Source organism: Aquabacterium sp. (assembly GCF_050725395.1).
Taxonomy (GTDB): domain Bacteria; phylum Pseudomonadota; class Gammaproteobacteria; order Burkholderiales; family Burkholderiaceae_C; genus Aquabacterium.
In genome coordinates, this window is sequence record NZ_JBOHHL010000033.1 from 1 (window position 1) to 53,124 (window position 53,124).

51 protein-coding genes and 2 tRNA genes are annotated in these 53,124 nt (G+C 63.9%); 18 read left to right on the forward strand and 35 right to left on the reverse strand.

What is annotated here, in order from left to right; all coding sequences use genetic code 11:
• The 4 genes from ACREB4_RS17005 to ACREB4_RS17020 form a co-directional block, all read left to right on the forward strand.
• Positions 1 to 723, forward strand: a 723-nt coding sequence (locus tag ACREB4_RS17005) for a TonB-dependent receptor domain-containing protein (RefSeq protein ID WP_431589427.1), incomplete at its 5' end; no start/stop codon positions are given.
• Between the two features lie 2 nt (positions 724 to 725).
• Positions 726 to 1,343, forward strand: a complete 618-nt coding sequence (locus tag ACREB4_RS17010; protein ID WP_431589428.1) for a YfiR family protein — start codon at positions 726 to 728, stop codon at positions 1,341 to 1,343.
• On the forward strand, positions 1,340 to 3,769 hold the full coding sequence (locus ACREB4_RS17015; RefSeq protein ID WP_431589429.1) for an ATP-binding protein: 2,430 nt from the start codon (positions 1,340 to 1,342) through the stop codon (positions 3,767 to 3,769). Before ACREB4_RS17010 ends, ACREB4_RS17015 begins: the two co-directional genes overlap by 4 nt.
• A gap of 22 nt (positions 3,770 to 3,791) precedes the next feature.
• A complete protein-coding gene (locus ACREB4_RS17020) occupies positions 3,792 to 4,619 on the forward strand; it encodes a DODA-type extradiol aromatic ring-opening family dioxygenase (RefSeq protein WP_431589430.1) in 828 nt (275 codons plus the stop codon).
• Here ACREB4_RS17020 and ybaL read toward each other — a convergent pair.
• From ybaL to ACREB4_RS17040, 4 genes are all read right to left on the reverse strand, one after another.
• Positions 4,588 to 6,309: a YbaL family putative K(+) efflux transporter gene (gene ybaL, locus ACREB4_RS17025; protein ID WP_431589431.1), complete on the reverse strand. Its 1,722-nt coding sequence runs from the start codon at positions 6,307 to 6,309 to the stop codon at positions 4,588 to 4,590. The genes ACREB4_RS17020 and ybaL overlap by 32 nt on opposite strands.
• 115 nt (positions 6,310 to 6,424) lie before the next feature.
• Positions 6,425 to 7,498: a catalase family protein gene (locus ACREB4_RS17030; protein ID WP_431589432.1), complete on the reverse strand. Its 1,074-nt coding sequence runs from the start codon at positions 7,496 to 7,498 to the stop codon at positions 6,425 to 6,427.
• Positions 7,499 to 7,574: 76 nt separating this feature from the next.
• On the reverse strand, positions 7,575 to 8,468 hold the full coding sequence (locus ACREB4_RS17035) for an MBL fold metallo-hydrolase (protein WP_431589433.1): 894 nt from the start codon (positions 8,466 to 8,468) through the stop codon (positions 7,575 to 7,577).
• 4 nt (positions 8,469 to 8,472) lie between these two features.
• Entirely contained in the window at positions 8,473 to 9,045 is a 573-nt protein-coding gene (locus ACREB4_RS17040; protein WP_431589434.1) for a TetR/AcrR family transcriptional regulator, read from the reverse strand.
• 97 nt (positions 9,046 to 9,142) lie between these two features.
• On the opposite strand from ACREB4_RS17040, the gene ACREB4_RS17045 reads away from it, so the two are divergent.
• Positions 9,143 to 10,195: an NADP(H)-dependent aldo-keto reductase gene (locus ACREB4_RS17045; protein ID WP_431589435.1), complete on the forward strand. Its 1,053-nt coding sequence runs from the start codon at positions 9,143 to 9,145 to the stop codon at positions 10,193 to 10,195.
• A gap of 8 nt (positions 10,196 to 10,203) precedes the next feature.
• On the opposite strand, the gene ACREB4_RS17050 is transcribed toward ACREB4_RS17045, so the two are convergent.
• From ACREB4_RS17050 to ACREB4_RS17090, 9 genes are all read right to left on the reverse strand, one after another.
• Positions 10,204 to 10,758 (reverse strand): hypothetical protein, encoded by a 555-nt coding sequence (locus tag ACREB4_RS17050; protein WP_431589436.1) that lies wholly within the window; start codon positions 10,756 to 10,758, stop codon positions 10,204 to 10,206.
• A gap of 13 nt (positions 10,759 to 10,771) precedes the next feature.
• On the reverse strand, positions 10,772 to 11,722 hold the full coding sequence (locus ACREB4_RS17055) for a HEAT repeat domain-containing protein (RefSeq protein WP_431589437.1): 951 nt from the start codon (positions 11,720 to 11,722) through the stop codon (positions 10,772 to 10,774).
• Between the two features lie 4 nt (positions 11,723 to 11,726).
• On the reverse strand, positions 11,727 to 12,563 hold the full coding sequence (locus ACREB4_RS17060) for an ABC transporter ATP-binding protein (RefSeq protein ID WP_431589438.1): 837 nt from the start codon (positions 12,561 to 12,563) through the stop codon (positions 11,727 to 11,729).
• Positions 12,560 to 13,429 (reverse strand): ABC transporter permease, encoded by an 870-nt coding sequence (locus ACREB4_RS17065; protein ID WP_431589439.1) that lies wholly within the window; start codon positions 13,427 to 13,429, stop codon positions 12,560 to 12,562. The genes ACREB4_RS17060 and ACREB4_RS17065 overlap by 4 nt, the downstream gene beginning before the upstream one ends.
• 20 nt (positions 13,430 to 13,449) lie before the next feature.
• A complete protein-coding gene (locus ACREB4_RS17070) occupies positions 13,450 to 14,856 on the reverse strand; it encodes an ABC transporter substrate-binding protein (RefSeq protein WP_431589440.1) in 1,407 nt (468 codons plus the stop codon).
• A gap of 33 nt (positions 14,857 to 14,889) precedes the next feature.
• A complete protein-coding gene (locus tag ACREB4_RS17075) occupies positions 14,890 to 15,135 on the reverse strand; it encodes a 4Fe-4S dicluster domain-containing protein (RefSeq protein ID WP_431589441.1) in 246 nt (81 codons plus the stop codon).
• A gap of 24 nt (positions 15,136 to 15,159) precedes the next feature.
• Entirely contained in the window at positions 15,160 to 16,887 is a 1,728-nt protein-coding gene (locus tag ACREB4_RS17080; RefSeq protein WP_431589442.1) for a fumarate reductase/succinate dehydrogenase flavoprotein subunit, read from the reverse strand.
• Between the two features lie 13 nt (positions 16,888 to 16,900).
• Positions 16,901 to 17,656 carry a GntR family transcriptional regulator gene (locus ACREB4_RS17085; protein ID WP_431589443.1) on the reverse strand — a complete coding sequence of 252 codons (756 nt, stop codon included), beginning with the start codon at positions 17,654 to 17,656 and terminating at the stop codon, positions 16,901 to 16,903.
• Between the two features lie 108 nt (positions 17,657 to 17,764).
• Positions 17,765 to 18,556 carry a class I SAM-dependent methyltransferase gene (locus ACREB4_RS17090; protein WP_431589444.1) on the reverse strand — a complete coding sequence of 264 codons (792 nt, stop codon included), beginning with the start codon at positions 18,554 to 18,556 and terminating at the stop codon, positions 17,765 to 17,767.
• Positions 18,557 to 18,830: 274 nt separating this feature from the next.
• Between ACREB4_RS17090 and ACREB4_RS17095 the strand changes: the two genes are divergently transcribed.
• Positions 18,831 to 19,202, forward strand: coding sequence for an HU family DNA-binding protein (locus ACREB4_RS17095; protein WP_431589445.1), 372 nt, complete (start codon positions 18,831 to 18,833; stop codon positions 19,200 to 19,202).
• A gap of 156 nt (positions 19,203 to 19,358) precedes the next feature.
• Here ACREB4_RS17095 and ACREB4_RS17100 read toward each other — a convergent pair whose 3' ends face one another.
• Entirely contained in the window at positions 19,359 to 19,658 is a 300-nt protein-coding gene (locus ACREB4_RS17100; RefSeq protein ID WP_431589446.1) for a cysteine-rich CWC family protein, read from the reverse strand.
• A gap of 69 nt (positions 19,659 to 19,727) precedes the next feature.
• On the opposite strand from ACREB4_RS17100, the gene ACREB4_RS17105 reads away from it, so the two are divergent.
• Entirely contained in the window at positions 19,728 to 19,985 is a 258-nt protein-coding gene (locus ACREB4_RS17105) for a DUF1488 family protein (RefSeq protein ID WP_431589447.1), read from the forward strand.
• A 228-nt stretch (positions 19,986 to 20,213) separates the two neighbouring features.
• On the opposite strand, the gene ACREB4_RS17110 is transcribed toward ACREB4_RS17105, so the two are convergent.
• The gene (locus tag ACREB4_RS17110; RefSeq protein WP_431589448.1) at positions 20,214 to 21,506 is read right to left on the reverse strand and encodes a glycerophosphodiester phosphodiesterase family protein; all 1,293 of its coding nucleotides are present in this window, start codon (positions 21,504 to 21,506) and stop codon (positions 20,214 to 20,216) included.
• 255 nt (positions 21,507 to 21,761) lie between these two features.
• Here ACREB4_RS17110 and ACREB4_RS17115 point away from each other — a divergent pair, with 255 nt between their 5' ends.
• Genes ACREB4_RS17115 through ACREB4_RS17125 form a run of 3 tightly spaced genes read left to right on the forward strand, consistent with a single transcriptional unit; the run spans position 21,762 to position 24,012 of the window.
• Positions 21,762 to 22,124, forward strand: coding sequence for a hypothetical protein (locus tag ACREB4_RS17115; protein WP_431589449.1), 363 nt, complete (start codon positions 21,762 to 21,764; stop codon positions 22,122 to 22,124).
• A gap of 38 nt (positions 22,125 to 22,162) precedes the next feature.
• A complete protein-coding gene (locus ACREB4_RS17120) occupies positions 22,163 to 23,248 on the forward strand; it encodes a M14 family zinc carboxypeptidase (RefSeq protein WP_431589450.1) in 1,086 nt (361 codons plus the stop codon).
• Positions 23,248 to 24,012: an alpha/beta fold hydrolase gene (locus ACREB4_RS17125; RefSeq protein WP_431589451.1), complete on the forward strand. Its 765-nt coding sequence runs from the start codon at positions 23,248 to 23,250 to the stop codon at positions 24,010 to 24,012. Before ACREB4_RS17120 ends, ACREB4_RS17125 begins: the two co-directional genes overlap by 1 nt.
• Here the strand turns inward: ACREB4_RS17125 and ACREB4_RS17130 are convergent.
• On the reverse strand, positions 23,996 to 24,316 hold the full coding sequence (locus ACREB4_RS17130) for a 2Fe-2S iron-sulfur cluster-binding protein (protein WP_431589452.1): 321 nt from the start codon (positions 24,314 to 24,316) through the stop codon (positions 23,996 to 23,998). The two genes, ACREB4_RS17125 and ACREB4_RS17130, sit on opposite strands and share 17 nt — an antisense overlap.
• 76 nt (positions 24,317 to 24,392) lie before the next feature.
• On the opposite strand from ACREB4_RS17130, the gene ACREB4_RS17135 reads away from it, so the two are divergent.
• Together ACREB4_RS17135 and ACREB4_RS17140 are read left to right on the forward strand one after the other, a co-directional pair.
• On the forward strand, positions 24,393 to 25,604 hold the full coding sequence (locus ACREB4_RS17135) for a zinc-binding metallopeptidase family protein (protein WP_431589453.1): 1,212 nt from the start codon (positions 24,393 to 24,395) through the stop codon (positions 25,602 to 25,604).
• A 23-nt stretch (positions 25,605 to 25,627) separates the two neighbouring features.
• The gene (locus tag ACREB4_RS17140; RefSeq protein ID WP_431589454.1) at positions 25,628 to 26,293 is read left to right on the forward strand and encodes a VTT domain-containing protein; all 666 of its coding nucleotides are present in this window, start codon (positions 25,628 to 25,630) and stop codon (positions 26,291 to 26,293) included.
• Here ACREB4_RS17140 and ACREB4_RS17145 read toward each other — a convergent pair.
• A complete protein-coding gene (locus ACREB4_RS17145; protein WP_431589455.1) occupies positions 26,290 to 26,484 on the reverse strand; it encodes a hypothetical protein in 195 nt (64 codons plus the stop codon). The two genes, ACREB4_RS17140 and ACREB4_RS17145, sit on opposite strands and share 4 nt — an antisense overlap.
• Before the next feature lie 475 nt (positions 26,485 to 26,959).
• Between ACREB4_RS17145 and flhC the strand changes: the two genes are divergently transcribed.
• Entirely contained in the window at positions 26,960 to 27,508 is a 549-nt protein-coding gene (gene flhC / locus ACREB4_RS17150; RefSeq protein ID WP_431589456.1) for a flagellar transcriptional regulator FlhC, read from the forward strand.
• 47 nt (positions 27,509 to 27,555) lie between these two features.
• On the opposite strand, the gene ACREB4_RS17155 is transcribed toward flhC, so the two are convergent.
• The 9 genes from ACREB4_RS17155 to ACREB4_RS17195 all read right to left on the reverse strand — a co-directional run bounded on the left by ACREB4_RS17155 (position 27,556) and on the right by ACREB4_RS17195 (position 35,298).
• A complete protein-coding gene (locus ACREB4_RS17155; RefSeq protein ID WP_431589457.1) occupies positions 27,556 to 28,071 on the reverse strand; it encodes a hypothetical protein in 516 nt (171 codons plus the stop codon).
• Between the two features lie 748 nt (positions 28,072 to 28,819).
• Positions 28,820 to 28,895: transfer RNA gene (locus tag ACREB4_RS17160), tRNA-His, on the reverse strand.
• A 38-nt stretch (positions 28,896 to 28,933) separates the two neighbouring features.
• The gene (locus tag ACREB4_RS17165; protein WP_431589458.1) at positions 28,934 to 30,880 is read right to left on the reverse strand and encodes a peptidylprolyl isomerase; all 1,947 of its coding nucleotides are present in this window, start codon (positions 30,878 to 30,880) and stop codon (positions 28,934 to 28,936) included.
• A gap of 98 nt (positions 30,881 to 30,978) precedes the next feature.
• Positions 30,979 to 31,054: transfer RNA gene (locus tag ACREB4_RS17170), tRNA-Val, on the reverse strand.
• A gap of 21 nt (positions 31,055 to 31,075) precedes the next feature.
• A complete protein-coding gene (locus ACREB4_RS17175; protein WP_431589459.1) occupies positions 31,076 to 31,348 on the reverse strand; it encodes an HU family DNA-binding protein in 273 nt (90 codons plus the stop codon).
• A 197-nt stretch (positions 31,349 to 31,545) separates the two neighbouring features.
• Positions 31,546 to 32,112 (reverse strand): CDP-diacylglycerol--glycerol-3-phosphate 3-phosphatidyltransferase, encoded by a 567-nt coding sequence (gene pgsA / locus ACREB4_RS17180; RefSeq protein WP_431589460.1) that lies wholly within the window; start codon positions 32,110 to 32,112, stop codon positions 31,546 to 31,548.
• Positions 32,113 to 32,138: 26 nt separating this feature from the next.
• The gene (locus tag ACREB4_RS17185; RefSeq protein WP_431589461.1) at positions 32,139 to 32,663 is read right to left on the reverse strand and encodes a hypothetical protein; all 525 of its coding nucleotides are present in this window, start codon (positions 32,661 to 32,663) and stop codon (positions 32,139 to 32,141) included.
• 16 nt (positions 32,664 to 32,679) lie between these two features.
• Positions 32,680 to 34,656: an excinuclease ABC subunit UvrC gene (gene uvrC, locus ACREB4_RS17190; RefSeq protein WP_431589462.1), complete on the reverse strand. Its 1,977-nt coding sequence runs from the start codon at positions 34,654 to 34,656 to the stop codon at positions 32,680 to 32,682.
• A 36-nt stretch (positions 34,657 to 34,692) separates the two neighbouring features.
• Positions 34,693 to 35,298, reverse strand: a complete 606-nt coding sequence (locus ACREB4_RS17195; protein ID WP_431589463.1) for a TetR/AcrR family transcriptional regulator — start codon at positions 35,296 to 35,298, stop codon at positions 34,693 to 34,695.
• A gap of 66 nt (positions 35,299 to 35,364) precedes the next feature.
• Between ACREB4_RS17195 and ACREB4_RS17200 the strand changes: the two genes are divergently transcribed.
• The 4 genes from ACREB4_RS17200 to efp are packed head-to-tail and all read left to right on the forward strand — an operon-like array spanning position 35,365 to position 39,214.
• The gene (locus ACREB4_RS17200; RefSeq protein WP_431589464.1) at positions 35,365 to 36,780 is read left to right on the forward strand and encodes a carotenoid oxygenase family protein; all 1,416 of its coding nucleotides are present in this window, start codon (positions 35,365 to 35,367) and stop codon (positions 36,778 to 36,780) included.
• 53 nt (positions 36,781 to 36,833) lie between these two features.
• Complete coding sequence (locus ACREB4_RS17205; RefSeq protein WP_431589465.1) at positions 36,834 to 37,502, forward strand: alpha/beta hydrolase; 669 nt, start codon at positions 36,834 to 36,836, stop codon at positions 37,500 to 37,502.
• Between the two features lie 10 nt (positions 37,503 to 37,512).
• Positions 37,513 to 38,616: an elongation factor P maturation arginine rhamnosyltransferase EarP gene (gene earP / locus ACREB4_RS17210; RefSeq protein ID WP_431589466.1), complete on the forward strand. Its 1,104-nt coding sequence runs from the start codon at positions 37,513 to 37,515 to the stop codon at positions 38,614 to 38,616.
• 43 nt (positions 38,617 to 38,659) lie between these two features.
• Positions 38,660 to 39,214: an elongation factor P gene (efp, locus tag ACREB4_RS17215; protein ID WP_431589467.1), complete on the forward strand. Its 555-nt coding sequence runs from the start codon at positions 38,660 to 38,662 to the stop codon at positions 39,212 to 39,214.
• 45 nt (positions 39,215 to 39,259) lie between these two features.
• On the opposite strand, the gene ACREB4_RS17220 is transcribed toward efp, so the two are convergent.
• Positions 39,260 to 41,731 carry an ATP-binding protein gene (locus ACREB4_RS17220; protein WP_431589468.1) on the reverse strand — a complete coding sequence of 824 codons (2,472 nt, stop codon included), beginning with the start codon at positions 41,729 to 41,731 and terminating at the stop codon, positions 39,260 to 39,262.
• Between the two features lie 186 nt (positions 41,732 to 41,917).
• On the opposite strand from ACREB4_RS17220, the gene ACREB4_RS17225 reads away from it, so the two are divergent.
• A complete protein-coding gene (locus tag ACREB4_RS17225) occupies positions 41,918 to 42,190 on the forward strand; it encodes a hypothetical protein (RefSeq protein ID WP_431589469.1) in 273 nt (90 codons plus the stop codon).
• A gap of 6 nt (positions 42,191 to 42,196) precedes the next feature.
• Here the strand turns inward: ACREB4_RS17225 and dusA are convergent, their stop codons facing one another.
• The 8 genes from dusA to rimP form a co-directional block, all read right to left on the reverse strand.
• Complete coding sequence (gene dusA / locus ACREB4_RS17230) at positions 42,197 to 43,261, reverse strand: tRNA dihydrouridine(20/20a) synthase DusA (protein WP_431589470.1); 1,065 nt, start codon at positions 43,259 to 43,261, stop codon at positions 42,197 to 42,199.
• A gap of 127 nt (positions 43,262 to 43,388) precedes the next feature.
• Positions 43,389 to 44,537 carry an enoyl-CoA hydratase/isomerase family protein gene (locus ACREB4_RS17235; RefSeq protein WP_431589471.1) on the reverse strand — a complete coding sequence of 383 codons (1,149 nt, stop codon included), beginning with the start codon at positions 44,535 to 44,537 and terminating at the stop codon, positions 43,389 to 43,391.
• Between the two features lie 94 nt (positions 44,538 to 44,631).
• The gene (typA, locus tag ACREB4_RS17240) at positions 44,632 to 46,458 is read right to left on the reverse strand and encodes a translational GTPase TypA (protein WP_431589472.1); all 1,827 of its coding nucleotides are present in this window, start codon (positions 46,456 to 46,458) and stop codon (positions 44,632 to 44,634) included.
• A 20-nt stretch (positions 46,459 to 46,478) separates the two neighbouring features.
• A complete protein-coding gene (truB, locus tag ACREB4_RS17245) occupies positions 46,479 to 47,441 on the reverse strand; it encodes a tRNA pseudouridine(55) synthase TruB (protein ID WP_431589473.1) in 963 nt (320 codons plus the stop codon).
• A complete protein-coding gene (rbfA, locus tag ACREB4_RS17250) occupies positions 47,438 to 47,848 on the reverse strand; it encodes a 30S ribosome-binding factor RbfA (RefSeq protein WP_431589474.1) in 411 nt (136 codons plus the stop codon). Before rbfA ends, truB begins: the two co-directional genes overlap by 4 nt.
• 88 nt (positions 47,849 to 47,936) lie before the next feature.
• Positions 47,937 to 50,984 carry a translation initiation factor IF-2 gene (infB, locus tag ACREB4_RS17255; protein ID WP_431589475.1) on the reverse strand — a complete coding sequence of 1,016 codons (3,048 nt, stop codon included), beginning with the start codon at positions 50,982 to 50,984 and terminating at the stop codon, positions 47,937 to 47,939.
• Between the two features lie 61 nt (positions 50,985 to 51,045).
• The gene (nusA, locus tag ACREB4_RS17260) at positions 51,046 to 52,521 is read right to left on the reverse strand and encodes a transcription termination factor NusA (protein ID WP_431589476.1); all 1,476 of its coding nucleotides are present in this window, start codon (positions 52,519 to 52,521) and stop codon (positions 51,046 to 51,048) included.
• The gene (rimP, locus tag ACREB4_RS17265; protein ID WP_431589477.1) at positions 52,518 to 53,111 is read right to left on the reverse strand and encodes a ribosome maturation factor RimP; all 594 of its coding nucleotides are present in this window, start codon (positions 53,109 to 53,111) and stop codon (positions 52,518 to 52,520) included. Before rimP ends, nusA begins: the two co-directional genes overlap by 4 nt.
• Positions 53,112 to 53,124 lie beyond the last annotated feature (13 nt).

Sequence of the window (53,124 nt, forward strand, 5' to 3'; positions counted from 1 at the left end):
GTGCGGGCGCCCGCACGCGGTGAGGCCGATGGCGGCGTCAACCTCAGTTCCAACGGCGGCGGTACCCCGGTGACGGCCCGTGGCGTGTTCAACCCCAGTGCCCGGATCGTCGAGAAGGTGACCGCCCTCGAAACCGGTTGGCGCAGCCAGGTGCGCCAGAACCTCTCGGTTGATGTGGCCGCCTTCGTTCAGCGTTACGACCCCTTGCTCGGCGTGCCCATCGATTTCCTGGACAACCCCACCGTCATCAGCGACACCACGGTCAACGGCCGCCGCCAGATCACGATCGCGCTGACCTCGGCCGCGCGCGCCACCACCAGCGGCATCGAACTGGCCACCGACTGGCGCATCGCCCGGTTCTGGCGCCAGCAACTGAGCTACAGCTACACGGAAACGCGCTTCGCGACCCCGTCGATCGTCACGACGCTCGGCGGGAACCCGCGCACCCTCGTGTCGCTGCGCGAGTCTTTCGACCTGGGCAGCCAATGGATGCTCGACGTCTGGTTGCGCTACACCTCCGCGCGCAAGGACCCGCTGGTGCCCGCGCTGGATGTGCCTTCGCGCACCGCGCTCGACGTCAATTTGCGTTGGGCCGTGACGCCAGCGATGACCCTGTCGGTAGGTGGTCACAACCTGGGCCGCCAGTACACGCAAGAGATCAACCCGCAGATCTCCTTCCAGGTGAAGCGCGCCGCCTTTGCCAAAGTCGAGGCCTCGTTCTGACCATGCGGCAAGACACCCCCAGCACCACCCGAGACCTGCTCAAGGCAGCGCTGGGCCGTTGGCGCGAGTCATTGCTGGTGCTGGCCTGTCTGGGCGGCGGCGCCCTGCCCCAGGCCAGCCAGGCCGCCGAGCCCGAAGGCAGCGAAGCCGCGGTGCAGGCGGCCTACCTGTTCAATTTCGCGCGCTTCACCGAATGGCCCGCCAGCAGTTTCGCGAACAAGACTTCGCCGCTCAACTACTGCCTGCTGGGCCGGCGAGAGGCCCTGGCCAACGCCATGGTCAGCCTCAATGACCGCCCCGTGCAGGGCCACCCCTTGCGCTTCATGCAACCCGAGCGTGCCGAGGACGCCAAGGTCTGTCACCTGGTCTTCCTGGCCGAACCCGATGCCCGGCGGCGCACCCAGGCCCTGCAAGCCCTGGCGAGCCAAGCCACCCTGACCGTCAGTGACACCGAGGGCTTTGCGCAGGACGGCGGCATGATCCGACTGCTGCGGATCGGCAAACGGTTGCGTTTCGAGATCAACCGCACCCAGACGCAGAAAGCGAACCTGCGGCTGTCGGCCGACCTGCTCAACCTGGCCACAGCTCTGGTCGAAACCGACAGCGGGGCCGGTCGATGAAGCTGCGGCTCATTCCCCGCCACTGGAGCTTCAGGCGCAAGCTGGCCCTGGTGCTGGCGGCATCGACCATGCTGGCCGCCATCGTGCTCTTCGCCGCCACCACGGCGCTGGACCTGCGCTCCGAGCGCGAACGGCTGTACACCAACACGGCCAGCGTCACCCAGATCCTGGCGCTCAATGCCCGGGCTGCCCTGGCCTTCGGCGACCCGGACGCCGCGCGCGCCGTGCTCAACAGCCTCAACACCCTGCCCGAGATCAGCCATGCCTTGCTGCTGGACCCGGCCGGCCGCAAGTTCGCCGTCTTCACCCGCGTCGAGATGTACGTGGACCCCAGCCTCGGACCAGACAAGGAACTGATCAAGCAAGCCGTGATGGCGCAGCGGGAACAAGCCCTGCGCTACGACTGGACCGCCCTGTACCTGGTCCAACCCGTGCTGCTCGATGGCGCGCGCGTCGGCACGCTGCTGGTCGAGGTCGATCCTCGCCACATGCTGCACGGCATCTACTGGCGCGCGGCCCTCTTGCTGGGCCTCAGCCTGCTGGCGTCCCTGGCCGCGCTGATCGCCTTGCTGCCCTTGCAGAAAAGCGTGATCCAGCCCGTGGTCAAGCTGGCCGACACCATGCAAAAGGTGTCGAAGGACCACCACTACGACCTGCGCGTGACGACCTACCACGAGGACGAAATCGGTTCGCTCTACCAGGGCTTCAATGGCATGCTGGAAGAGATCCAGGCCCGCGATTCGGCCCTGGCCGCCTACAACGCCTCGCTCGAAGACACCGTGACCATGCGCACCGTGGAACTTCGCCAGGCCAAGGACGCCGCCGAGGAAGCCAACCGCTCCAAGTCGCAGTTCCTGGCCAACATGAGCCACGAGATCCGCACGCCCATGAACGGCGTGCTGGGCGTGCTCGACTTGCTCAACGACAGCCCCCTGAACGAACGCCAGCGGCATTTCGTCGGCCTGGCCCGCTCGTCGGCCGAATCGCTCCTGGCCATTCTGAACGACATCCTCGACCTGTCCAAAATCGAAGCCCAGAGCATGCGGCTCGAGTCCATCGCCTTCGACCTGGGGGAACTCGCCGAAGAAGTCTGCGGCCTGTTCGCCCAGGAAGCCCAATCCAAGGGCTTGGAGCTGATCTGCGACGTCGCGCACGAGGTGCCACGGCAAGTGATGGGCGACCCGGTTCGGGTGCGGCAGATCCTGGCGAACCTCTTGTCCAATGCCATCAAGTTCACCAAGGTCGGTGAGGTCATTGTCCTGGTCAAATTGAACAAGACCGGCGACATCGAGCTGACCATCCGCGACACGGGCATCGGCATCCCCATTCCCGTGCAGCAGAAGATCTTCGAGGCTTTCGCCCAGGCCGACGAGTCCACCACCCGCCGCTTTGGCGGCACCGGCCTGGGACTGAGCATCACCCGCTACCTGTGTGAACTCATGGGCGGCCGCATCAGCCTCAGCAGCATCCCCACGCTGGGCTCCACCTTCGTGGTGACGCTGCCGTTGGAGGCGGCCGAACCTCAGCCCACGCTGCCAGGCCCGGCGCCCGCGCTCGCGCCCGCTTCAGTGCTGGCGGGCCAGCGCATCCTGCTGGTCGAACCGTATCCTGCGACCGGCGCCCTGCTCGAACGCTATGTGAAAGCCTTGGGCCTGGACAGCACCCTCTGCCCCAGTGACCATGAGGCCGCCAGAATCCTGGCGGACCTGACCGAGCCCTTCGACCTGGCCGTGCGTTGCAACAGTGCCGGCTCCGCCGCGCCTGACGCTTTGCGGCAATTGCCCACGGTGCTCCTGACCTCGCTCGAGGGCGACTCGTCGTCGGACCCCGATGCCCACCGCCCCGCGCCGCTGATCTGGCTGCGCAAACCGGTGCACCGCCGCAGCCTGCAGGAAGCGCTGATCAATGTGCTGCAGCGGCAACGCGCGCAAGACCCCTCGTGGTCCCGCTCACCCACGCCCGTCAAACCGCCCGCCAGCGTCCGCGTGCTGCTGGCCGAGGACCACCCGGTCAACATCATCGTGGCCGAGGAACAGTTGCGCCAGCTGGGCTGCGATGTCGTCATCGCCAACGACGGCGCCGAGGCCACGCACCTGTGGTCCACCGCCCAACAAGCCAGGACGCCTTTCGACCTCGTGCTGATGGACTGGCACATGCCCGTGCTGGACGGCCTTGGGGCGACCGAAGCCATCCGCCAATACGAAGTGCAGCGCGAGCTCAAGCCCATCCCCATCATCGCCCTCACCGCCAACGCCATGAGCGAGGACCGCGAGCGCTGCCTGCAGGTCGGCATGAACGATCACCTGGCCAAGCCCTTCGGCCGGGCCCAATTGGCGGCCTTGCTGGCGCGTTGGGCACCCGGCTGGCGCGAGCCGCGCCGCTCACGCCGCGGCGAGCCCAATGCCCCTGCGGCGGCACTGCCCTGATCGGATCTCCTAGACTGTGGCCATGAACCGCCACGACCGCCTTCCCACCTACTTCATCTCGCACGGTGGGGGGCCCTGGCCCTGGATGAAAGCGCAAATGGGTGGCGCCTACGACCAGCTTGAGGCGTCGCTGCAAGCCGTGCCCGCCCAAGTGGGCCAGACGCCCAAAGCCGTTCTGGTCATCTCAGGCCACTGGGAAGCCCCCGAGTTCACCGTCATGGCCTCGCCCCGGCCGCCCATGGTCTACGACTACTCGGGCTTTCCGGCACACACCTACGACATCAGCTACCCAGCATCCGGCTCGCCCGCTTTGGCGGCACGTGTTCAGGCCTTGATCGAATCCGCGGGGTTTCCGGCCCGGCTGGACGCGCAACGCGGTTTCGACCATGGCACCTTCGTGCCCCTGTACGCCATCTACCCCGACGCCCAGGTGCCCGTGCTGCAACTGTCCATGAAGAAAAATTACGACCCGGCGGAGCACCTGGCCCTGGGCCGGGCACTGGCCCCCTTGAGGGATGAGGGCGTGCTCATCATCGGCAGCGGCTTGAGTTACCACAACCTGCGCGCTTTCGGCGCCGGGGGCCAGGCCTCGTCCAAGGCATTCGACCAATGGCTGCAGGCCACGCTGATCGATTCAAGCCCGGAGGAACGGTCCCAGCGTTTGCTGGCGTGGTCGTCCGCACCCGGTGCCCGCCAAGCCCACCCTCGCGAGGATCACCTGATCCCCTTGATGGTGGCCGTGGGCGCTGCCGAAGGAGAAAGCGCCCGCTGCGTGTACCACGAAGAGGATTTCTTCGGTGGCATCACCGTGTCCAGTTTCATGTTCGGCGAAGGTCGTGCCCCAGCCTGAACAGCACGTGGCCCAGCATCGCCTGGGCCAGCTCCTGCTCGCCGATGAACACCTTGCCGACCTCGTCCTGCTCCAGCAAGCGCCCTTCGGCCTCGTTGTGCGTGCGCACCACCACCTCGATGGCAGGGTTCAGGGTGCGCGCGATCTCGACCATCTTGCGCACATTGAATGAATCGGGCGTCGCGATGACCAGCATGCCCGCCCGTGCCACGTGCGCCTGGATCAGCACGGAAGGGTCCGAGGCATTGCCCCAGACCGCCGGGATGTTGGCGGCGCGCAGCTGCTCGACCACCTCGCGGTTTTCCTCGGCCACCACGAACGGCAGGTGGCGGTCCACCAGCGCCTGGGCGATGCGGCTGCCCACCCGGCCATGCCCGACCAACACCACCTGTCCCGCCAGCACCGATTGCGGCACCGACATCGGCAGTTCGGCCAGCGGGTCATCGCGCAATTCCAGACTCCGCGCGAAGGCCGACCGCGCACGGATCCAATCCTGCGCCGGCTCGATGGCCGCGAACAGCAGCGAGTTCAGCGCGATCGAAATCAGCGCCCCCGCCAAGACCAGGCTGTAGCCCTCGGGGGACAGCAGCTTGAGCGACATGCCCAGGCCCGCCAGGATGAAAGAGAACTCGCCGATCTGCGCCAGGCTGGCGCCCACCGTCAGAGCGCTGTTGAGCGGGTAGCGGAAGGCCAGCACCAGGCCCATGGCCGCGATGGTCTTGCCGATCATGATGATGGCCACGACGATCAGCACCTTGAGCGGCTCCTCGATCAGCACGCTCGGGTTGAAGAGCATGCCCACCGAGACAAAGAACAGCACCGAGAAGGCGTCGCGCAATGGCAGGGATTCTTCGGCCGCGCGGTGACTGAACTCGGACTCTCGCATCATCATGCCAGCGAAGAATGCACCCAACGCGAAGGACACGTCGAAGAGCTTGGCGGAACCATAGGCCACGCCCACCGCCGTCGCGATGACGCACAAGGTGAACAGTTCGCGCGACCCGGTCTTGGCGACCAGCCACAGCACCTTGGGAAACACCCGCCGCCCGACCACCAGCATCAGCGCGATGAAGGTGGCCACCTTGCCCAGGGTCAAGCCCAGCGTCATCCAGACGCTTTGTCCAGCCCCGGCCGCGGCCTGGTGCGCGGCATCCTGCACGCCGCCCAGCATCGGGGCCACGGCAGGCAACAGCACCAGCACCAGCACCATGACCAGGTCTTCGACCACCAGCCAGCCGACCGCGATGCGGCCATTGACCGACTCCAGCACATTGCGCGCTTCCAGCGCCTTGAGCAGCACCACCGTGCTGGCCACCGAGAGGGCCAGGCCGAAGACGAGCGCCCCCCCAAGGCTCCAACCCCACAAGGTGGCCGTCCCCATGCCCAAGGCCGTGGCCACCGCGATCTGCAAGATGGCACCCGGGATGGCGATCCGCTTCACGGCCAACAAGTCGGCCAGCGAAAAGTGCAAGCCCACGCCCAGCATCAGCAACATCACCCCGATCTCGGACAACTGCCCCGCCAAGTCCAGGTCGGCCACGAAACCAGGCGTGGCCGGCCCGATCACGATGCCCGCGAACAGGTAGCCCACCAAAGGCGGCACCTTCATGCGCGACGCGATGAATCCGAAGATGAGCGCCAAGCCGAAGCCCGTGGCGATGGTGGAGATCAGGCTGACGTTATGGGGCATCCGGGAAAGGTCCTCGAAAAAACCGTGTTGAAAGGCACAGTCTATCGGCAGTGGGTGGCGGGCCATGGAAAAAGCCCGCGAATGCGGGCTTTGGCAAGATGAGCGAACAGCGCGCTCAAGGCTCGATGCGGGGCTGTCCGTTCAACTGGTGGCGCAGTTTTGAGATCTCGAGGTAAACGTCTTTGCGGACGCGAGAGATGCCGCCCAGCGGACGGTGTTCCGCGATGGCATGCCAAGGCGTGAAGGAGCGAACCTCGCAGGCTTCACCTTGTTCGGGCACCTGCGCACCGATCGTGATCCGGGCGACGGGCACGAAAGGCGACTCTTTTTCCTTCCACTCGATGGTGGGGTCTTCGATCGGCATGGTCGCTGGCTTGGCCCGCGTCTGCACCATGAAGTCGAAGCAGGCGCCACCCGACGCCAACTGGCCCGTCAGGTTGTCGCCCAGGCGGTCCTTGGTGTCCGAGGCCGTGTAGAACGCGCTGCCCGCGCAGGGCTTGGCCGAGAACTTCATCTGCTGGCTGCCCAGCTTGGACGGCGTCGTGCTCCAGTACTGAGAGGCCAGCGGGTTGACGACCTTGCGTCCCTGGATGGCCAGCAGCACGGCGGTCTCGTGGAACAGGTGGCCAGCCAACCAGCCCGCGGCCGACAAGCCGCCACCCGTCATGGCTTTCTGGAAGACCACGTAGTCGCCGGCATTGCGGATGAAGAACACCGGGCTGTTCATCATCAGGAAATCCTGCGTGCCGGCGGACTGCTCGTCGTCCAGCAGCTTCTGGCCTGCCACGCCCATCACCTTGACCGCCATGCCCCGCGCATCGCCCTTGTGGTCGTCCTGGCTCTGGCCCGAGCCATTGGAAAACCGGATGACCGCGTGGTAAGCACGTGGCGTGGCGAACAGGCCTTGCGCCAGCGCCGGCGGCAGCTTGTCGAGCACCGTGAAGGTGGACTGCACGCAGCCATGGGCTTTGCGGTGGGCGTCGCGGACAGCATGGCCGTCGGCGTCGAAGCCGGACTGCACCATGTCACGGATGGCGCTCACCATCGCGGCGGTCGAGGTGGCCTCGTCAGCGGGGATGAGTTCGCCGTCGGGTGAAGGCGCCGTGGCGGCCCAGGCGGCACCGGCCATCAGGCCTGTGAGCAGAAAACCGGCGCGGAGCAAGGGCGGCAAGGTTGCTTGGATGGACATGAAAGAGGGCCTCTGGTTTATTGATTCTCATTTAACGAAATGCAGCAATCACAGAGGCGAGCGTAGCCCTTCCCGCCTATTTAATCCATGAGGGAAAGTATCCCAAGGCGGATTGCACCGTGTCGTCGTGGGCGGGCACCACCACCAGGCCCGGATCCAGTTTGACCAGCTCGCGCATCTGCTCGATGGTGTGCTGGGTCTGCTCACGGTCCTTGTCCACGATCAGGCTGGCGGGCCAGAACTTGGGACTGCCGTCCTTCAAGGCATCGGCGCGCCAGACCGCATCGCCGCAGAAGAAAAAGCGCTTGCCCGAGGCCACCGTGACGAACATCCCAATGGACCCCGGCGTGTGGCCGAACATGGGCACGAGCACCACCGAGCCATCGGCGAACACGTCGATGCTGCGGTCGAACACCTTGTGGGGCTGGGGCTTGAACTCCAGCGATTGCCAGCGGATGCTCTTCAGGGACACCTGCGAAGGCCAGCTGCCCCCAAGGCCGGGCGCGGCGTGCTCGATCACCTTCAGCTCTTCAGGCGCGGCCCAGACCACGGCCTCGGGAAAATCGCCCAGGCCGCTGGCGTGGTCCCAATGCGCGTGGCTCAGGAAGATGCGTTCGATGGGCGGGATGCCCGCCTTGTCCAGTTGCACTCGGGCCGGCACCACGGGATTCTCGTACTTGAAAAAGGCGCGCGCCCACCAAGGCATGTCCTGCTGGTATTGCTCGGCCACCTTGCTGCCCAAGCCCGAATCAAACAAGAAAGTCGCCTGGCCATGCTTGACCAGGATGGCCGAGAAGTTGCCATCGACCTTGGTGGTGAACCCACCGCCCGACACCATCATGCCCTTGAGCGCGGTGGTCTTGCCGGTCTTGATGATGGCGAACTCGACGTCGGCGTGGGCGGCATCCGCCAAGGCAGACCAACTGGCACCAGCCAGCACGAGAGACAACAAGCAGCGTTTGAACATCATCACATCACTTTCCTTGGGCGGATCGGATCAGGGTGGGCACGCGGGCTTGGAGCCTGCGCAGGGGATCGCAGCTGTGCTGGGCGCGGGACAGCAGCAATGCGCCCTCGATCAGCATCAACAGGGTTTCGGCGAGGAAGGCGGATTCGCGGACGCCATGGCCGGCCAGGAAGGCGTCCAGGCCATCCTGCCAAAGGCGGTAGGCGCGGGCGCAGGCTTCGCGGATCTCGGGCGTCACGGCGGCTTCTTCGAGGGTGGTGGTGGCCACCGGGCAGCCTTTGGTGAAACCTGAGGATTCCAGTTCGGCCATGAAATGGTCGAGCACGGCACCAATGGCCGTTTCGGGATCGGCATGGGCCAGGCACATCTGCGCCAGCGACTGGGCCAACTGGCTGGCCGATTGGTCCAGCGCGGCCACGGCCAACGCCACCTTGCCCCCTGGAAAATAGTGGTACAGCGAGCCCTTGGGCGCACCGCTTTCGGCCACGATCTGGTTCAAACCGGTGTGGTGATACCCGGCGGTTTGCAGCAGGCGGGCGGTGGTGTCGATCAGGCGCTGTCTTGCATTGTTCGCATTCATGCCGCAATTATAACGACTGGTCTATATATTTCGCAAGACCGGCCAGGGGCAAGGTGTTTGGGACCGTGACACCATGCGCTTCGCCTTTGGAGAATCCATGAAATACCGCGAACTGGGCCGCACCGGCCTGAAAGTCAGCCTCATCGCCCTGGGCACCATGACCTGGGGCGAGCAGAACACCGAGGCCCAAGCCCACGAGCAACTGGACGTGGCGCTGGACGCCGGCATCAACCTGGTCGACACGGCCGAGATGTACCCGGTGCCCCCCAAGCCCGAAACGCAGGGCTTGACCGAGCAGTACATCGGCACGTGGTTGAAGAAGACCGGCCGCCGCCAGGACATCGTGCTGGCCAGCAAGGCCGCCGGCCCCTCGCACCAGGCCGCGCGCCCTTCGCATGTGCGCGGCGGGCGCCTGAATTTCAACCGCGTGAACCTGTTCGAAGCGGTGAACGACAGCCTCCGGCGCTTGCAGACCGACCACATCGACCTGTACCAACTGCATTGGCCCGACCGCCGCACCAACATCTTTGGCCAGCGCAACTACCAACACGTCAAGGACGAGATGACGGTCCCCATCGCCGAGACCCTGGCCGCGCTGCAGGACCTGGTCAAGGCCGGCAAGATCCGGCACTTCGGCGTGTCCAACGAATCGCCCTGGGGCCTGGGCCAGTTCATCCACCATGCGCAGACGAACGCCGAATTGCCCCGCGTGGCCAGCATCCAGAACGCGTACAGCCTGGTCAACCGCAGTTTCGAGACCGGCCTGTCGGAAATGTCGCTGCGCGAAGACGTGGGCCTGCTGGCCTATTCACCCCTGGCCTTTGGCGTGTTGAGCGGCAAGTACCTGAACGGCCAACGCCCCGCTGGCGCGCGCCTCACGCTGTTCGACCGCTTCACGCGCTACCACGGCGAGAACACCGGCCTGGCCACGCAAGCCTACGTGGCCCTGTTCAGAAAGCATGGCATCGACCCGGCGCAAGGCGCCCTCGCCTTCGTGAATGGCCGGGACTTCGTCACCAGCAACATCATCGGCGCGACCACGCTTGAACAACTGCGCAGCAACATCGCCAGCGTGAAGGTGATCCTGCCGCAGGCCGTGCTGGAGGGCATCGACGCCATCCACGAGCGCTACCCCAATCCAGCGCCCTGAGCCAGGGTTCATGCGATGGGCCGATAACTCCACCTGGGCGTGACCAGCAGGGCCACGAACGACAACACCCCGGTGATGATGGTGATCCAGACCATCACCGGGTTCTCTGCCATGCGCTCGGGGTAGATGCGCAAGATGGCGCCAATGCCCACGGCATTGCCGCTGGCCACCAGCACCGCCGCCGCGTAGTCGTGGAAACGGCGCGCCCGGTTGGCCCCTTGTGCCCACTTCGGATCGGTGTTGTAGCTGGGCAGCTCTTCGGCCTCGTTGCCCAGGCGCTCCAGCGTCGACATGAAATGCCGCAGATTGGTGATGGCGCGCTCGGCCTTGTAGTTCAAAAAGGCCAGGCAGGTGGAGGCCACCGGAAAGCCCAGCACCAGCCATTCCACTGGCAGCTCATGCGTGCGCGATCCCGGCTTGAGCGCCACCAGCGCGGCCAGCAGGCTCACCACCAGCGAGACGTACAAGGCCAGCGATTGCTGGCGCTGGTTGATGCGCGCGTTGACCTCCTGGGAGGCCGCGATGAAGCGGTAGTTGGCGTGGACCAGGTGCAGTTTGCTCATGCCCCCATCTTAATCAGGCTTGGCCTTCGATCTGGGAGACCGCCAGCCTGGCCACCTTGCGCACCTCGGGGTCGGGGTCGGTCAAGGCCGCCTCGAGCGCCCCCAAGGCCGAGCGATCGCGGATCTCGCCCAGCGCGATGACGGCCTCCTTGCGCAGGTTGACGATGCTGTGCGCCAGCAAAGCCGCGACGGCCCGCACCGCCTTGGGCTGGCGCAATTGGCCCAGGGCGCGCGCCGCCCTTTGGCGCACCTGCCAGTAGGCATCGTCCAACGCCAGGATCAAGGCCTCCAGGGCGCCAGCCAGCTTCAGCTTGCCCAGGGTCGTCGCGGCTTCTTCGCGCACCTGCCAGGCCGGGTCGGCCAGGGCGGACAGCAAGGCCGGCAGCACCTGGTCATCGGACGCGTAGCCGAGCGATCCCACGGCCGCGCGGCGCACGTCCGCCTGGCCGTCGTGCTGGGCCACCCAGGCCAGGCCCGACAAGGCATCTTCGCGCTTGAGCCAGCCCAGCACGCCCACGGCCTCCAGGCGCACGCGGTGGTCGGCATCGTCCAGGCGCCTCAAGGCGGGGCCGTGACTCTCGGGCACACGCAGTTCGCGAAGGGCCCGCAAGGCGCTGGCCCGCACAAAGGCGTCTTCATGGTCCACCGCGGGCAAGAGCCAGGTCCCGGCGCTCAACAGCTTCAGTTCGGCCAGGCTGTGGGCCGCGGCTTCGCGCACCTCGTTCACCGGGTCTTCCAGAGCCTTGACCAAGGATTGCACGGTGGCGTCCTGCTCCCAATAGGCCAGTCGTTCGGCGGCTTCGGTGCGCACATCGGGGTCCGCGTCCTGCAGGGCCTGCAGAAGCCAGGGCACGAAATCCTCGTCTTCCAGCTCGGCCAGGTCGATCAGGGCCAGGCGGCGCACGGTGGCGTCATCGCTGGTGAGGCGGGTGTGCAGGTCGGGCGGGGGCAAAGGCAGGTTCATGGCGTCAGATGGCGAAACGGAGTCGCTCGGCGGAAAGGTCGGGGGCCATGCCCAGGGGACTGAGGCGGTCCAGGGGCAAGGTCGTGTCAGGATGGCGCAGCAGGTCCAGGCAATGGCGCTTGAGGCGCGAGAACGTTGGCGTGGTCAGCATTTCGTGGCGGCGCGGGCGTTGTTCGCTCAGGTCCAGCTCATCGACGATGCGGCCGGGGCGCGGGCTCATCACCAGGATGCGGTCGGCCAGGAACAGTGCTTCGTCGATGTCGTGGGTCACGAAGACCACGGTGGTCCGCAGGCGGGCCCACAGGTCCACCAGCAGCTCTTGCATCTTCAGGCGGGTCAAGGCATCCAGGGCACCGAAAGGCTCGTCCATCAGCAGCACCCGCGGCTGGTTGATGAGCACGCGCGCGATCTCGACGCGCTGCTGCATGCCACCCGACAGTTGCGAGGGAAAGCGGTTTTCAAAACCCGCCAGGCCCACTTGCTCCAGCAAGGCCCTCGCCTGCTGGCGCCGCTCGGCCTTGGCCACGCCCTGCATCTTCAGACCATAGGCCACGTTGTCGAGCACGCTCAGCCAGGGGAACAAGGTGTGCTGCTGGAAGACCAAGCCGCGCTCCGGGCTGGGGCCTTTGATCGCCTGCCCCGCCAGGCGCAAGCTGCCCTGCGTTGGGTTGATGTGCCCGGCCAGTGCGCCCAGCAAGGTGGACTTGCCGCAGCCCGAAGGGCCCAGCAGGCACACGAACTCGCCTGGGCTGACTTGGAGGTTGATGTCCTGCAAGGCCAGGAAGCGGCTGGCGCCAGCCCCCAGGTGCAAGGAGACTTGGTCGATGTCGAGCTGGCTCATGGCTTGCCCCCTTCCTGGCGGTGCCAGGGCATCAGCCAATGCCCGCCGAGCCGGATCAGGGCGCTGCTGCCCATGCCCAGCACGCCGATCAACAGCATGCCGACGATGATGTTGGCGTAGTTCTGCACGGTGTAGGACTCCCAGGTGTAGTAGCCGATGCCGTATTGGCCGGAGATCATCTCGGCCGTGACCAGGCAAAACCAGCAGGTGCCCATGCCGATGGACAGGCCCGTGACGATGTTGGGCGCGGCCGAGGGCAGGATGACCTGCGAGAACAAGCCCCAAGGGCCTGTGCCCAGGCTTCGGGCAGAAGCCACCAGGCGCGCGTCCACGTGCTCGACGCCATGGACCGTGTTGAGCAGGATGGGGAACAGCGCGCCAATGAAGGTGATGAAGATCATGCTCACCTCGGACGAGGGGAACATCAGGATCGACAAGGGAATCCAGGCCACGGCGGGGATGGGCCGCAGCACCTCGAGCGGCGGCAGCCACAGTTGCCGCGCCCAGCCAAAACGCCCGATCGCCAGGCCCAGGCCTACGCCCAGCACGCTGGCCGCCACGAAGCCCACGGACACCCGCCACAGGCTGAAGCCCAGGTGGGACCAGATCTTGGGCGAGCGCGCGAAGTCCCACGCCGCCTGCACCACCTCCAGCGGCGGCGGTACGTTCTCGAAGGTCAGGAAACCCAGGTGCCAACGCTGTGTGGCGGCCACGTGCCAGACCAGCACGCTCAGTACCAGGGAAACGACCGGCCCGAGCAAATTGCTCAGTCGCCGCCAAGGCTGGCCGGCCGCTGGCGCGCTGGCCCGCAGTTCGGTGTCGATGACACCGCCCGGCCCGTTCAATTCCACCACGGATGACTGCATGGTCGGCTCCTTGGGCAACGTCAGCGCGAAGCCTTGGCCACCGCTTGCGCGCCGGCGAAGTCCAGCAGCTTGCCACCATTGGCCTTGGCATACGCCGTGGCCGCGTCCTTCTGCAGGAAGGCGCTCAACTGGCCCTTGCCATCGATGGCGTACCACGAGAGGTTGCCAAACAGCTTGATGCGGTGGATCAGGTCATGCACGTACACCGCCCGGGCGGCCTTGCCGCCCTGCTCCAGCTTGCGCAGGTCGGCCAGCGCGCCTTCGATCGAGGCGTAGTAGCGCACCTTCGGCTCGCCCTTGACCCAGATGCCGGCCACGCGCTGCGTGTCGGTGATGGGCTTGCCGGTGACGGCATCATTGGCCTTCAAAGGCAGCTTGGCGTAGTTCTTCAAGCTGGCCTCGTAGTTCAGGCCCGACTGCTTGAAGGCTTCGCGGATGAAGCGGTCGTCGATGAAGCTGTTCACGTCCAGGTCCACATCAGTACGCTTCAGGAAGTGCAAGGTGTCGATCGACGTTTTCAAGGCCTGGCGGTACTCGGGCTTCCAGGTGAAGTCGCGCGTCTGCAGGCCCAGCGGGCCATGGAACAGGTAGTTCACGGCGGCGTCGATGCCCGTGCTCTTCTCGATCAGTTCGCTGTACTTCTCGGGGTCGGCGGCGAACAGTTTGTCGGCCTCCAGCGCTGCGCGCAGGTAGGCGGTCACGATCTCGGGGTACTTCTTGGCGTACTCGGCGCTGACCAAGGAGCCGTGGTAAGTGGGCGCGTTGGCCTGGGCACCATCAAAGATCTTGCGGGCGATCCCTCGGTACGGGAACAGCTCGGCAAAGGGCACGAAGTCGGCATGGGCCTCGATCTTGTTGGCCTGCAGCGCGGGGCCGGCCACTTCGGGGGCCTGCGTGATGATGTTGACGTCTTTTTCGGGGTCGATGCCTTGGGCCTTCAAGGCGCGCAGCAGCATGCCGTGCGCGGTCGATGCGAACGGCACCGAGATGGTCTTGCCGCGCAACTCCGAGATCGACGTGATGTTGGAACCATTGGGCACGACGATGCCGTTGCCGCTGCCCAGCGTGCTGCCCGACAGCACGGTGATGAACAAGCTCTTCTTGCCGGCCTTTTGGAAGGCTGCGCCATTGGCCGAGCCTGGGAAGTCGGCCATCGCGCCAATGTCCAGCTTGTCGGCCACCATCTCGTTGGTCAGCGGCGCACCCGAGGTGAAGTTCTTCCACTGGATGTCGTAGGTGGCGCCCTTGTACTTGCCATCCTTGGGCAGGTACTTGTCGAGCAACTTCAACTCGCGGATCAGCAGGCCGCCGGTGGCGCAGTTGATGGTGGTGTCCTGCGTGCCAATGGCGATGCGGATGGTTTCGGCATGGGCCGAGGCAAAGGCTGCAAAAGCAGCCAGGGCCAGAAGGGGGCGGCGGAAATTCATGACGTCAAGGTCCTTCGATAAAGCTGTGTTGGTTCAACGCAAGAGGTAGGGGATGGCGACCTTGATGGCGCCAGTGGGGCAGTCTTTTTCGCAAGGCATGCAGTACCAGCACTCGTCGTGCTTCATGTAGGCCTTGTTGGTCGCCGGGTCGATGGCCAGGATGTCCATCGGGCAGACGTCGACGCAGACGGTGCAGCCCTTGTGGGCAATGCACAGTTCTTCGTCCACCGTCACGGCGGCATCGCTCATCTCGGCGATTTGTCGGGGAGTGAAAGCCATGTTCGATATCCTTTCAATGCAGCATCAAGCCGCCAGGGGCTGGGCGATGCGCAGCTTTTCGTAAGCCGTTTTCTCTTCGTCGTCCAAGGGCAGGATGTAGGGTTCGATGGCACGCTTGGCGCTGCTCATCCGGCCATCCGCGTCCTTCAGCAGGTGGGCATGGCAGAACCAGTCGGCATCGTTGCGCTGCGGGTAATCGACGCGCATGTGGTACAGGCCCCAACGGCTTTCGGTGCGGAACAGCGAAGCGCGCGCGGCCATCTCAGCGCAATCGCGGATCACCGACACCTCGGCGGCGCGCATCAGTTCGTGGGCATCGCGGGCATGCAGTTGCGACAAGTCGTCTTCGATTTCGGCAAAACGCTGCAGGCCGATCTCCATCTTGCGCGTCACCTTGGGCGGTTGCAGGTAGTCGTTGACCATGCGGCGCAGCTTGTATTCGACCTGCAAGGGTGGCAGGCCGTGGTCGCGCTTCAAGGGGGCATAGACACGCTCGCGTTCGCGTTCGATCTGGCCGGCATCCAAAGGTTTGAAATTGGTGGACGCGATGTAGTCGGCCGCGTTGTGCCCGGCGAACCAGCCATAGGTGAAAGCGCCCAGCATGTAGTTGTGCGGCACGGCGGCCATGTCGCCAGCGGCATAGAGGCCTTTCACCGTGGTCTCGGCACGCTCGTTCACGTACACGCCCGAGGCGCTGTGCCCGCTGCAGAAACCGATCTCCGAAATGTGCATCTCTATCATCTGCGTGCGGTAGTCGTTGCCACGGCCTTCGTGGAAGCGACCACGGCTGGGCCGCTCATTGCTGTGCAGGATCGTCTCGATGGTCTGGATGGTTTCCTCGGCCAGGTGGTCCAGCTTCAAAAAGACCGGGCCATTGCCGCCTTGCAGTTCCTGGTAGAACTCCATCATCATCTGGCCCGACCAATAGTCGCACTCGATGAAGCGCTCGCCCTTGCCATTGGCCGTGTAGCCACCCAGCGGGCCGGTCACGTAGGCGCAAGCCGGGCCGTTGTAGTCCTTGATCAACGGGTTGATCTGGAAGCACTCCAGGTTCGACAGCTCGGCGCCCGCGTGGTAGGCCATGGCGTAGCCGTCGCCAGCATTGGTAGGGTTCTCATAGGTGCCCATCAGGTAGCCCGACGATGGCAAACCCAGCCGCCCCGCCGCGCCACAGGCCAGGATCACGGCCTTGGCCTTGACCACGTAGAAATCGGCTGTGCGGCAATCGAAGCCCATCACGCCATTGACGCTGCCATCGTCGGCCGTCAGCAGGCGCGTGCACACGATGCGGTTGGTGATCTCGACCCGCGCGCGCTTCAGCTGACGGTACAGCACCTTCTTCACGTCATGCCCTTCGGGCATCGGCAACACGTAGGTGCCCATGTGGTGCACCTTTTTCATGGCGTAGTCGCCGTTGGCATCCTTCTCGAACTTCACGCCCCATTGGTCGAGCTGTTCGATGGTGGTGTAGCTGTGCTTGGCGTAGGCGTACACGGCCGACTGGTTCACGATGCCGTCGTTGGCCACCGTGATCTCCTTGGTGTACTGCTCGGGCGTGGCGAAGCCGGGCACGATGGCGTTGTTCAAGCCATCCATGCCCATCGAGATCGCGCCACTGCGCTTCACATGGGCCTTGTCGATCAAGAGCACCCGCAGGTCCTTGTTCTTTTCCTTGGCCTTGATGGCGGCCATGGGGCCGGCGGTGCCGCCGCCAACAACGACCAGGTCGTATTCGAGTTCGTGGGTTTGCATGGTGTTTCTCTTCTCAAAGCTTGGCGGCAGCCTGGCGCTCGGCACGCAGGCGGTACTGGAAGGCATCGCCCCTGAAATACAAAAATTCGTAGTCGACGGGCCGGCCTTGTTCATCGTGGGTCAGGCGCTCGATGCGCAGCACGGGCAAGCCCTCTTCCACCGCCAGAGACTCGGCAATGTCCTCGTCGGCCATGGTCGCGTCGATCGCGATGTCGGCATGGCCCAGGGGCACGCCACAGTCGTTCTCCAGGATCAGGAAGATGTCGCGGGTGACCAGATCAGCCTGGGCCAGCTTGCGGCCCAGCGCCTCGCTCACCCAGGTCAATTCCAGCGACACGGGCTCGCGGTTCAGCAGGCGCACGCGGCGGATCTCGGTCACGGTCGAGCCCTCGGCCAGTTGCAGGCGCGCGGCCACCAAGGCGCTGGCCGGCAGAAAGCGCAAGCTCTTCAACTGGTTGATCACCTCGTGGCCCAAGGCCGTCATCGACTCGGCGAAGCCTTGCAAGGTCGTCACGTTCTGAAAAGCCTTGGGCTTGGACACGAAGCTGCCCTTGCCGTGGATCTTGAAGATCAGCCCTTCCTTTTGCAGGTCACCCAGCGCCTGGCGCACCGTGATGCGGCTGGCCGAAAACATGGCGCACAGCTCGCTCTCGGAAGGCATCTGGCTGCCAGCGGCATGCACGCCTTCCAGGATGCGGGTTCTCAGTTGGTTCTTGATCTGGCCGTACAGCGGGGTGGCCGGCAGGTCGATCAGCTTGGCGGATTTCATCGCGTCGTATCTTGTTATGACAAGTTGGACGCGAGTCTAGGCAGCCCCTTGCCTTCGGCCAAGAAAGCAATTCGACGATCGATATGCGATTTTCTCAGCCAGCCGGCATCACCGGTGTCGATTGGCCACCGCGAAGATCAGGTAACGCTCCAGGCGGATGCCTTTGCTGGTGGTGAACGGTGCAATGCTCTCGGCCAGCAAGCGCCGCAGTTGTTCGTACTGTTCGTCGTCCAGGTCGAGCAGAAAACCGCCCAGCGCGCTGTTGAGGTGGAAAGCCAGCACGTGGTCCAGGCTTGGGTGATAGTCGGTCAACACCTCGTCCGACAAAGTGTGGCTGGAAAATCCCGCCTGGTTGATCAGGGCCGACAACTGTCGCCAGCCCACCGCCCCCGGTACCTCGCTCGGCACCCGGCCCATGTCCACGCCATCGACGTGCGAGAGCGCTTCGAGGACCAGCCGCGTGCGCTGGTCGACTCGGCCCCGGTTGGCCACGCTCAGGCCCAACCGGCCATTCCGGCGCAGCACACGCCGGACCTCGCTCAAGACCTTGGGCGGGTCCTGGCTCCAGTGCAGCACGCTGTTCAAACTCACCAGATCGAAGTGGTCGGACTCGAAGCGGGAAAGGTCTTCGGCCACGCCCACACTGGCCTTGAACACGGCAGGTTCGCGCCGAGCGGCCACGGCAACGCGCAGGGGCAATGGGTCGATGCCAATGACTTCGCCGTCCACGCCCACGATCCGCGCCACATGCGCCCCCAGGCGCCCCGTGCCACAGCCGATGTCCAGCACCTTGTGGCCCCGCGACACGCCCAAGGCACGGACCAGGCGCTTGCCGTCGGCGTGCCGGGCATCCTCGTGTTGCCGGGCCAGATCGGAACGGTCCAAGGTCAAGCTGTGCATGTCTGGCTCCTTTGGTGAGGTGCCTTGGTTCAGCACGAAACGTACCCAGCAAGGTGCCGACAGACGCTCACCCAAATGGGTTTGAACTGCTGAGATCCCAGCAGCCATTGACGATGCGCTGTTGTGTTTGCCGCAACACCGACACCAAATCCAGCAGAATTGATCGATGTTTGCACGCCCCGACCGACTCTTCGCCACCTATATGTGGAAATGCCCGCGGGCTACGGCACAATTGCGCTGCCCGCATTTCGGGTGCAACGGATAGAAGCGTCACATGAACAAAACCGAACTGATCCAGCATTTGGCCACCAAGCATGAACTGACCAAGGCCGAAGCTGGCCGCGTCCTGGAAACCCTGCTGGACGTCGTCGTCGCCACCGTCAAGAAGGGTGACTCGCTGACCATCCCCGGTTTCGGCACCTTCAAGCAACACGCCCGCGCAGCACGCAGCGGCGTGAACCCCAGCACCGGCGCCAAGATCAAGATCGCCGCCGCCAAGCTGCCCAAGTTCACGGCTGGCGCCACCTTCAAGGCCGCCGTCGATCCCAAGGCCGCCGCCCGCAAGGCCGCCAAGGCACCTGCGACCAAGGCTGCCAAGGCACCTGCCAAGAAGGCCGCTGCCGCCAAGAAAGCCAAAAAGGCTTGATGCGTTGAGGTGCGGGGCCCATCGCGCGCCTCGCACCCATGTCAGCTGCGCCAGGGTTATCCACCGAAGGTGTGGACAACCCTGTGGGGAAACACTGAGCATCCGCGCATCCCCCTGGGTAAGCGCTTGGAGTGCCTCGAAATGAGGCACCCGCTGTCAGCCCGCTTCCGGCTGATCCCCCGAAACCAACGACGAGGCCGTCGCACACCGCGCGCAAATGCAGGCCAACCCGCGCTGCGCAGACGGCACACGGGCCAGCAACTCCTCGCTGAAGACCGCCGAACGGCACCAGCACGGCGCGTCCGTTGAACCGCCAGCGGATACCGCGCAGGCATTGGGCCCGCCACAGAGGGGGCAAGCGTCGGGCGAAGTCATGGTGGTGGTCGCGTATCTTTGAGCAACAGGTGTTTCGCCCACTTTAACGCTTGCCCCGGGGCAAGTCTTCCACCGACGCATCGACTTACAGCCTGCCTGGTGGCACGGCTATGGTCGCTTCCTGTCCGTGATGTACAAGAAGGAGTTGACATGCAATTGATGATGCAAGCCTATGCAGGCCGTGACGCGGTGATCGTTCGGGTGCCCGTGGGTGGCCGGGGTGTGCGGGTCCTGGTGTCCCGCGAAGCCCTGGAAGAACGCTTTGCCGCCGGCCCGGCGCCGCAAGATTGGGTCTATGCCTACCAATCACACGCCGAGGTGATCGACGCCGTCGTGCGCGCCAAGGTGGCCAAGGCCACACCCGAGCCGGTCGTCATCTCCAAACACGACTTCCCGCTGGTGCAGTGACCTCCCAAGCGCACCTCATCTGAAGCCCGTGATCGCCAGCATGACGATCACGAACACAGCCACGCCCAGGTCAACCCACCAGTCATTCAACAAGCGGTCCAGAACGGATTTTTCCGATTTGTTTCGCATGACATTCATCCCCCCATCGCGGTCGGCTGGCGCCGCGGAAGGCGATTGTTCACCGGAATTCGGCGGCTGGCAATTCAGGAAAGTCGAGACCAGGGGCTTTCAAAGCCCCATGCAGTTGGCATAGTAAGTCACTGTGCCGGGCCAATCGGAAAACACGCCTTCCACCCCCACCTGGCGCGCCAGCACGTCCAGCGCTTTCAGCATGTCGCTGTCCTTCTTGATGGCCTTGCCTTGAGGGTCGAACTGGTAGTAGCTGCCCTGCCCGGCCGCGCCCTTGGTCAGGTTCACGCGTTCGAACGACCAGGTGATGATCTTGAAGCCAGCCGCCTTGATGTCGATGGCATAAGCCGAGGGCACGACCTCGTTCGACTCGTTCACCGCCAGCAGCGCCCACATCGGTGGCGCGATGATCTGCACGCCGGCCTTCTTCAGTTCGCGCAGGCGTTCCTTGCTCATGCGCTCGATCTTCAAGGCCGGCTCGACCGGGTCCAGGTAGACGGCCTGTTGGCCAAAGGCCGGCTCCTGCTTGATCCAGTAAAGCACGTCATCGATGTTGAAAGACTGCGGGTACACCTTGCGCGGATCGACGCCCGCCTCTTTGTAGGTGTCGATCAGCTTCTGCGCGTAGGCCTTCTGCCCACCAAAGATGGACTGGATGCGCGCGGCATCGCCGTCCTTCAACTCAGGCGTTTGCGACACACCCCAATCCTTCATCAGGGCGATGTGCTCCTTCAGCGTGACGACATTGCCTGCCGGGCGGCCTGTGTACAGGTCGGTTCGCCACGCGGCGGTTCCGCCCAGGTAGCCTGCCGCCGTGGTCGCCGCGGGGTTGCTCGCGTCCATCTTGGCCTTCAAGGATTTGAACTCGCTCAAGGTGATGTCGCTGGTGCAGCACTTGGGCGTTGAGCCCCCGGCCACCCAAGGCACCGTGCAAGCGGCATTCAAGGGCGTGTTCACGATGTTGGTGGTGGTGTGCAAGTCGCACTCGGAGTGTCGGCACACCAGCTCGCCATCCTTGGTGAAGCTCACGTCGCATTCGATGATGCCGGCGCCCATGCGGTTCGCGGCTTGGTAGGACTCCAGCGAATGCTCCGGAAACTCCAGTGGCGCACCGCGGTGGCTGATCGAGAACTTGCTGCGGTAGAACGGCCCGGCCTCGCACTGCTGCAAACGGCTCTTGAGCTTGCCATCGTCCAGGCCCTCCACCAGGTAGAAGGGGCGCACGCCCACCTGCACATTCAGCTTGTCCTCCCGGTGGTGTCCCTGGCGGCCACCGTCCCACACCTTGCCACGCCCTTCATCGGAACGGTCCGTGGCACAGGCAGCATGGGCGGCCAGTGCCATCGCAGCGAAGGTGGCACTGATGAACAAGCGGTGAAGGTGGGTGCTCATGTCGGCAAGTCCTGGCGTGAAGTGGTGCAGATGCCCGCGATTCTGGACACGCATGTTCGACAGCCATGTGACAGCACCAGGCGAACTGCCTGGTCATTTCGACCTCACATTCACGGTTGACAACACTGACTTTTATTGTATAAATCGTTTACACCGATTCATTCAAAATTGATCATGAGCAATACCGACACCATCGTTGCCAAAACAAAAACCACCCCCGTTGAAAAGCCAGAGTCAGCTCCCGCTAAAAAGGCCGTGGCAAAGAAAACCCCGATCAAGAAAGTGGCCGCTTCGGCCAGCCCCGCACCGGCCGCCAAGAAGGTCGCGGCCAAACCCACCAAGACCGTGGTGGCCGTCACGCCCAGCCCCGCCAAAGCCAGCAGCCCTGCCAAGGTCAAGCAGAAGCTCGTGCGCGACAGCTTCACCATGCCACGCGGCGATTTCAGCCTGATCAACACGCTCAAGGAACGCGCCCTGACGTTCCGCCGCCCCACCAAGAAAAGCGAACTGCTGCGCGCCGGCCTGCATGCGCTGTCCGCCCTGCCCGATGCCAAGCTCAAGCTGGTGCTGGATGGCCTGGTGCCCTTGAAAACCGGCCGCCCCAAAAAGGACGAATGAGCCGAACGGCTCATGCCTGACCACCCCTTGCGCACACCATGGCCAAGCTCTTCCACCTCGAGCGCCGCAGCTTTGTTCCCAGCCAGCCACCCCATCGGCTGAACGAGGAGCAGGCATGCTCGGCACCGCTCGTCGAGCTCGCCGATCTGCAACGCATCCTCGACGAAGCAGGCCCGCTGCTCAAGGTCGAGCAGGTTTGCGAAGTGCGCGCAGGGCCACACCAGTTCCCCGTCCACGCCATCACCTTGGGCAACCCCAGCCCCGAGGTGCCCGCCGTGGGTTTCTTCGGCGGCGTGCACGGCCTTGAACGCATCGGTTCGCGCGTGGTCATGGCCTACCTGCGCAATCTGGTCATGCGCTTGAAATGGGACGCCCAATTGCACCGCCAGTTGGAATCCCTCCGGCTGGTCTTCATGCCCATCGTCAACCCTGGCGGCTTGTGGGCCGGCACCCGGGCCAATCCCAAGGGCGTGGACCTGATGCGCAACGCGCCAGTGGAAGCCAGCGAGCCGGTGTCCTTCCTGGTCGGAGGACAGCGCCTGAGCAGCGCCCTGCCCTGGTACCGAGGCGGCCAGCATGCCCCCATGGAGCTTGAAAGCCAGGCCCTGTGCAGCGTTGTTCAAAATGAACTCCTGAACCACCCCTTCAGCATCGCCATCGACTGCCATTCGGGCTTCGGCATGGTCGACCGCATCTGGTTCCCGCATGCCCACACCATCCGTCCCATCGAGCACCTGCCCGAGATGCAGGCCCTGAGCCAAATCTTCGACCAGGCCTACCCCCATCACCGCTATGTCGTCGAGCCCCAAAGCCGCCAATACCTGACCCACGGCGATTTGTGGGATCACCTTTACCTGAAAGCCAGCGCCCAGGCCGACACCACCTTCCTGCCGCTGACCCTGGAGATGGGCTCCTGGCTGTGGATCAAGAAAAACCCACGCCAACTCTTCTCAAGGCAGGGCATCTTCAACCCGCTGGCCGAGCACCGGCAACAACGCGTGCTCAGGCGGCACATGGCCTGGCTGGATTTCATCACGCACGCGGCCAGCAGCCACGCCAGGTGGGTGCCGACCGGCCCCGCCAGGGATGAGCATCGGCAGGCCGCCTTCGCCCGCTGGTATTGATGCCCGAACCGCACACCTGGATCCTGTTGCGCGGACTCACGCGCGAACAGCGGCACTGGGGCCGCTTCCCGGCCACCCTGTCCCGGCATGCGCCTGAGGCGCGCATCGTCACGCTCGACATCCCTGGCAACGGCCGCCTCTGCGCCCAAACCAGCCCCGCCACCGTGCCCGACATGGCCGAGCATTGCCGGGCCGAACTGGCCCGCCAGGGCATCGCGCCGCCCTACCACGTGTTGGCGATGTCCCTGGGCGCGATGGTGACCGTGGCCTGGGCACAAGCCCACCCTCATGAACTGAAGGCGTGCGTGCTGATCAACACCAGCATGCGGCCCTTCAACCCCTTCTACCAACGACTGCGGCCACGCAACTATCCGCGAATGCTGAAGCTGGCGTTGCGAGGCGGCTCACCCCGCCAATGGGAGGAGGCCATCCTCAAGATGACCACGCGGCACCCACCCGAGCCCGAGCAACACATCCGAGACTGGATCACCTACCGCGAAGCATGCCCGGTGTCGCGCGACAACGCGCTGCGGCAGTTGCTGGCCGCAGCCCGCTACGCCGCCCCCAGCACACCACCCGCCCCGCGCCTGCTGATCCTGGGCAGTGCACAAGATGGCCTGGTGGACCCGCGCTGCTCCAGACAGATCGCCACCCAGTGGAACGCCGATTTCGCGCAACACCCCACCGCTGGTCACGACCTGCCTTTGGACGATGGACCCTGGGTGGCCTTGCAGATCCAGCAATGGCTCAGGTCAGCGCCTTGATTCTCCGCGCACCAGGCACGTCGATGACCAGGTCGGTCAAGGGGTAGGCCACGCAGGGCAGGATGAAGCCCTCATGCTTTTCCTCATGACTCAAGCCGGGCCATTCGATTCGGTAGGTCACCTGGCCGCTGTTCAGTCGGCACAGGCAAGTGCGGCAGGTGCCATTGCGGCAGGAACTCGGCAACTCAATGCCGCCCGCCCGCGCGCTGCCAAGCAAAGGCAGATCGGCGGACACCCGCATGCTCACGCCCAAGGGTTCCAGGCGCACCATGTGCTCCATCTTGCCGACTTCCAACTCGTTCATCCACGCTCCCAATCCGCGGGCACGTCGTTTGCCACGCCAGTTCCTGCAATGTAGCGCGCCCCTCTGGAATCCCACCGTGAACGATCCCCGCCCAGCCCCCATCTTTCAGCACACCAACCCAGACCGCTACGAGCCCACCTCCACCCGGGCCTACCGCTGCCGCTGCGGGCGCCCTGTGTTCTTCAGGAATTCGGTCTGCCTGGCTTGCAAGACACCCTTGGGCTACGAGGCGCTCCAGGCCAAGGTCATTCCACTCGACCCCGCGGAAGAAGCCGACGTCTTCGTGCCAGCCAGTCTTACGCCCGACCAGCCCCGCGATGTCAACGAACCCCACTACGTGCGCTGCGCCAATTTCACCAGCGCCGCGCAATGCAACTGGCTCATCCCGCAGGCGCAGGCGGCCCAAGGCACCATGCTGTGCCAGGCGTGCCGCCTCAACCGCACCATCCCTGATTTGTCCGACCCGGAAAACCAGGAGCTGTGGCGCCGCACTGAAACCGCCAAAAGGCGCCTGGTGTCACAGCTCATCGCCTTGAAGCTGCCCGTCGCCTCCAAAGTAGGAGAGGACCCGGAATGCGGGCTGGCTTATGATTTTTTGCGCTCACAACCCGCCGAACCCCGGGTGCTGACCGGCCACGACTGCGGTTTGATCACCATCAACCTCGAAGAAGCCGACGACCCGACCCGGGAACGCACGCGCAAGAGCATGGGCGAACCCTACCGGACGCTGCTCGGTCATTTTCGCCATGAAGTCGGTCACTACTACTGGGACCGGCTGGTCAAGAACAGCACCTGGCTCGAACCCTACCGAACCCTCTTCGGCGACGAACGCCAGGATTACGACGAGGCCGTCGCAGCCCATTACCGCGACGGCGCGCCCCTGGACTGGGGCGTTCACTTCGTCAGCGCGTATTCATCCACCCACCCTTGGGAAGATTGGGCCGAAACCTGGGCGCACTACCTTCACATGGTCGACACGGCCGACACGGCGGCGAGCTTTGGCATCGACTTGACGCACATCGGCCTCGAAACTGAACCCTTCGACACCGACGTGCTTTGGGCGGACGACACCAGCGACGAGGGCCCGCGCTTCCTGGCGCTGGTCAACGACTGGGTGGGGCTGACCGCCGTGATGAACGAGATGTCTCGCAGCATGGGCCAACCCGACTTCTACCCCTTTGTGCTTTCACGGGAAGTGGTCACCAAGCTCCACTTCATCCATTGCGTGATCCATGCGTCCACGGATCAATCGGTCGAGAACGCGGAGCCCAAGACAGATCCTCTTTGACCTGGAGTTCGCTAGACTGGGGCATGGCGATGGTGGACCCCGCACAGATGCTTCAAACACTGCTTCATTTTGACCAGCAGTTGGGCAGCGCCATTCCTCGCCATGGTTTGGCCATTTACGCCATCCTCTTCGCCATTGTTTTCGTGGAGATTGGTGTTCTGCCGCTGTTTTTCCTGCCCGGGGACCCCTTGATTTTCATCAGTGGCGCGTTCTGCGCCACGGGCGCGATCAACATCTGGGTGTTGATCCCCTTGTTCACCGTGGCCGCGATCGGAGGCAGCGTCGCGAGCTATTGGACAGGCCGAACGCTTGGCCAGAGCGTGATGCAAAAAGACCGCCGCTGGGTGAATCAGAACGCTGTTCGCCAAACGCAGGTCTTTTTCAATCAACATGGCAGCGTCACTTTTCTGATGTCGCCTTTCATCGCCGTGGTTCGCACCTTCGCGCCCTTTTTGGCGGGCGCCACTCAGATGGTGTTTGGCCGATTCCTGGTGTTCGCCAGCGGGGGCGCCATGCTCTGGGCTTTGAGTCTGCTGGGAGCAGGCTACTTCTTTGGCCAAGTCCCCCTCATCAGGAACAACATGCCTTTGATTGTGCTGTCGGGCGTGGTTGGTGGAATGGCCCTGGTGGTGCTCACGGGCGTGTTTCGAGCCGCCAGACGACGGCGCCACCGCCCGATGCAGCCTTAGCGGTTGGGCGCATCGCCACCCCAGGTGTTCACCTCGATCTCGGCCCATTCTTCAGGGGGTATGTGGCCACGCTCGTCTTGCCAAAGCTCAACCGCCACCAGCCTCGCCAAACGTGGCCGCAAGCAGGGGCGCAACTCCGCGATGCGCTGAGCGCAGCGCGCTATCCAGGTGTCTTTCAGTTGCGCATTCATACTGTTATTTTATACAGTATTTTGTTGAAGGCGGAAGTGGTGACCGTCTTCCAAGGTCACCCTCAATGCTTTCAGCGAAAGGCGCTCACCGTCAACATGGCGACCACGAAAGCCGCCACGCCAAGGTCCACCCACCAATCGCTCAAGAGGCGATCCAGCACCGACTTTTTCTGAGACGTTTTCATGTGAAATCCCTTCGTTCGTTTTGACATGGATGTTGGATGGCAGGGCGCACGATGCCATCTCCCGCAGCGTGAACATGCCATGTGTCAACACTGCGACAGCATTGGTCCTGGCAGGGTTGAATGCCAGTGGCCATCAGCAAAGTACTGTTATTTTATACAGTAAGTCGTCATTGCACAAGACAAGGCATCCCAAGCTTTGACACACGGTCATGATGGGCTTGCTCGACGTGGCCCGCTCAAGCCCGTAAGCTGGTCTCCGCCGTCCATGTCCGAGCAACTGGGAGCAAGCCATGCGCAGCAAAAGCCTGTTGACCGAAGCCAAGCAAATCGAACGTGCCGTCACCCTGATCGGCCTGGGCGCCCGCCTGCAGGTGCTGGAGTCGGAAACCGACATCTCTTACGAACGCCTGCTGCGCCTGTACAAGGAGGTGTCCGGCAAATCGCCGTCCAAAGGCCAACTGCCCTTCTCCACCGACTGGTTCATGACCTGGCAACCCAACATCCATGCCAGCCTGTTCATGAACATCCACGAATACCTGAACAAGGCTTCCGAGCTGGACGAGATCGACGTGGTGATCAAGGCCTATCAGCTCTACCTGGAACAGACTCAGCCTCAAGGCGTCGATCCCATGCTTTCCGTGACCCGCGCTTGGCGCTTGGTCAAGTTCATCGACAATGGGATGCTCAGCCTGACCAAATGTTCAAAATGCGGAGGCTCTTACGTCACCCACCCGCATGAAATCGCCCGTCACTTCGTGTGCGGCCTGTGCAACCCACCAGCCCGCGCCGGCAAAGGCAAGGCGGCAGGCACCTTGCAGCTTTTGGCATCACACAAGTGAATGGCCATCCCGATTCAGTCCGCCAAAGGTCAGGGACTTGGCCCGGCCTAAAACCAAGGGAAAGTGTTCCACTTTTGGAGAAGGTATCCCCAGACGATGACGAACATGAACGGTGGGGAAACCGCCAAGATGCCGCCAAGATAGTAGGCGTGCACCTTGTCTCCGAATGGCCGAATCCACCGGTCATCTTTGAGCATCTCCCACTCTTTCGTCAGGTAGTCAATCTGCATGTACGCCGCAAAAACTGAAAGAAAACCTGCGATGGATATGACGATGCCGGTCAAGGGGATGAAATAGTGGAAGAAATCCACCAGTTCCTCCATTGGCGTGGACTTGCCGGCATAAAAACCAAGCGCGGTGAAAAGCAGGCCGTTGGTGGTCAAGGTCCAAGTTAGACGCTTGTTGACCAACTCATCCTCCCTGTTAATTTGCGCGGCAATGTAGTCGTATTGCTGCTTCTTGAGTTCAAGGACCTTGACGTCAGTTTCTGACTCCTCTCGCGGCAAGCCCATGGGGCCTGGCCCACCCTTCAACGATGCTCTGTAGCTCTTTGCGTCAAACATCGAACACCCTCCCGAGTTTCCTGCCTTCCTCATCTTGACAAGAACACGCCCAGGAGGACACCCCCTAAAGTGATGCCTCGCTCAATACGGCAACCAGGGGGGCCCTGAAGTTCACTGTTATCCCACTTCTGGGTGTTGCTCTCGCAAAGAAGTCGCCAGACACTGGCCTGTCTTCATTCATAGGTCGGGGGCATCATGTTTCGCTATCTGCTTTTGCTGGTTGCCCTCATCGGCCTTTCCCCAGCGGCATTCGCCGATGTCTGCTGCCCAAGTGGGTGCGTGCAAGACGGGGCCCGTTGTGTTCGGACTGGGCCCACTCCTTCAGCATGCTCAGTGGTGGCTTGCCCTTCACGAGCACCTGGAGGACCACCCCAAGGTGGCTCGGGTAAACAGACCACGATTGTCTACAGTCTTCCGTCTCGCAATGAGCAACATATCTGCTGTGACGCAACACGCGCTCCGGGTGGTAGCTACACCAAGACCTGCCGCGCTTTCACAATGAACTGCGTGAACGCCAACGAACTATCGGCGACTTGCAGAAGCGGCCATGGAGAGGTCAGGAGCACATTGCCCAATGTCAACTCATGCCTGAAAATCGAAAACATCAATGGCGAGCTGAAGTGCAAGAAGCGCACAAAGAGGCCTCGTCCCGCATGCTAGTGGGCCTATGAGGGACTGGCCCCTCCATACACAGCTCAAAACAAAATCCCCCTAGGAGAACATGCCTCATAGGGGGAATTGAATGTGGTGGGGTGGCTGATGGGGCTCGAACCCACGACAACCAGAATCACAATCTGGGACTCTACCAACTGAGCTACAGCCACCACTGGAAAGAAAAAGATTATAGCAGCAAAAAGTTCACTCAAGAAGCCGATGCGGTTTTTTGAGTTTCAACCGCTTTGGGTTCTTCTTCCATCACCTTCTTGCCATTGTTCAAGAACTCGACCTTGTACTTCTTCTTGAGCGACTGGTAGTAGGCGTCGGCCTCGGCCTTGGCCCAGTAGCCGCCAAACTGGTTTTCAGTCTCTTGGATTTCCTGCGGGGTGATCTGCAAAGGCAGCACCTTGTTGATTTTCAACAAAGCCGTGCCTTCCGCTCCGATGTCGACCACGGTCCAGGCGGGCAATTGCTTCTCGGGCACGCGCAAGGCGCTGTCCAGAACGGCCGGGGGTTGCGAGAAGACCAGACGGCGGGACATCTGCACGGGGGCAGGCAACTGGGCTTTGTCGGGAGACTGCTTCCACAGCGCCAGCTTCTGGTCGGCATCCTGGCGGGCGGCCTTGAAGGACTCGGCGGCGATCCAGCGATCACGAACCTGGGCTTGCACTTGTTCGAAAGGCGGCTTGCTGGCAGGCGTGTACTTCAGGATGCGGGCGGACACCAGCTTGTTGGGACCCACCTCGATGGCTTCGGTATTGCGGGCCTTGGCACGGTTGGTGGCATCGAACAAGGCTTCCAGCAAGCGTGGATTGCTGAGGGGGCCTTGGTCCTTGGCGCCCGGGTTGCGCAACACATCGGTGGCGGTCTGTACCGGCAGCTTGAGTTCGTCGGCCACGGGCTTGAGGCTGTCTGGCTGCTCGTATACCTTGTTGGTGAAGCTCTCGGCGGCTTCGGCATATTGGCGTTGGGCCAGTTGCTTGCGTGCCTCGTCTTCGATCTGAGGGCGCGCCACTTCAAACGGTTGCGGCTGGCCACCACGGACCCCTGTCACGGTGATGATGTGGTAACCATAGTCGGTTTCGACCACGCCGCTGACTTCGCCTTGCTTGAGGCTGAAGACCGCATCCTCAAAGGGCTTGGCCATGGCACCGCGGCCAAAGAAATCCAGGTCGCCACCATTCACGGCCGAACCCGGGTCGTCGGAATTCTTCTTGGCCAGTTCGGCGAACTGGGCGGGATCCTTCTTGACTTGGGCCAGCAATTGCTCGGCCTTGGCCTGGGCCGCTTGACGCTGCGCAGCCGGCGCGCTCTTCTCGGCCTTGACCAGGATGTGACTGGCACGGCGCTCTTCAGGCTGGGTGAAGCGGGCGATGTTGTCCTTGTAGGAGCGGCGCAGCTCATCCTCGGGCACCGACACGCGGGCCTTCAGCGTGTCCAGGTCCAGCAACACGTACTGCACATCGGCCTTCTCGGGCACCTGGAAATCCTTGGCATTGGCCGGGCTGTTGTAGAAAGCCTTGAGTTGATCCGCGGTGGGGTTGAGCTGGGCCACGTAATTCTTGGGCTCGAACTTCATCCACTGGACCTCGCGCACCTGGAACAAGGCATCGACGGCTTCGCGGTTGGACACCGTCGAGGCCAGGCCGGTGGCGGCCACGCCACCCAGCACCTGGTTCACCGACATGTCCAGGCGCAGACGCTCGGCGAATTGTGCCGCCGTCATGCCCTGGGCCTGCAGGAGGTCCTTGTTCAGCGAACCATCGGGGTTGCGCAGGAAAGCGTACTGTTGGTCGGCGGCGAACATGCGGACCAGGCGGGCGTCGGGGGCGCGCAGGTTCAGGTCGCGGGCCGCGACGCTCAACACGTATTCGCGCACCAGGGAGTCCAGGACCTGCTTTTTGAACTCGGGCTTGTCGAAGGCGCTGGGATCAGTTTCCGGTTGCTGGGCACGCACGCGCTCGGCCATGCGGCGCTGGGCCTGGTCCCACTCGGTCTGGGTGATGTCCTTGCCGGCCACCTTGGCGACCACACCGTCGTCGTCCATGAACTTTGAGTAGCTCTGCACACCAACGAGAACAAAGGAGGGCACGATCAGCAAAACCAGCAGGCCTTGCAAAATTCGGGTGTGCTTGCGAACGAAATCAAACATGAGATGGCTACGGCGCGGGGCCGGGTCACAGGGTTCAGGAAAACCAGATTTCAGACGAGACAAAGGCGAACCTGGGTCCGCCTTTGCTTCGCTATCGGTGGTGGGTGCTGACGGGGTCGAACCGCCGACCTACGCCTTGTAAGGGCGCCGCTCTACCAACTGAGCTAAGCACCCGATAGATCAGAAAACGTTATTTTAGTTCACAGCGTCCTTGAGGGCTTTGCCTGGACGGAACTTGGGGACCTTGGCCTTCTTGATCTTGATGGCATCGCCGGTGCGCGGGTTGCGACCGGTGCGTGCGGCACGCGTGGAGACAGCGAATGTACCAAAGCCGACCAATGAGACGGTCCCGCCCTTTTTCAGCGTGGTGCGCACCCCGCCGATCACGGCTTCCAGCGCACGGCCTGCAGCGGCCTTGGAAATGTCAGCTTGCTTGGCAATGTGTTCAATCAACTCGGACTTGTTCACAAAAAATCCCTTCTTGAAGGCGTCACAAAACGAGTTCCACAAAACGAACGTACTAACAGCGCTGGGGAGATGTGTGCAGCACCGAAATACCTGCTGCGGATAAAAAGAGAGAAATCATTCTATGCCCAATCCCTGCCGGGACCATCGCCCAGGAGGGCGTGTATGCACGCTTGACACGAAGCCCGGAATTCGGCTTGTCAGCCCGCTTTGGCGCGGATGGCCGGCAAGGATTTTTGCAGGTAGTACACCATCGACCAGATGGTGAGCCCGCAGGCGGCGTAGATCAGCCAAGTGCCCCAGACGCGGGTGTGCAGAAGGCCAAAGAGTTCACCGTCGTACAGCAGTAAAACGATGGCCGCCATTTGCGCCGAGGTCTTGAACTTGCCCAGCATGTGGACAGCCACGCTGCGCGAAGCGCCGATCTGGGCCATCCACTCGCGCAGGGCCGAAATGGCGATCTCCCGACCAATGATGACCAAAGCCACCCAGGCATCGACACGGTGCTGGTCCAGCAGGATCAGCAGCGAGGCGCACACCAGGAACTTGTCGGCCACCGGATCCAGGAAAGCGCCGAAGGCGGAGGTCTGGTTGAGGCGCCGTGCCAGCCAGCCATCTGCCCAGTCCGTTAAAGCGACGACGATGAACAGCGCGCAGGACAGCAGATTGATCTGCTCCATGGGCCACGGCAGGTAAAAGCATCCCACGATCAGCGGAATCGCGACGATCCGCGCCCAAGTGAGCAGGGTGGGCAAAGTTAAAAACATGACGCGATTGTGCCGTGAAGACGGGATCAAAGTTGATCCAGGGTCATGGGTTTGAATTTGTGCTGGTTGTTGAACAGGAATGTTTCGTTGAAACGCCAGGGTTTGGGCAGGTGCGACACGTTGCCGAAAGGTGCCGCCCTGCGCATGGACTCAATGGCGATGTTGACGGTTTCGCGGTCCTGGCTGGGGTAGCGCATGACCTCCACCCGGCGGATGGTGCCGTCGCCGTTCAGCTCGAAGGTCAACACGGGGATGGCCCGCAGCAGGTCGGGCGGCTTGCCCATGTAGGTGATGTCCGGGTTGGCGGCCACCAAGCGCCGGGCCGCCTGGAGGCGAAGCTCTTTCCAGTTGCGCGACATGGTGGGCTGGGGCAACACGATGCGCGCGCCCTTCTTGCCAGGAGCTGCCGTGCTGGCATCGGCAGGGGCTGGGGTGGCGGGCGTTGCGAGCGGGGCTGTTTCAGGGCCCGAGCCCGTTTTGAGGTCGCGGAAGGCACAGCCGGCCAGCCAGGCGCTGGAGCCCATCACCGCCAGGACCAAGGCAGTGAACATCAGTCTTTTCATGCTGTCAGTGAAGGGCACGGTAGATCTCCTCGGCCAGTTCTCTTGAAATGCCATCGACGGTGGCCAACTCTTCCATGCTGGCCGAGGCCACGCCACGCACGCCACCGAAGCGTTGCAGCAGTTTGGCACGCCGCTTGGGCCCCACACCGGGGATGTCCTCGAGTTTGCTGCCGCCGGTGCGCACACTGGCACGCTTGGCGCGCATGCCGGTGATGGCAAAGCGGTGCGCCTCGTCGCGGATCTGCGCCACCAGCATCAGGGCGGCGGAGGTGGGCGCCAGTTGCAGCTTGGGGCGGCCATCGGCGAACACCAGCTCTTCCAGGCCGACCTTGCGGCCCTCTCCTTTTTCAACGCCCACGATGATGGACAAGTCCAGCCCCAGGGCCTCGAACACCTCGCGGGCCATGGACACCTGGCCCTTGCCGCCGTCGATCAGCACGACGTGGGGGATGTGTTCGGGCTTGGCGTCGCCGTAGCGGCGTTCCAGCACCTGGCGCATGGCGGCGTAGTCGTCGCCACCGGTGATGCCCTTGATGTTGTAGCGCCGGTATTGCGAGGACTGCATCTTGTGCTGTTCGTAGACCACGCACGAGGCCTGGGTGGCTTCACCTGCGGTGTGGCTGATGTCGAAGCATTCGATGCGCAGCTTGGCCAGTGCATCGATGTTGTCGCCACCGCTGTCGCCGGGGTCGAGCGCCAGGTCGAGGGCTTCGACCAGGGCGCGGGTGCGGGCCTGCTGCGAACCCTCTTCGCTGAGCAGTCGGGCCAGGGCGATGTCGGCACCGGTGATGGCCATGTCCAGCCAGGCGCGGCGTTCTTCGCGCGGTTGGATCAGGGTCTGGACCTTGTGCTCGCAGTGCTGGCTCAGGGCGTCGATCAAGGCTGGGTCGACGGCGTGGCTGAGCACCAGCAGGGATGGCACCACGCCACCCAGGTAGTGCTGGGCCAGGAAGGCTTCGAGCACGCGCACCTCGGCGGCCTGCGACAGGTTGGCCGAGGTGGCGTCAAGTTCCTCCTCGGCAAGGGCCTGTTCCTGCACGTGCACCGGGAAATGCGCACGATCGCCCAGGTGCCGCCCCCCACGCACCATGGCCAGGTTCACACAGGCGCGGCCGCCCTGCACTTTCACGGCCAGCACGTCGACGTCCTTGTCGACGGCGGTGTCCACCGACTGCTGGTGCAGCACCTTGGACAAGGCGCCGATCTGGTTGCGGATCTCGGCGGCCTGCTCGTATTCCATGCGCTCGGCGTAGGCCATCATTTCGTCCTGCAGGCTTTGCATGACGGTTTCCTGCTCGCCCAGCAAGAATTGCTCGGCCTGGAGCACGTGGCGCGTGTAGTCGTCCTTGCTGATGAGGTCAACGCAAGGGCCGCTGCAGCGCTTGATCTGATACAGCAGGCAGGGCCGCGTGCGGTGCCTGAAGAAGGAGTCTTCGCAGGTGCGCAGCAAAAACACCTTCTGCAACAACTGGATGGACTCCTTGACGGCCCAGGCGTTGGGGTACGGGCCGAAGTAGCGGTGCTTGCGGTCGACCGCCCCGCGGTAGTAGGCCAGGCGCGGAAAGTCGTGGGACGCGATCTTGAGGTAGGGGTAGCTCTTGTCGTCGCGGAACAGGATGTTGAAGCGCGGATTGAGCGTCTTGATCAGGTTGTTTTCAAGCAGCAGGGCTTCGGCCTCGCTTCGGACCACGGTGGTTTCCAGGCGCGCGATGCGCGAGATCATGTGGCCGATGCGCGTGCCGCCGTGGCTCTTCTGGAAGTAGTTGGCCACGCGTTTTTTCAGGTCGCGCGCCTTGCCGACGTAGAGCACATCGCCCTTGGTGTCGAAGTAGCGGTACACGCCGGGCAGGCTCGGCAGCGCGGCCACTTCCAGCAGCAGGCGCTCCCACACGCGGGCGCGGTCCTGCTCGGAAGGTTCAGGGCCCCCTGGGGGCAGATCGGGGGCTTGATCGGTGTCGTTGGGCACGGTCATGGGCGGCATTGTCGCGGACAACGCCGCCACGCGCTGCGCGGGAGGTCACACGGATTCGAAGCGGGCCAGCACCTCGTCGATGAGGGCATCGGCCTGGTGACCGTGGTGTTCGAGCTGGCCATCGAGCACCAGGTGGCTGAGGCCGTGCACCACGCTCCAGGCGCTCATCGCGCTGACGGTGACGCGGTGGTCAGCCTCGTCAAGGCCCAGCAACTGCGCCACCGAGGTCTGCAAGGTGCCGAAGGCCGCGTGGGCGGCTTGCGACAACTCTTCGCTGGGGTGGTTGGAGAGCAAGCCGCCGAACATCAGGCGGAACAAGGCGGGGTTGTCTTGGGCGAAGCGGACGTAGGCGCGGCCAGCTTGGCGGAAGCCTTCCTTCAGACTCGCCACGGTCATCGCGGCCTGAACCTGCGCCGCCTGCAGGCGGCGGAAGCCCTCGGCGGCCAGGGCAACCAGCAGGGCTTCCTTGTTGGCGAAATGCCGGTAGGCGGCATTGGCCGACACCCCCACCTGGCGCGCCAGTTCCCGCAGGCTGAACTCGCCCTGGGGGCTGCTTTCCAGCAAGACCAGCCCCTGCTCGACCAAGGCCAGGCGGAGATTGCCGTGATGGTAAGGCCCAGATGGCGTTTCCAAGGTCTTCTCGGTTCTCATGTTGACATTGTACACATTGGATTTATGATGTTCACACTGTATACATATCATCCGGAAGGACAGGCCATGGCTTCACTGACATTCAAGGAACGCGCCGTCACCTGGCTCAGCCAGCGCCTGCAGAGCCGCGTGCCCTATTCCAGCCGCAACCCCTACCTCGAAGGCATGTACGCGCCCGTGACACAGGAGCGCACGGAAACCAAGTTGCGCGTCACCGGTGAGTTGCCCCGCGAACTGAACGGCCTGTACGCGCGCATCGGCCCCAACCCCATGCAGGTGCCCAACCCCGGCGCCTACCACTGGTTCACGGGTGACGGCATGGTGCACGGCGTGCGCCTGCAGGATGGGCAGGCGCTGTGGTACCGCAACCGCTGGATCGGCTCCGACTCCGTGCGCCAGAAGCAAGGCCGCTCGAAACTGCCCGGGCCGCGCCGGGGCGTGGGCGACGCGGTCAACACCAATGTGTTCGCCCATGGCGGACGCATCTGGGCAGCGGTCGAGGCGGGCTCCTACCCGGTCGAACTGAACGCCGAGTTGGACACCATTCGGCACGGCCTGTTCGACAGCCAGGCCTCACACGCATTCACCGCACACCCCAGGGTGGACCCGGCCACGGGCGAAGCCCACGCCATTTGCTATGACGCGCTGAAGCCCAAACGCGTCACCCACATGGTGGTCAACGAGCAATGCCAGGTGACCAAGGTGGTCGAACTGCCGGTCAAGCACGGCCCGATGATCCATGACTGCGCCATCACGCGCACGCAGGTGATCGTGCTGGACCTCCCCGTCACCTTCTCGCTGAAGCACGTTTTCCAGGGCGCCGGCCTGCCTTATGGCTGGAACGAAAGGCACGAGGCCCGCGTCGGTCTGCTGCCCCGCCATGGCCAGGCGCAGGACATCCGCTGGATCCCGGTCGACCCCTGCTATGTGTTCCACACCTGCAATGCCCACGATTTGGACGACGGCGGCGTGATGCTGGACGTGGTCGTGCACGCGCGCATGTTCGACCGCTCTCGCATCGGCCCCGAAGCCGATGGCACCCGCATCACCTTCGAGCGCTGGCACATCGACCCGGCCCGAAGCGCGGTGAAGCGCACGGTGGTGTCCGACCGCAACCAGGAGTTCCCCCGCTGCAACGAGACCCTGAGCACCCTGCCCTACCGCTATGCCTACACCGTCGGCTTCAACAACGCTGAAGCCGCGCGGGGACTGTTGCGGCACGACCTCCACACCGGCAGCACACTGGTGCACGACCATGGCGCCGGCCGGTCCACCGGCGAGGCCGTCTTCGTGCCTCGCGAAGGCGCCACGGCCGAAGATGATGGCTGGCTGCTGTCCTATGTCTACGACGCCAACACCGATTTGAGCGACCTGGTGGTGGTCAATGCCCAGGATTTGGCCGGCCCGCCGCAAGCCGTGGTCCACCTGCCCGTGCGCGTGCCCGCTGGCTTCCATGGCAACTGGTTGCCCAACCAGGTTTGACGCAACAGCCTCGGTAAGATGGGCGCTGTTTGCCACCCCTTCGAAAGCCGTCCATGTCGCTTGAACTGATCGAGATTGAAACCGGCGACCAGCCCACCGCCAGCATCATCGTGCTGCATGGCCTGGGCGCGGACGGCAACGACTTCGTGCCCGTGGCCGAAGAGCTTGACCTGGACGCCGTGGGCCCTGTGCGTTTCGTGTTCCCGCACGCGCCCACCCGTCCCGTCACCATCAATGGTGGCCACGTGATGCGCGCCTGGTACGACATCCTGGGTGCTGACCTCGTCCGACGCGAAGACGAGCAAGGCGTGCGCGAGTCGCAAGCCACGGTCGAGGGCCTGATCGCGCGCGAAAAGGCCCGTGGGGTGAAGGCCTCGCGAATCGTCGTCATGGGCTTCTCACAAGGCTGCGCCATGGCCCTGCAGACCGGCCTTCGCCACGAAGAACGCCTGGCGGGCATCGTTGGCCTGTCAGGTTACCTGCCCCTGGCCGCGCAGACCGCTTCGGAGCGCCACGCCGGCAACCACGACACGCCCATCTTCATGGCGCATGGTACCCACGACCCCATCGTCCCGCTGGCCCGGGCCATCGCATCGCGCGACCTGCTGCAATCGCTCGGCCACCAGATCGAATGGCACGACTACCCCATGCCGCACTCCGTCTGCGCCCCCGAAATCGCCGACCTCAACCGCTGGTTGCTGGGCGTGTTGAAACCTGCCTGAACGCGCCGCCATGTTGTGGGATGTGTTCTGCCGCGTCATCGACAACTTCGGTGACATCGGCGTGTGCTGGCGCCTGTGCGCCGATTTGGCCGAACGAGGCCACGCGGTCCGGCTTTGGGTGGACGACGCCAGCGCTTTGGGCTGGATGGCACCCGAACTTGACCGCTCGTCCCTCATCCAGGTCTTGCACTGGGACGCGCCGCCTCAGGAACCTGGCGACATCGTCATCGAAGCCTTCGGCTGCAACCCACCCGAGGCCTTCGTGGCCCGCATGCAGCGCCCCATCCCGCCGGTCTGGATCAACCTGGAATACCTGACCGCCGAAGACTGGGTGGAACGCTGCCACGGCCTGCGCTCGCCGGTGATGAGCGGCCCCGGGGCCGGTTTGAGCAAGTGGTTTTACTACCCCGGCTTCACGCGGGCCACGGGCGGACTGCTGCGAGAGTCGGGGATGGACGCCGCGCGCCAAGCCTGGCGGGCCGATCACCCTCGGCCACGCGATCGATGGTTGGCGGCCCATGGCCTTCGCCCGCCCGCGCCAGGTGAGCAGCTGCTGTCCCTGTTCTGCTACGAACCCGCCCCCGTAGCCGCCTTGCTGGACAGCTTGGCCGAGGGCGGACGGCCCACGCAGGTGCTGGTCACGCCAGGCTTCGCCATGCAACTGGTCAGGGCCTGGCAGTCCACCCGGCCAGTGCCTGAACACCTGACCCTGCACGAACTTCCCCACCTCAGCCAACGCGAGTTCGACCACCTGCTGTGGGCCTGCGACCTGAATTTCGTGCGCGGCGAGGACTCCGCGGTGCGCGCACTGTGGGCCGGCCAGCCCCACGTGTGGCACATCTACCCCCAGGACGACGGCGTGCATGCGGGCAAACTGGACGCGTTCATGGACCGCTGGATGGCCGGTTGGCCCGAGGCCTTGGCCGGCGATGTGCGCCAGTTGTGGCGCAACTGGAATGGTCTGGCGACTCGGCATCCCAGCGATTTCCAATCCCTGGGCCGCGTTTTGAACTCGCCTGAATGGGCCGCTCGAAGCCGCGCAGCCCGGCACGGATTGCTTGAAATTCCTGATCTCGTGACCCAGCTTTGCGGTTTTGTCTTGGATAAGCGCTAAAATCCGAGGCTTTGCTCAAACACGACCCCCTCGGGAATCCATCATGAAACTCGCACAAGAAATCCGCGCTGGCAACGTCATCATGCAGGGCAAGGACCCGATGGTCGTGCTCAAGACCGAATACAGCCGCGGTGGCCGCGGCGCCGCCACGGTCCGCATCAAGATGAAGAGCCTGCTGAACGGTTTCGGTCAAGAAACCGTGTTCAAGGCCGACGACAAGATGGACCAGGTCATCCTCGACAAGAAGGAATGCACCTACTCCTACTTCGCCGACCCCATGTACGCCTTCATGGACGCCGAGTACAACCAGTTCGAGATCGAAGCCGAAAACATGGGCGACGCGATCAACTACCTGCAAGACGGCATGGAAGCCGAAGTGGTGTTCTACGACGGCAAGGCCATCTCGGTTGAACTGCCCACCACCATCGTGCGCGAAATCGAAACCGAACCCGCCGTCAAGGGCGACACCTCCGGCAAGGTCATGAAGCCTGCCCGCGTGGTCGGCACCGGCTTCGAGATCCCCGTGCCATTGTTCGTTGATTCGGGCGACAAGATCGAAATCGACACCCGCACGCACGAGTACAAGAAGCGCGTCTAAGCTGGGCTCGCCCCACAAAAAGGACACCTTGCGGTGTCCTTTTTTTCAGGCCAAGCTCTCGGGAAACACCAGCGTGCACACGGTTTCCTCGTCCAGCAACTCGCCCATGGCCAGCAGCGCCTGCAATGCCGAGGGATCGAGCGACTCCTCCAGGGCGGACTGGATGTGGGCCCGCTCCCGGGCCACGTCAGGGAACGGGTTGCCAATTCGCCGCCAGGACTTGTCGGCAAAGCCCAGCAGGCGAGCGGCGGTGGCGTGTTGCCCATCTTCCAGCGCAATGCGCGCATAGAGGTGGCTGTGGTACCCGAACGCCGTCCACCCTGCACTGCGAGACAGCGCCATGAATTCCCACAGCGATGACCTTGCCTGCGCCAGGCGGCCACTGACAAGGTTGCACCACACGTACTCGCCCAGCATGTAGCCCACCGACCATCCGCGCCACTGCCCCAGCAGGGCGATGGATCCGCGCCCGACCTCCAGGGCCTCGTCGATGCGCCCCAATCCCCGCAAGGCCGTGCAGGCGTACCAGCGCAAGATGTTCACCCGCAGCTTGCTGCCCGCCTCGGTGGCATTGGCCACACCTTCCTGGGCTTCGCGGTACATGGGCTCGTAGTCGCCCAGCGTGTAGTGGCCCATCACCTGCGCCACATTGCGGTCGGCCCGGATGCGGGCCGGCCAGCCCGGGCGCTCCAGTTCGCGCAGCTCCGTCAGCACCTGGGCCATCTGGTCGGGCGGCAAGCGCCAGCTGGTGGCCATCGCGAACAAGGCCTCGTGCAGGCCGAATGGTTCGTTCAAAGGGCGGTACAGGTCGGCCGCCCTTTGCGCGTAGACCAGCGCCAATCCCTGGTCGATGCCCCACTGCCCATGGGACCGGCGCACCCAGTAGCGGGCCAGGACCGACGGCGAATCGACCCGGTCGACCAAGGGCTGAACAGCTTCATTGCGCCGGCGCGTTTCGTGGCCCAAGGGCAGTTGGAAAAGCAACCGGGCCAGCGAGGCCATCAGGCCCACGGCGATCGGATCCTGGCGCTGCACGGCCCAGTCCAGGGCGGCGCGCGCGTTGTCGAGTTCGGGCGTGTAGGTGGCCAGCCAAGGGGCATCCTGGCTGACCCAAAGCTCGGCATCGGCCCGACCGAACATGGCGGTGACTTCCCGGGTGTGGCGCGTGCGGATGGCCTCTTCCTCGCCGCTTTGGGCCAAACGCACCAAGGCGTATTCACGCGTGCTTTCCAGCAGGCGGTAACGGGGCGAATCACCCCCATCCACCGCCACCAAAGATCGGTCGACCAGGGCGCACAGGATGTCGACGACCCCGACGTCGTCCAGGGCCTCTTCGCCACCATGATCGTCCTCGCGGGCCACGGCGCAGGCCAGGTCCAGGGTGAAACCGCCCACGAACACGGCCAGGCGGCGAAACACCCGCTGCTCGGGCGCCGACAGCAGGCCATGGCTCCAGTCCAGCGCCGCCATCAAGGTCTGCTGCCGGCTTGGCGCCGTGCGGTGGCCGCCCCTGAGCAGTTTCATCCGCTCGTCCAGGCGGGCCTCCAGGCCCTTCAAGCCCAGGAAAGGCAAGCGCGCCGCCGCCAGTTTCAAGGCCAGCGCCAGGCCATCGAGCTGCCGGCACAGGCTGATGACGGTGTCCAGCTTGTCCGTGGTGAGTTCGAACCGCTGGTCGGCGGCCTTGGCCTGGTCCACGAACAAGGCCACCGCGCCATGCTCCAGGGCCTGAGCGACACTGACACCCTGCGCCGGGATCGACAAGGGCCCCAGGCGCAACAGCCGCTCCTGGCCAAGTTTGAGCGCCACCTGCGTGGTCACCAGCAGGCGCACGCCGGGCGCGCCGTCCAGCAGGGCCTGGGCCAAGCGGGCCACCGCCGCGTCCAGGTGCTCGGCGTTGTCCAGCACCAGCAAGACTTCAAGCGATTTCATCGCCTCGACCAGACCGGCCACGGGGTCGGCGTGCCGGGTGGCCGACAGGCGCAGGGCCTGGGCCAGCGCCCCGGGCAACAGGGCCTCGTCGGAAATGGGGGCCAGTTCCACCCACACCGCCCCATCGCGCAGCGACAAGGGACGGGCATGCACCGCCGCCAGGGCCAGGGAGGTCTTGCCGATGCCGCCCGGCCCGACCACCGACACCAGGCGGTGCTCGCGAAGCAAATGCGCCAAAGTGGCCAGGTCATCGTGGCGCCCAAACAAGGCCGACGACACCTCAGGCAATGACTGAGCGCCAGGCTCGTTCACGGGGGCTGGCGCCTCGGCAGCGATGGGCGTGGGGTTTTTCTCTGGCAGGGTGAAGCGGTACCCCCGCCCGGGGATCGTGGCGATGGCCTTGGGGCCCAGCAGCTTGCGAAGGGTCGACACCTGCACGGCCAGGTTGCCGTCTTCCACGAACAGCCCGGGCCAGACCAGGTCCAGCAACTCGTTGCGCGACACGACGCGGTCCCGCCGCTCCACCAGCGCCACCAGCAAATCGAAGGCCCGCGCGCCCAGGCTGGCGACGCGGCCTTCCAGCGTCATGCGCCGCTCGGGGACGCTGATTTCAATTTCTGCGAATCTCAATGTGTCTGGCAAAGCGTACCCCTCGATCGCCCTGCTGCCCGCCGGCAAGCTTTAATGAATTTTAAGGACTTCCATTCTCGGATCGACGACAGTACGCCTCACCTTGACATTCGCCTGATGCCCGCCGCCAGGTCATGTTTCACCATGAAGCCGATCAACCACCATTTCGCCCTCGCCGTGATCCTGGCCGCCACGCTCAGTCCTGCCTTGATGCCACAGGCCAGCGCCGCCACGCCGGTCACGTCAACCATGGCCAGCGGCACCCTGCCCGCCGAAGCATCAGCGGGCTTCACCCAGTTCCTGGACAACCCGCTCAGCGGCGACCTCGCCGAGCTCTCCACACCCTTCAAGTATGGCCTGCTCCTGATCGGCCTGAGTTTGATCGAAAAACTGTCTCGCAAACCGCGCGGTTGGTGAGCCCTTTCAGGCCGCCGCGCGCTGGTGCGCCAGCTTCATGACCTCGGAAGGCGGCAAGGCCTTGAGTTGATGGTCTGACCAGACTTGGCGCCAGCGTCGGGCACCAGGCAAACCGTTGTACAACCCCAGGATGTGCCGAATGACCGAAGGCCAACGCACCGCGGCCCCGTCCATGCCCTGGGTCCGCTCCATTTCGCGTTCGCAGTAAGCCACCATCAGGGCTTCCAGGTCCTCGCGGCGCCGGTCGGTGCCCAAAGATGAATCGGCGTAGAACAAGGCATCCCAGTCGGCCATCATCCAGGGTTGATGGTAGGCCGCTCGCCCCACCATGACGCCGTCCAGCGTCACCCCTTCGTACACCGCCCCGGGTTTGAGCTGCTCGGCGATCTGCGCGTTGTCGGCCATCCCGCCATTGAGCACGATGACGAGGTGCGGAAAATCGCGCTTGAGCCGGTGCACGAATTCATAGCGCAGTGGCGGAATCTCGCGGTTTTCCTTCGGGCTCAGGCCTTTCAACCAGGCATTGCGGGCATGCACCGCGAAAACCTCGCAGCCGGCATCGGCGATCGTGCCCACGAAGTCGCGCACGAACTCGTAGCTTTCGCCCTGGTCGATGCCAATGCGGTGCTTGACCGTGATCGGCATGCGCTCGTTGCCGCCCGTGGCGTCCAGCATGGCCTTGACGCCATCGGCCACCAAGGGCGCCTCGGCCATCAGGCAGGCACCAAAGGCGCCACGCTGCACGCGTTCGCTGGGGCAGCCGCAGTTGAGGTTGACCTCGTCATAACCCCATTGCTGGGCCAGTTTGGCGCAGGCTGCCAGATCCGCCGGCTCGCTGCCCCCCAATTGCAAGGCCACGGGGTGTTCTTCGGTGTTGAAATCGAGGTGGCGGGGAACATTGCCATGCAGCAAGGCACCGGTGGTCACCATTTCGGTGTACAGGCGAGCGTGGCGACTGAGCTGACGGTGGAAATAGCGGCAGTGGCGGTCGGTCCAGTCCATCATGGGCGCGACGGACAGACGCCAGGCCGTTGAAGCCTGGCCAAGTTCTTGTTTTACTTCGGAATTCATTGGTGCACCAGAGATCACGCCTTCAACCGCTAATCCAGTCAACCAGGCGGCGCCTGCATTTTCTCAGAGTTATCCCACCCTGTGCGGCTCCGAGTTCATCAAGGTTTGGCAGGCAGGACTTCGTCCTTCATGCTGCTCGCTCATCTCCGGCGACTGCAAGCAGATCACGCAGCGGATGGACGTGGTCGGGCCAGACAGGCTGGAAGAACGCTGCCACCATGTCGGGCGTCACCTCGCCCAGGGTGGCGGGATGCCAGCGGGGCCGCTGATCCTTGTCGATGGCCAAGGCGCGCACGCCTTCGACCGTTTCGCTCGCGGCGCCTTTGCGGAGCCCGAAGCAATGGCGCACCAAGTCGCGTTCCATCCGGAACTCATCGGCCAGCGGCATGGTCCGCGCGCGGCGGATCTGCTCCAGCGTGACGCACATCATCAGGGGCGAATGCCCTGCCATGTGGTGCAGTGTTTGACGCGCCCACTCGCTGTCGTCCTGCTTCAAGGAGGCCTCGATGGCCTGCACCGTTGGCAAGCTGAAATGTCGCTGGATGCGGGGCGCTTCCGCCAGCACCGCAGCCTCGGGCCAGTCGCCAGTGTCATGCTGCTCGGCATGCGACCTGACGCGTTGGCACACGTCATCGCCCTGGCGCAAGGGACGTTCTTGCAGGTCCTGAAGCAACACAGTCAGGCTGTCCGCCTGCGCGCCCACGTCGGCCAGGCCGAGGCCCAAGGCCTCCGCGGCATTGAGTTGCGGACCGACCACCCCCAAGTATTCGCCCACATGCCCCGACAGGCGCGACAGGAAATGGCCGCCCGCCACGTCGGGAAAGAGCCCGATGCGGGTCTCCGGCATGGCCATGCGCACACTTGGTGTCACCACCCGCAAACGTGCACCCTGGGCCAGGCCCATGCCACCGCCCATGGTGACGCCCTCCAGCCACGCGATCACCGGTTTGGCAAAGGTGTGGATGAGGTGGTCCAGCGCGTACTCTTCGGTGAAGAAATCATCCAGGGCCAGATCGCCCGTGGTGGCCGCCTGGTGCATGAAGCGGATGTCACCGCCCGCGCAGAAATGCACCGGGCCGGCAGGCTTGCCGGCTTCGGCCGGCCGGGCCGAACCGCGCAGCAACACGCCGTGAACGGCCCCATCCGCGGCCCAGCGCCTGAGCACACGGTCCAGCTCCCGCACCATCTCCAGCGACAAGGCATTGAGGGCCTTGGGCCGGTTGAGCGTCACCACACCCAGGCCGCCGATCACCTCGGTGAGAATCAGGCTTTCCATCCATTGGTCTCCAAAAAGCAGAAGGCCTGCTTCCCCAAGAGGAATGCAGGCCTTCGCATCCTAGCCCAATCGTCAGGATGGGCTCGGTGCCGGATCAGGCTTCGCGCGAAGCACGCTTGCGGTCGTGTTCCTTCAGGTGGCGCTTGCGTACACGGATGCTCTTGGGCGTGATCTCGACCAGTTCGTCGTCGTCGATGAAGTCAACGCCGTATTCCAGCGTGAGGTCGATCGGCGGCGTGATCTTGATCGCGTCTTCCTTGCCCGAGACACGGAAGTTGGTCAGCTGCTTGGTGCGCGTGGCGTTCACCACCAGGTCGTTGTCGCGGCTGTGGATGCCGACGATCATGCCTTCGTACACCGGGTCGTTCGGCTTGACGAACATGCGGCCACGGTCGTCCAGCTTGCCCAGGGCGTAGGTGAAGATTTCACCTTCGTCCATCGAGATCAGCACGCCGTTCTTGCGGCCGCCGATGTCGCCCTTGTGCGGCTCGTAGCCGTCGAAGATCGAGGCGATCAGGCCGGAACCACGCGTCAGGTTCATGAATTCGTTGCTGAAGCCGATCAGGCCACGTGCAGGAATGCGGTACTCGAGGCGGACTCGGCCATGGCCGTCCGGCTCCATGTTGACCATTTCGCCCTTGCGCAGACCCAGTGCCTGCATCACGCCACCTTGGTGGATTTCTTCGACGTCGGCGGTCACCAATTCCATGGGCTCGCACTTCTCGCCGTTGATTTCCTGGAAGACCACGCGGGGCTTGGACACGGCCAGCTCATAGCCTTCGCGGCGCATGTTTTCCAACAGGATGGTCAGGTGAAGTTCGCCACGGCCCATCACTTCGAAAATGCCGTCTTCGTCGGTTTCCTTCACGCGCAGGGCGACGTTGTGCTGCAGCTCTTTCTGCAGGCGGTCCCAGATCTGGCGGCTGGTCACGTACTTGCCTTCACGACCCGCCAGAGGCGAGTTGTTCACGCAGAAGTTCATGGTCAGGGTGGGCTCGTCGATCTTGAGCATCGGCAGCGGCTGTGGGTTCTCACGGTCGGTCACCGTCACGCCGATGTTGATGTCTTCGATGCCGTTGATCAGCACGATGTTGCCAGGACCGGCTTCGGTCACTTGCACGCGGTCCAGGCCTTGGAAAGTCAGCACCTGGTTGACGCGGCCCTTGATGGACTTGCCATCGGGGCCTTCCATCACGACCACATCCTGGCTGGGCTTGATCGTGCCCTGGCTGATGCGGCCCACGCCGATGCGGCCCACGAAGGTCGAGAAGTCCAGCGCCGAGATCTGCAGTTGCAGGGGGGCGGCGGGATCACCCTTCTGAGCGGGCACGTGCTTGAGCACAGTGTTGAACAGGGCGGACATGTCCTCGCCCCACTTTTCGCCAGGCGCACCTTCGGTCAACGACGTCCAGCCGTTGATGCCGGAGGCATACACCACGGGGAAGTCCAGTTGCTCGTCGGTGGCGCCCAGCTTGTCGAACAGGTCGAAAGCGGCGTTGACCACGGCGTCGGGCTTGGCACCGGGCTTGTCGACCTTGTTGACCACGACGATGGGCTTGAGGCCCAGGGCCAGCGCCTTCTTGGTCACGAAGCGCGTTTGGGGCATCGGGCCTTCTTGCGCGTCGATCAGCAGCACCACGCCATCGACCATGGACAGCGCGCGTTCGACTTCACCACCGAAGTCGGCGTGGCCCGGGGTGTCGACGATGTTGATGTGCGTGCCTTCCCAGCTCACGGCGCAGTTCTTGGCCAGGATGGTGATGCCCCGCTCGCGTTCGATGGCGTTGTTGTCCATCACGGTGTCGACCACTTTTTCGTGTTCGGCGAAGGTGCCCGACTGGCGCAGCAGTTGGTCAACCATGGTCGTTTTGCCATGGTCAACGTGGGCGATGATGGCGATATTGCGGATTTGTTTGCTCATGCGAGGCTCACTGTCTGAAATCAAAGAACTGGGGTCAACAGCCCTTGCACTTCGGCAGGGCTGAGTAAACGGGTCGGTATCAATTCACCGGCCTTGATGTGGGCACTGCCCAGCAGCACCCGCGGCAACTGGCCAGCGGCCGCCGTGGGGTTGGGCCCGTAGACCCGAACTTGGGGCGCGTCTTCCAGCTTCACGCGGCGGCGCAGGCCGGTCAGGAAACGGCCGGCTTCGCTTTCGTCCAGCACCACGGCCGGCCAATCGGCCAGCAGCACGTCGGCGGCTTGCAGGTGGGTGTCGCGCTCGGCTTCGGTCATGGCTTGCAGGGCGTCCAGGGTCACAGCGCCTTCCAGCGTCGTGCCCCCGCTGGCGGTGCGGCGCAGGCCCTGCAGGTGTGCGCCACAGCCGAGGTGCTCGCCGATGGACTCGGCCAGGGTGCGGATGTAGGTGCCCTTGCTGCAACGCACGTCAAGCGTCAGGCTGTCAGCCTGCCAGCCGACGATGTCAATGGCGTGAATCGTGACGCGGCGCGAGGGACGCTCGATTTCGATGCCCTCCCGGGCGTATTCGTACAGGGCGCGGCCTTCGTGCTTGAGGGCCGAATGCATGGGCGGGACCTGGTCGATCTCGCCGCTGAACGCAGCGCAAGCGGCGGCGATCTTGGCATCGTCGACCTGCACCGGGCGCTCTTGCACGACCTCGCCTTCGCCATCGGCCGTGGTGGTCGTCTGGCCCAGCTTGAGCGTGGCGCGGTAGGCCTTGTCGGCCTCCAGGGACACCTGCGAAAACTTGGTCGCGGCGCCGAAGCACAAAGGCAGCAAGCCCGTGGCCAGAGGGTCCAGCGTGCCGGTGTGCCCGGCCTTCTCGGCGCGCATCAGGCGGCGCACTTTCTGCAAGGCGTCATTGCTCGACAGGCCCAAAGGCTTGTCCAGCAGGATGACGCCGTGCAGAGCACGGCGCGGTTGACGCGGCGGCCGGGTGTTCATTCGGGCTGGGCCTCTTCCTTACTTGAAGGGGCAGCATCCGGCTCCGCGTCCTTGGCCTTGTCTTTCACGGCTTTGTTGATCAGGGCGCTCAGTTCGGCCGCGCGCTCGGTGGTGCGGTCGAAGTGGAAGTGCAAGGTGGGCACGGTGTGGATCTGCAGGCGCTTGAACAGGCCGTTTCGGACGAAACCGGCCGCCTCGTTCAGGGCCAGCTCGCAGGCTTGCGAGTCGCCCGTCAAGATTGAGAAAAACACCTTGGCGTGCGCGTAGTCGGGCGTCACTTCAACATGGTTGATCGTGACCATGCCGATGCGCGGATCCTTCAGATCGCGGATGAGCTCGGCCACGTCGCGCTGTATCTGGTCAGAGACGCGGTGGCTGCGGTTGGGAGCTGATTTTTTATGGCGCATGGTGAACTCCTGAAGCACGGGCCCTCAAGCACGAACCCCGCCGGGTGAAGGCGGGGTCGCGGGTCGGGCCCGAAGGCACGTGAATGCCTTACAAGGTGCGAGCAACTTCCTTGATTTCGAAGAACTCCAGGACATCGCCTTCCTTGATGTCGTTGTAGCCCTTGATGTTGAGGCCGCACTCGAAGCCTTCCTTGACTTCCTTGACGTCGTCCTTGAAGCGCTTGAGGCCTTCGAGTTCGCCGGTGTAGATGACCACGTTCTCGCGCAGCAGGCGCAAACGCGCACTGCGGCGAACGATGCCGTTGGTGACCATGCAACCCGCGATCGTGCCGATCTTCGAAGCGATGAACACCTGGCGAATCTCGGCCGAACCGATGACTTCTTCGCGCAATTCCGGCGCCAACATGCCCGACATGGCCGCCTTCACCTCATCCACGGCGTCGTAGATGATGTTGTAGTAGCGCAGGTCGACACCGTTGTGCTCGGCCAGCTTGCGGGCGCCAGCGTCTGCACGGGTGTTGAAACCGATCAGCACAGCCTTCGAAGCGATGGCCAAATTGACGTCGGATTCGCTGATGCCACCCACGGCGGCGTGAACGATCTGGACCTTGATCTCTGGCGTCGACAGCTTGAGCAGCGAGGCTGCGAGGGCTTCTTGCGAGCCTTGCACGTCGGCCTTCAGGATCAGCGGCAGGTTCTGCACTTCGCCCTGGCCCATGTTCTCGAACATGTTCTCGAGCTTGGCGGCCTGTTGCTTGGACAGCTTGACGTCGCGGTAACGGCCTTGGCGGAAGGTGGCGATTTCACGGGCACGGCGTTCGTCGCCCAGCACCATGAATTCATCACCCGCGGCCGGCACTTCCGTCAGGCCCTGGATTTCGACCGGGATCGAAGGGCCGGCTTCGGCGATCGGCTTGCCGTTCTCGTCCAGCATGGCGCGAACACGGCCGTAGCTGGCACCCGCCAGGACCACGTCCCCGCGCTTGAGCGTGCCGGTCTGGATCAGCACGGTGGCCACGGGGCCGCGGCCCTTGTCCAGGCGCGCTTCGATGACCAGGCCCTTGGCCATGGCTTCGGTCGGTGCCTTGAGCTCCAGCACTTCAGCCTGCAACAGCACTTGTTCCAGCAGGGCATCGATGCCCACGCCAGTCTTGGCCGACACGGGCACGAAAGGCGAATCGCCACCGTACTCTTCAGGCACGACCTGCTCGCCCACCAACTCCTGGCGCACGCGCTCGAGGTTGGTGTCCGGCTTGTCGATCTTGTTGATCGCGACCACGATGGGCACGCCAGCGGCCTTCGCGTGGTGGATGGCTTCCTTGGTCTGCGGCATCACGCCGTCGTCCGCCGCCACCACCAGGATGACGATGTCGGTGGCCTTGGCGCCACGGGCACGCATGGCCGTGAAGGCCTCGTGACCGGGGGTGTCCAGGAAAGTGATCATGCCGCGAGGCGTGTCGACGTGGTACGCACCGATGTGCTGCGTGATGCCGCCCGCTTCACCGGCCGCCACGCGGCTGGTCCGGATGTAGTCCAGCAGCGAGGTCTTGCCATGGTCAACGTGACCCATGACCGTGACCACAGGCGCGCGGGGCAGCATTTCGCCCGTTTGAGCGGCGTGTTCTTCCTCGAGGAAGGCATCCGGATCGTCGAGCTTGGCGGGAACCGCGGTGTGGCCCAGTTCCTCGACGAGGATCATGGCCGTTTCCTGGTCCAGTTGCTGGTTGATCGTGACCATCTGGCCCAGCTTCATCAACTGTTTGATGACCTCGGAAGCCTTGACCGACATCTTGTGTGCCAGATCGGCCACGCTGATGGTTTCAGGCACGTGCACTTCGATGACTTGCGGCTCGCTTGGAGCCACGAAGTTGGACTGGTGATCGCTGTTGCGGTTGTCGCCACGGCGGCCACCACGGCCACCCGGCGCACGCCAGCCATTGGCACCACCTGGCGAGCGACCACCCGGGGTCGGCTTGCCAGCGGCGGCACGCTTCTTGGCATCGTCCGCCCAGCTCGACGAGAGCTTCTCGGACTTGACCGATTTCTTGTCGCCGGGCTTGGCGGCACCAGCAGTGCCAGGTGCAGCCGCACCAGGCGCACCCTTGGGCTTGTGGATGGTTCCCTTGATGCCTTCCTTGCCGGCGGCGTCTACCGCCTTGGCAGGCTCAACAGGCTTGGCGGCCGTCAGCACCTTGCGAGGCGCGGACATCATGGCGCGGATCGCGGCGGCTTCGTCTTCTGCGGCCTTGCGGCGGCCGGCCAGATCGGCGATGCGTTGCTTTTCCTCGGCCTCGATCGTCGCGGCCTTGACCACGCGAACACCGCCAGCAGGTTTGACTGGCGCAGCAGGCGCCACGGGTGCGGCAACCGATGCGGAAGCGGCAGGCGTGGCACTGGCGGTCACAGGCGCGGCGGAGCCCACGTCGTCAGACGAAGCATCAGCACCGTCGCCACCTTCGGCGAAGGCCACCACGGGGGTCACCGTCTCGGCGACGGCCGCGGCCTTGCGGGTGTTGCGCCCCTTGGCCGAGGCGGTCAGCGCAGCAGATTCGGCACGCGCCGCAGCCTCTTGCGCGGCACGCCGTGCAACGGCTTCCTGCTGAGTGGTCTGCTCGGCCGTGGTCTCGGCGGCACGCGCAGCCTCTTCGGCGGCCTTGGCCTGGGCCGCTTCGGCGGCTTCGCGCTGCATGCGTTCCTGCTCTTCCCGCTGGCGGCGTTGCTCGGTCAGGGCTTCTTCCTGCAGGCGCAGAGCTTCAGCTTCCTGGCGGGCTTCTTCTTCGCGGCGCTGCAGATCGGCTTCGTCGATCTCGGGCGCGGCGGATTCCTCGGTCGCGTCGTCGCGCTTGACGAAGACACGCTTCTTCTTGACCTCGACCTGGATGGTCCGGGCCTTGCCGGAAGCATCCGCCTGCTTGATTTCGGTGGTCGACTTGCGCGTCAGCGTGATCTTCTTGCGATCAGCCCCGGTCGAGCCGTGGGCGTGGCGAAGATGATCCAGCAGGCGCTCTTTGTCCGCCTCCGTGACCACGTCTTCGTGCGAAGCTTTCGGCACGCCCGCTGAATGCAACTGCTCCAGCAGTGTTGCTGCCGGACGATTGAGCTCCGCGGCGAGTTGTGTGACGGTGGTCACGGCCATTGTGTTAATCCTTGCGATGTACTTGCTAAACGAGAAGTCGAGGGTGGACGGATGATGTTGATCAGGCAAACCAGTGTTCGCGAGCCTTCATGATCAGGCCGCGGGCTTGTTCTTCGCCCACGTCGGTGATCTCGGTCAACTCGTCGACGGCCAGGTCGGCCAGGTCGTCACGGGTGTGAATACCGGCCTCGGCCAACTTGGTGATCAACTCGGTGGTCAGACCATCCAGACCCCTGAGATTTTCCGACAAAGTCTCGACTTCTTCTTCCTTGGCGATTTCCATGGTCAGCAGTGAGTCTTTTGCGCGGGTGCGCAACTCATTGACCGTGTCTTCGTCAAACGACTCGATTTCCAACATTTCCTGCAGGGGCACGTAGGCCACCTCTTCAAGGCTGGTGAAGCCTTCGGCGATCAGGATATCGGCCACTTCCTCGTCGACGTCGAGTTTGTCGACGAAGAGCTTGCGGATGACGTCGGTTTCAACGGCTTGCTTCTGCGCCGATTCTTCCTTCGTCATGATGTTGATGCGCCAGCCGGTCAATTCGGACGCCAAGCGCACGTTCTGACCACCACGGCCGATGGCGATGGCGAGGTTTTCCTCGTCCACGGCCACGTCCATGGCATGCTTTTCCTCGTCCACGAAGATGGATTGCACGTTGGCCGGGGCCAGCGCACCAATCACAAATTGGGCCGGATCTTCAGACCACAAGACGATGTCGACGCGTTCGCCGGCCAATTCGTTGGTCACGGCGGTGACGCGCGAACCGCGCACGCCCACGCAGGTGCCGATCGGGTCGACGCGCTTGTCGTGCGAGAGCACGGCAATCTTGGCGCGCGAACCGGCGTCACGGGCACAGCTCTTGATTTCGAGCAGGCCTTGTTCGATCTCGGGCACTTCCTGGCGGAACAGCTCGATCATGAAATCGGGAGCGCTGCGCGACAGCATGATTTGCGGGCCACGAACGGCGGAATCGACACCCAGGATGTAGGCGCGGACGCGGTCGGCGGTGCGCAGGTTCTCCTTGGGGATCATCTCGCTGCGCTTCAGGCGGCCTTCGACGCGGCCGGACTCGACGATCACATCGCCCTTGTCCATGCGCTTGACGGTGCCCACGAAGATCTTGTCGCCACGCGACAGGAAGTCGTTCAGCAGCTGTTCGCGCTCGGCGTCGCGGATCTTTTGCAAGATGACCTGCTTGGCGGCTTGCGCACCGATGCGGCCGATGGGCACCGATTCGATCGACTCTTCGATGTAGTCATCGACTTCGATGTCGGCGATCTGCTCTTGCGCTTCGAACAGCAGGATTTCTGCGTCGGGCAGTTGCAGGCCGGCCTCGTTCGGCACGACGTGCCAACGACGGAAGGTCTCGTAGTTGCCATCTTCACGGTCGACGGCGACACGGATGTCCACCTCGCCGCTGTACAGCTTTTTGGTGGCCGAAGCCAGCGCCGATTCAACAGCCCCAAACACGATGTCGCGTTCCACGCTTTTTTCGCGCGAGATCGCATCCACCAACATCAACAATTCGCGGTTCATTTGTTCTGACCTCCGAGATCTTGCGCCTCATCCACGGCTACTTCACCAGCCTCCGGGGTTGCCACCCGGCGGCCTCGCCCCTTGAAATCCACCACCGGCACGAGCCGTGCGGCGCGGACTTCATCGAGCGTGAAACCCAATGCTTGCTCTACTGCGTTCTTGCCTTCGCCCACCTTGAAGACCAGTTGCCAGGATCCACCCTCAGGAGCGGTTTCACCTTCCGGCACTTCGACGGCCTCCAGAACGCCACGGTAGTTCTTGCGGCCCTGGAAAGGAACCTTCAAGGACACCTCGACCTCGACGCCAGCGAAGCGCTCGTAATGCGCGGCCGTCGTCAATGGGCGGTCCAGACCTGGAGAAGAAACCTCCAGGCGGCTGTAATCGACATTGACCACTTCCAGCGCATATTGAAGCTGGCGGTTGACCTTTTCACAGTCTTCCACCGTGACGTATTCGCCCGGCAAATCGTAGGCACCACCGGGCAGGCGGTCGATGTACACGCGCAGCAACCCCTGCGGGGTGCGTTCGCATTCCACCAACTCGTAACCCAAACCAGTCACGGTGCTTTCAACAGCTTTGACCAAACTCATCAACTCTCAATAC

Excerpts from the sequence above, each read along its gene's own strand:
- ACREB4_RS17010 (WP_431589428.1), top strand. The coding sequence starts at position 726 with ATGCGGCAAGACACCCCCAGCACCACCCGAGACCTGCTCAAGGCAGCG.
- ACREB4_RS17015 (WP_431589429.1), top strand. The coding sequence starts at position 1,340 with ATGAAGCTGCGGCTCATTCCCCGCCACTGGAGCTTCAGGCGCAAGCTG.
- ACREB4_RS17020 (WP_431589430.1), top strand. The coding sequence starts at position 3,792 with ATGAACCGCCACGACCGCCTTCCCACCTACTTCATCTCGCACGGTGGG.
- ybaL (WP_431589431.1), bottom strand. The coding sequence starts at position 6,309 with ATGCCCCATAACGTCAGCCTGATCTCCACCATCGCCACGGGCTTCGGC.
- ACREB4_RS17030 (WP_431589432.1), bottom strand. The coding sequence starts at position 7,498 with ATGTCCATCCAAGCAACCTTGCCGCCCTTGCTCCGCGCCGGTTTTCTG.
- ACREB4_RS17035 (WP_431589433.1), bottom strand. The coding sequence starts at position 8,468 with ATGATGTTCAAACGCTGCTTGTTGTCTCTCGTGCTGGCTGGTGCCAGT.
- ACREB4_RS17040 (WP_431589434.1), bottom strand. The coding sequence starts at position 9,045 with ATGAATGCGAACAATGCAAGACAGCGCCTGATCGACACCACCGCCCGC.
- ACREB4_RS17045 (WP_431589435.1), top strand. The coding sequence starts at position 9,143 with ATGAAATACCGCGAACTGGGCCGCACCGGCCTGAAAGTCAGCCTCATC.
- ACREB4_RS17050 (WP_431589436.1), bottom strand. The coding sequence starts at position 10,758 with ATGAGCAAACTGCACCTGGTCCACGCCAACTACCGCTTCATCGCGGCC.
- ACREB4_RS17055 (WP_431589437.1), bottom strand. The coding sequence starts at position 11,722 with ATGAACCTGCCTTTGCCCCCGCCCGACCTGCACACCCGCCTCACCAGC.
- ACREB4_RS17060 (WP_431589438.1), bottom strand. The coding sequence starts at position 12,563 with ATGAGCCAGCTCGACATCGACCAAGTCTCCTTGCACCTGGGGGCTGGC.
- ACREB4_RS17065 (WP_431589439.1), bottom strand. The coding sequence starts at position 13,429 with ATGCAGTCATCCGTGGTGGAATTGAACGGGCCGGGCGGTGTCATCGAC.
- ACREB4_RS17070 (WP_431589440.1), bottom strand. The coding sequence starts at position 14,856 with ATGAATTTCCGCCGCCCCCTTCTGGCCCTGGCTGCTTTTGCAGCCTTT.
- ACREB4_RS17075 (WP_431589441.1), bottom strand. The coding sequence starts at position 15,135 with ATGGCTTTCACTCCCCGACAAATCGCCGAGATGAGCGATGCCGCCGTG.
- ACREB4_RS17080 (WP_431589442.1), bottom strand. The coding sequence starts at position 16,887 with ATGCAAACCCACGAACTCGAATACGACCTGGTCGTTGTTGGCGGCGGC.
- ACREB4_RS17085 (WP_431589443.1), bottom strand. The coding sequence starts at position 17,656 with ATGAAATCCGCCAAGCTGATCGACCTGCCGGCCACCCCGCTGTACGGC.
- ACREB4_RS17090 (WP_431589444.1), bottom strand. The coding sequence starts at position 18,556 with ATGCACAGCTTGACCTTGGACCGTTCCGATCTGGCCCGGCAACACGAG.
- ACREB4_RS17095 (WP_431589445.1), top strand. The coding sequence starts at position 18,831 with ATGAACAAAACCGAACTGATCCAGCATTTGGCCACCAAGCATGAACTG.
- ACREB4_RS17100 (WP_431589446.1), bottom strand. The coding sequence starts at position 19,658 with ATGCGTCGGTGGAAGACTTGCCCCGGGGCAAGCGTTAAAGTGGGCGAA.
- ACREB4_RS17105 (WP_431589447.1), top strand. The coding sequence starts at position 19,728 with ATGCAATTGATGATGCAAGCCTATGCAGGCCGTGACGCGGTGATCGTT.
- ACREB4_RS17110 (WP_431589448.1), bottom strand. The coding sequence starts at position 21,506 with ATGAGCACCCACCTTCACCGCTTGTTCATCAGTGCCACCTTCGCTGCG.
- ACREB4_RS17120 (WP_431589450.1), top strand. The coding sequence starts at position 22,163 with ATGGCCAAGCTCTTCCACCTCGAGCGCCGCAGCTTTGTTCCCAGCCAG.
- ACREB4_RS17125 (WP_431589451.1), top strand. The coding sequence starts at position 23,248 with ATGCCCGAACCGCACACCTGGATCCTGTTGCGCGGACTCACGCGCGAA.
- ACREB4_RS17130 (WP_431589452.1), bottom strand. The coding sequence starts at position 24,316 with ATGAACGAGTTGGAAGTCGGCAAGATGGAGCACATGGTGCGCCTGGAA.
- ACREB4_RS17140 (WP_431589454.1), top strand. The coding sequence starts at position 25,628 with ATGGCGATGGTGGACCCCGCACAGATGCTTCAAACACTGCTTCATTTT.
- ACREB4_RS17145 (WP_431589455.1), bottom strand. The coding sequence starts at position 26,484 with ATGAATGCGCAACTGAAAGACACCTGGATAGCGCGCTGCGCTCAGCGC.
- flhC (WP_431589456.1), top strand. The coding sequence starts at position 26,960 with ATGCGCAGCAAAAGCCTGTTGACCGAAGCCAAGCAAATCGAACGTGCC.
- ACREB4_RS17155 (WP_431589457.1), bottom strand. The coding sequence starts at position 28,071 with ATGTTTGACGCAAAGAGCTACAGAGCATCGTTGAAGGGTGGGCCAGGC.
- ACREB4_RS17165 (WP_431589458.1), bottom strand. The coding sequence starts at position 30,880 with ATGTTTGATTTCGTTCGCAAGCACACCCGAATTTTGCAAGGCCTGCTG.
- pgsA (WP_431589460.1), bottom strand. The coding sequence starts at position 32,112 with ATGTTTTTAACTTTGCCCACCCTGCTCACTTGGGCGCGGATCGTCGCG.
- ACREB4_RS17185 (WP_431589461.1), bottom strand. The coding sequence starts at position 32,663 with ATGTTCACTGCCTTGGTCCTGGCGGTGATGGGCTCCAGCGCCTGGCTG.
- uvrC (WP_431589462.1), bottom strand. The coding sequence starts at position 34,656 with ATGCCGCCCATGACCGTGCCCAACGACACCGATCAAGCCCCCGATCTG.
- ACREB4_RS17195 (WP_431589463.1), bottom strand. The coding sequence starts at position 35,298 with ATGAGAACCGAGAAGACCTTGGAAACGCCATCTGGGCCTTACCATCAC.
- ACREB4_RS17200 (WP_431589464.1), top strand. The coding sequence starts at position 35,365 with ATGGCTTCACTGACATTCAAGGAACGCGCCGTCACCTGGCTCAGCCAG.
- ACREB4_RS17205 (WP_431589465.1), top strand. The coding sequence starts at position 36,834 with ATGTCGCTTGAACTGATCGAGATTGAAACCGGCGACCAGCCCACCGCC.
- earP (WP_431589466.1), top strand. The coding sequence starts at position 37,513 with ATGTTGTGGGATGTGTTCTGCCGCGTCATCGACAACTTCGGTGACATC.
- efp (WP_431589467.1), top strand. The coding sequence starts at position 38,660 with ATGAAACTCGCACAAGAAATCCGCGCTGGCAACGTCATCATGCAGGGC.
- ACREB4_RS17220 (WP_431589468.1), bottom strand. The coding sequence starts at position 41,731 with ATGACGCTGGAAGGCCGCGTCGCCAGCCTGGGCGCGCGGGCCTTCGAT.
- ACREB4_RS17225 (WP_431589469.1), top strand. The coding sequence starts at position 41,918 with ATGAAGCCGATCAACCACCATTTCGCCCTCGCCGTGATCCTGGCCGCC.
- dusA (WP_431589470.1), bottom strand. The coding sequence starts at position 43,261 with ATGAATTCCGAAGTAAAACAAGAACTTGGCCAGGCTTCAACGGCCTGG.
- ACREB4_RS17235 (WP_431589471.1), bottom strand. The coding sequence starts at position 44,537 with ATGGAAAGCCTGATTCTCACCGAGGTGATCGGCGGCCTGGGTGTGGTG.
- typA (WP_431589472.1), bottom strand. The coding sequence starts at position 46,458 with ATGAGCAAACAAATCCGCAATATCGCCATCATCGCCCACGTTGACCAT.
- truB (WP_431589473.1), bottom strand. The coding sequence starts at position 47,441 with ATGAACACCCGGCCGCCGCGTCAACCGCGCCGTGCTCTGCACGGCGTC.
- rbfA (WP_431589474.1), bottom strand. The coding sequence starts at position 47,848 with ATGCGCCATAAAAAATCAGCTCCCAACCGCAGCCACCGCGTCTCTGAC.
- infB (WP_431589475.1), bottom strand. The coding sequence starts at position 50,984 with ATGGCCGTGACCACCGTCACACAACTCGCCGCGGAGCTCAATCGTCCG.
- nusA (WP_431589476.1), bottom strand. The coding sequence starts at position 52,521 with ATGAACCGCGAATTGTTGATGTTGGTGGATGCGATCTCGCGCGAAAAA.
- rimP (WP_431589477.1), bottom strand. The coding sequence starts at position 53,111 with ATGAGTTTGGTCAAAGCTGTTGAAAGCACCGTGACTGGTTTGGGTTAC.